The organism is Pseudomonas sp. S07E 245 (assembly GCF_019599025.1).
In the GTDB taxonomy this organism is placed as follows: Bacteria; Pseudomonadota; Gammaproteobacteria; order Pseudomonadales; family Pseudomonadaceae; genus Aquipseudomonas; species Aquipseudomonas shirazensis.
Map to the genome: position 1 here is coordinate 5285001 of NZ_CP080625.1, position 57355 is coordinate 5342355.

Sequence of the window (57355 nt, forward strand, 5' to 3'; positions counted from 1 at the left end):
GTATGCGTACAAGCAGTGGGAGCCTACTTTGTTAGGTGACTGCGTACCTTTTGTATAATGGGTCAGCGACTTATATTCAGTGGCGAGCTTAACCGAATAGGGGAGGCGTAGCGAAAGCGAGTCTTAATAGGGCGTTTAGTCGCTGGGTATAGACCCGAAACCGGGCGATCTATCCATGGGCAGGTTGAAGGTTGGGTAACACTAACTGGAGGACCGAACCGACTACCGTTGAAAAGTTAGCGGATGACCTGTGGATCGGAGTGAAAGGCTAATCAAGCTCGGAGATAGCTGGTTCTCCTCGAAAGCTATTTAGGTAGCGCCTCATGTATCACTGTAGGGGGTAGAGCACTGTTTCGGCTAGGGGGTCATCCCGACTTACCAAACCGATGCAAACTCCGAATACCTACAAGTGCCGAGCATGGGAGACACACGGCGGGTGCTAACGTCCGTCGTGAAAAGGGAAACAACCCAGACCGTCAGCTAAGGTCCCAAAGTCATGGTTAAGTGGGAAACGATGTGGGAAGGCTTAGACAGCTAGGAGGTTGGCTTAGAAGCAGCCACCCTTTAAAGAAAGCGTAATAGCTCACTAGTCGAGTCGGCCTGCGCGGAAGATGTAACGGGGCTCAAACCATGCACCGAAGCTACGGGTATCACCTTCTGGTGATGCGGTAGAGGAGCGTTCTGTAAGCCTGTGAAGGTGAGTTGAGAAGCTTGCTGGAGGTATCAGAAGTGCGAATGCTGACATGAGTAACGACAATGCGAGTGAAAAACTTGCACGCCGAAAGACCAAGGTTTCCTGCGCAACGTTAATCGACGCAGGGTTAGTCGGTCCCTAAGGCGAGGCTGAAAAGCGTAGTCGATGGAAAACAGGTTAATATTCCTGTACTTCCGATTGTTGCGATGGAGGGACGGAGAAGGCTAGGCCAGCTTGGCGTTGGTAGTCCAAGTTTAAGGTGGTAGGCTGGGATCTTAGGCAAATCCGGGATCCCAAGGCCGAGAGCTGATGACGAGTTGCCTTTAGGCGACGAAGTGGTTGATGCCATGCTTCCAAGAAAAGCTCCTAAGCTTCAGACAATCGGGAACCGTACCCCAAACCGACACAGGTGGTTAGGTAGAGAATACCAAGGCGCTTGAGAGAACTCGGGTGAAGGAACTAGGCAAAATGGCACCGTAACTTCGGGAGAAGGTGCGCCGGCGAAGGTGAAGGGTTTACCCCGTAAGCTTTTGCCGGTCGAAGATACCAGGCCGCTGCGACTGTTTATTAAAAACACAGCACTCTGCAAACACGAAAGTGGACGTATAGGGTGTGACGCCTGCCCGGTGCCGGAAGGTTAATTGATGGGGTTAGCGCAAGCGAAGCTCTTGATCGAAGCCCCGGTAAACGGCGGCCGTAACTATAACGGTCCTAAGGTAGCGAAATTCCTTGTCGGGTAAGTTCCGACCTGCACGAATGGCGTAACGATGGCGGCGCTGTCTCCACCCGAGACTCAGTGAAATTGAAATCGCTGTGAAGATGCAGTGTATCCGCGGCTAGACGGAAAGACCCCGTGAACCTTTACTATAGCTTTGCACTGGACTTTGAATTTGCTTGTGTAGGATAGGTGGGAGGCTTTGAAGTGGGGACGCCAGTTCTCATGGAGCCATCCTTGAAATACCACCCTGGCAACTTTGAGGTTCTAACTCAGGTCCGTTATCCGGATCGAGGACAGTGTATGGTGGGTAGTTTGACTGGGGCGGTCTCCTCCCAAAGAGTAACGGAGGAGTACGAAGGTGCGCTCAGACCGGTCGGAAATCGGTCGTAGAGTATAAAGGCAAAAGCGCGCTTGACTGCGAGACCCACACGTCGAGCAGGTACGAAAGTAGGTCTTAGTGATCCGGTGGTTCTGTATGGAAGGGCCATCGCTCAACGGATAAAAGGTACTCCGGGGATAACAGGCTGATACCGCCCAAGAGTTCATATCGACGGCGGTGTTTGGCACCTCGATGTCGGCTCATCACATCCTGGGGCTGAAGCCGGTCCCAAGGGTATGGCTGTTCGCCATTTAAAGTGGTACGCGAGCTGGGTTTAGAACGTCGTGAGACAGTTCGGTCCCTATCTGCCGTGGACGTTTGAGATTTGAGAGGGGCTGCTCCTAGTACGAGAGGACCGGAGTGGACGAACCTCTGGTGTTCCGGTTGTCACGCCAGTGGCATTGCCGGGTAGCTATGTTCGGAAGAGATAACCGCTGAAAGCATCTAAGCGGGAAACTTGCCTCAAGATGAGATCTCACTGGGATCTAGAATCCCCTGAAGGGCCGTCGAAGACTACGACGTTGATAGGTTGGGTGTGTAAGCGCTGTGAGGCGTTGAGCTAACCAATACTAATTGCCCGTGAGGCTTGACCATATAACACCCAAGCAATTTGCTCATGCAGATTGCGGTGGTGAAGACGAAACGCTGAAGATTCGTACACAAACATCACATATCCGAATTTGCTGGGCCGTTCATCTGGACGTTCTGGCTACAGAATTTCTTGACGACAATAGAGCATTGGAACCACCTGATCCCATCCCGAACTCAGTAGTGAAACGATGCATCGCCGATGGTAGTGTGGGGTCTCCCCATGTGAGAGTAGGTCATCGTCAAGATTCATTTCGCAAAACCCCTATCTGCGCGAGCAGGTAGGGGTTTTGTTTTTTCCGGGATCCATAAAATCCAGAGCTGCTGCGCAGCCCTTTCGCGACATAAGGCCGCTCCTACGACGACGGCGCAACGTCAATTCAACGCGGCCCCAAATATCTGCCCCCGCCACGATCACCGACATTTTCACCCCATCCGCCGCTCCGGCGCCGCAGCAAGGCCGTTCCTACGGCGATGTCAAACTATAAAATCAAAACACTACAGATAATGATTCGTGTTTGCTAGAGTGCGTGGTCGAACCTATTCCATCACGCCCAGCAGGTCCGCTCATGCTTATCCCTAACGTCCCTCGCAAAAATGCGTTTAATTCCGTGTGGCTACCGATCGGGCTGGTCGCGAGTATCTCAACACCGTTCGCCTTGGCAGAAACGGCGCTGGAGAACCAGCAACCGGCTAGCGCAAGCGATAGCCCGGGCGTCGTTCTGGAGTTGGAGGAAACTGCGATCTCGGCAAGCGCCGATGCCTCGCGAGAAGGCTTGGTACCTGAATATGAGGGTGGTCAGGTGGCCCGCGGTGGGCGCGTGGGTATCCTGGGCAACAAGGATTACATGAGTACGCCATTCACCTCGACGTCCTACACCAATCAGCTGATTCGGGATCAACAGGCACAAAGTGTCGCCGATATCCTTCAGAACGACCCGTCGGTGCGCATTGCCCGTGGTTTCGGCAACTTCCAGGAACTCTACGTAATGCGCGGCTTCCCTCTGTATTCCGATGACATTGCTTACAACGGCTTGTACGGGTTACTGCCACGCCAGTATGTGGCTGCCGAATTTATCGAGCGGGTGGAGGTGTTCCGCGGCGCCAACGCCTTCCTCAACGGTGCGGCGCCGGGCGGTACCGGGATCGGCGGTGCGATCAATATCCTGCCCAAGCGCGCCCCCAACGAGGCGCTGACCCGTTTGACTGTAGGTGCCGAGAACAATGGCTTTGGTACCGCCGCCGCGGATCTGGCACGACGCTTTGGCGAAGAGGATCGCTTCGGCGTGCGCGTCAATGTGGCCAAGCGCGGAGGCGAGACTGCGGTAGAAGACCAGGACCGTAGACTGGACATGTTCGCCTTCGGCCTGGACTATCAAGGCGAGCGCTTGCGTTTGTCCGCAGATGTCGGCCATCAATATCACTTCATCGACAACCCATTGCCCAGCGTCACGCCGACGGGCAGAGTGCCGAGCCCGCCCGATGCAGACAAGAACTACGGGCAGTCGTGGACCTATTCGAAAGAGAAGCAGACGTTCGGCACCTTTCGCGCGGAGTACGACCTGAGCGACGCTGTCACCACGTGGGCAGCGATCGGCATGCGCAAAGGCGAAGAGAAGAACGTGCTCGCCAACCCCTCTTCCAATGCCGCAGGCGTAACCCGAGCCAATCGTTTCGACAACTATCGCGAAGAAACCATCACTACCGGCGAAGTCGGGATGCGCTTCAACCTGCAGACCGGCCCGGTGTCGCACCAGTGGGTGGTGTCGGGTGCGATGTTCGACAGCAAGGATCGAAACGCGTGGGCGGGTAACTTCGGCGGCTTCGCCGGTGACCTGTATGATCCCGCAGATTTTGCTAAACCGGACAATGTGAGCTTCAGCGGTTCCATGTCCGATCCGCACATCACTGCCCGCACGCACACGCAAAGTATCGCAATCGCCGACACGCTTGGCTTCTTTGATGATCAACTGCTGCTGACGCTCGGTGCTCGTCGTCAGGGCATGGATGTGACTGGTTATGACTACAACAGTGGCGACAAGACGTCGAAGTACAACCGCTATGAGACCACACCTGTTGCGGGTGCTGTATACCAACTGAACGAGCAGTTCTCGGTATATGCCAATTACATCGAAGGGCTGACCAAGGGTGATACGGCCAGCGCCACCACAACCCTGCCTGACGGCTCCAGCGCGCCTGTTCTAAATGCTGGTCAGTCACTCGCACCGTATGTCGCCAAACAGACCGAGTTCGGCGTGAAATACGATGGCGGTGCTCTGGGCGGTAGCCTCGCAGTGTTCGAAACGCGCAAGCCTGTAGGTATTGTCGAGAATCAGGTATTCAAGGATGGCGGCGAACAACGTAACCGCGGCATCGAACTGTCGCTGTTTGGCACACCAATTCAACGCGTGCGCCTGCTCGGTGGGGTAACACTGCTTGACGCAGAACTGAGCAAGACTCAAAACGGTGAAAACGACGGCAACGAGCCGATCGGCGTGCCTAAGGTGCAAGCAAACATCGGCGGCGAATGGGATGTGCCCGGCGTCGACGGCCTGACCCTGACCAGTCGCGTTGTCTACACCAGCAGTCAATACGTAAACAACGCCAACAGCCTCGAGATCCCCTCCTGGACCAGGTTTGATCTGGGCGCGCGGTACGGCTTTAAAGTCGATGACAAGGATGTAACCTTGCGCGCGCGGCTGGATAACGTTGCGGGCCGTAACTATTGGGCTTCAACTGGCGGCTACCCCGGCTCGAACTACCTGGTGCTGGGCGCCCCGCGCACGTTTTCGGTCAGTGCGTCGGTAGATTTCTGATGATTTGATCCTGCCTGGAGTTTTGTACAGCCGAGTTGTCATACTGCAAACAGGCCTCGCTTTGGTAGTACCCGCAAAGGGAAATATCCACCTAAAGCTTGAGAGGCAGTTCTAGTCGATCAGACAGGGGCTGTGCTGACGACCGCTCCAGACTTCGCCGCTTCGGCAATGGCCTCAGTGATGATCAGATTTCTGAGGCCATCGCGCACCGTGACCAGCGGCGCTTCAAGCCCCTGAATGATCCGGCAGAAATGCTCGAGCTGAAGCTCCAGTGGATCCCGACGTTCAACACCGGCGGTCGCCGTTTGAAAAGGCTTGAACCATGAGCGCTCTTCAGCGCGGGCATAGTATTTGAGGCGCATTGTGGGCACTGCAAGTGACCCGTTCTTGCCGCTGATTACATAGCAGTCTTCATCGGCGTAGGCGGCGTAGCTCGCATTCTCCTGGGACGTCTGCTCCCAACTGCGGGCACACCCTGCAGAGTCCGACAGCAGAAACGAGCCCAGGGCTCCGTTGGCAAAGCGCAGGCCGATACATACCGTGTCTTCGACCGGAAAGTTGCGCGCGGCACTCGACTGCATGGCCTGGACGGCTACGATCTCTCCGCACAGCGAGCGCAAGTTGCCGATCTCGTGAATCATGTTGATCAGGATCGGGCCGCCACCTTCCTGGCGCCGCCACACGGCCGCATCGAAGTAGTCATCCGGCTTGTAGAACAGCGCGCTGCCCTGCACGGCAACAATGTCGCCGAGCACGCCTTCGCCGATGATCTCCCGTGCCTTGGCCAGCACAGGGCTATGTGCTCGATGGTGCCCGACCAGCAGACGCGCACCCTTTGCGGTTGCCGCAGCGAGCAGACGCTTACCTTCTTCAACGCTGTGGGCGACGGGTTTTTCGATCAAGGCGGCAACGCCTGCCTCGACGCATTGCAACGCCTGCGCAACATGCAGCGCATTGGGCGTGGCAAGGATAACGCCGTCCGGTTTGACGTTGTCGAACAAGGCCGCCAGATCTGCATATTGAGGAATGCCCAGAGCGGTCAGGTAATCGTCCGCGATCGTTACCGGATCAACAACGGCAACCAGTTCACAAGACAGGCTCGCTTGTACAAGTTCGATATGGCGGCGACCGATCATGCCGACGCCGGCCACTGCAATTCTGATTCTGGACATGATTTGATCTTCACAGTTGTTTTTGTGTTCCTGAGGAGCAGCGCTGGCTCATCAGGTGCTGTTAGGATCCAGCCTACTATCGCCGGCGAAGGTCATAATGGGCTCAGATGAAATATCAGAATTCTCAATTACTGAACAATGACCCGTTCCTGCGTGACCTTTTGCTCTTCACTGCGATCGCCCGCTGTTCGAGCTTCGTCAGCGCAGGGGCTGAGTTGGGGATCTCGCCAGCGCACGTCAGCAAGCGCATCGCGACACTTGAGCAAGGCCTCAACTGCAAGCTGTTCAACCGCACGACGCGCCGCGTCACCATCACCCGTGAAGGCGAGGCGATGCTGGTCTGGGCCAAACAGATTCTGGAAAACGTCCACGGCATGCTGGAAACGTCCCATGGAGACCGGGTAGAGCCCAGAGGCCTGCTGCGGATCAGCACCAGTCAACGACTGGGCCGTTTCCATGTGGCACCCATTCTCGGCCTGCTGCGCAAGCGCTACCCAAGACTTGAGGTCTGGATCGAGTTGATGGACAGGCGCACGGACCTGATCGGTGAACAGTTCGATATCGATATTCGAGTAGGGGAGGTGACCGAGCAGCATCTGATTGCCCACAAGATCGCCAGCAGCCAGAGGATTCTGTGCGCCGCCCCGAGCTATGTCGCGGAGCGAGGCCATCCTGCTTCGCTGGCTGATCTGGCACAGCACGAGTGCCTGTTGCTGCGCGACAGGGACAGTAGCTTTGGTTTGTGGCGTCTAGAGGGGCCAGCTGGCATGGAGACCGTCAAGGTGACCGGGCCTATGGCATCGAACAACAGCGACATCGTGCGCGAGTGGGCGCATGAGGGGCTGGGCATCATCATGGCCTCCACATGGGACGTCGCCCCCAGTTTTGCGCAGGGCAAGCTCATGCGACTGCTACCTGCTTGGCATCAGGTTGCGGATATTTCCGCGGTCACGACGGTCCGTGCTTCGCAGTCGGAAAGAATCAAAGTGTGCCTTGAGTTTCTGACTGAGCAGTTGACGGCTGGTGCTTATGCGCTTGAGGACATAACTGACTGAGCAGCACATCAAAGAGCACTGCTTTGCTGGAGAAAACGTTCAAACTGTAGAAACTAAAAAGCCCGCAATCAGCGGGCTTTTGGGATGTTGCGTAGACGCCTGTAAGGCGTCTATGTGTTGCGTTTGGTGCCCCGAGGGAGACTCGAACTCCCACTCCTTTCGAAAACGGATTTTGAATCCGCCGCGTCTACCAATTCCGCCATCAGGGCTTGTGGGGCGGCAGTATAGAGAGGCTCCGCGGGTCGGTCAATCGGCTTTCATGGAGAATTTTCACAGGTTGGGCTAAACTTTGCGGCCCTGTCGAACCGAACACAATCATGCGCGTCGCCGATTTTTCCTTCGAACTCCCCGATTCCCTGATCGCCCGCCACCCACTGGCCGAGCGCCATGGCAGCCGACTGCTGGTTCTTGATGGACCGAGCGGCGCGCTGGCTCATCAGCAATTCACCGATCTGCTCGAACACCTGCGCCCAGGTGACCTGATGGTGTTCAACAACACCCGGGTGATCCCGGCGCGGTTGTTTGGCCAAAAAGCCTCGGGCGGCAAGCTCGAAGTGCTGGTCGAGCGCGTGCTCGACAGCCACCGGGTGCTGGCCCATGTGCGTGCAAGCAAGGCGCCCAAGGTCGGTACACAGTTGCTCATCGACGGCGGCGGCGAGGCCGAGATGGTCGCCCGCCATGACACGCTGTTCGAGCTCCGTTTCAGCGAAGAAGTGCTGCCGCTGCTCGATCGCGTCGGCCATATGCCGCTGCCGCCGTATATCGATCGCCCGGACGAGGGCGCCGACCGCGAGCGCTATCAGACTGTTTATGCCGAGCGCGCAGGTGCCGTCGCGGCGCCAACCGCAGGCCTGCACTTCGACCAGCCGCTGCTCGAGAAAATCGCAGCCAAGGGCGTCGAGAGTGCGTTCGTTACCTTGCATGTGGGCGCCGGCACCTTCCAGCCGGTGCGGGTCGACAAGATCGAAGACCACCATATGCACAAGGAATGGCTCGAAGTCAGCCAAGAGGTAGTCGACGCCGTGGCCGCGTGCCGTGCGCGTGGCGGCCGAGTGGTTGCCGTCGGCACCACCAGCGTGCGCTCGCTGGAGAGTGCCGCGCGTGATGGCCAGCTCAAGGCGTTCAGCGGCGACACCGACATCTTTATCTACCCGGGCCGGCCGTTCAATGTGGTCGATGCCCTGGTCACCAACTTCCACCTGCCGGAGTCCACGCTGCTGATGCTGGTCTCGGCCTTCGCCGGTTACCCCGAGACCATGGCGGCTTACGCCGCTGCGGTCGAGCATGGCTACCGCTTCTTCAGTTACGGTGATGCGATGTTCATCACCCGCAATCCGGCGCCGCGCGGCCCCGAGGATCAAGCATGAGTCGCACCTGTCGTATGTCCTTCGAACTGCTGGCCACCGACGGCAAGGCCCGTCGTGGCCGCCTGACCTTCCCCCGTGGCACGGTCGAGACCCCGGCGTTCATGCCGGTGGGCACCTATGGCACGGTCAAGGGCATGCTGCCGCGTGACATCGAGGCCACCGGCGCCGAGATCATTCTCGGCAACACCTTCCACCTGTGGCTGCGCCCGGGCACCGAGGTGATCAAGAAGCACAACGGCCTGCACGATTTCATGCAGTGGAAAGGCCCGATTCTGACCGACTCCGGTGGCTTCCAGGTGTTCAGCCTGGGCGCCATGCGCAAGATCAAGGAAGAGGGCGTGACCTTCGCCTCGCCAGTCGATGGCTCCAAGGTGTTCATGGGCCCGGAAGAGTCGATGCAGGTCCAGCGTGATCTGGGCTCGGACATCGTGATGATCTTCGACGAATGCACGCCGTACCCGGCCGAGCATGACGTCGCGCGCACCTCGATGGAGCTGTCGCTGCGCTGGGCGCAGCGCTCCAAGGACGCCCACGCCGACAACACTGCGGCGCTGTTCGGCATCGTTCAGGGCGGCATGTATCAAGACTTGCGGGAACGCTCGCTGGAGGCGCTGGTCAACATCGACTTCGACGGCCTGGCGATCGGCGGCTTGTCGGTCGGTGAGCCGAAGCACGAGATGATCAAGGTGCTCGATTACCTGCCGGCGATGATGCCCGCTGACAAACCTCGTTACCTTATGGGGGTAGGCAAACCCGAGGATCTTGTGGAGGGTGTGCGCCGCGGCGTCGACATGTTCGACTGCGTGATGCCGACGCGCAATGCGCGCAACGGCCATCTGTTCATCGACACCGGGGTGATCAAGATCCGCAACGCGTTCCATCGCCATGATGATTCGCCGCTGGATCCGACCTGCGATTGCTATACCTGCAGCAACTTCTCGCGCGCCTATCTGCACCACCTGGACAAGTGCGGCGAAATGTTGAGCAGCATGTTGAATACAATCCACAACTTGCGTCATTACCAGCGCCTGATGGCCGGTTTACGCGAGGCTATTCAACAAGGTAAATTGGCCGCCTTTGTCGACGCCTTCTATGCCAAACGCGGGCTTGCTGTGCCGCCTTTGGACTGACTGACTGTAACCGTTTGCCAACCCAACACGTTGCAACATAACAACTGGAGTGTCACATGAGCTTTTTGATCCCCGCCGCCTACGCGGACGCCGCAGCCCCTGCCGCCGGCCCTATGGGTGGTGGTTTCGAGTGGATTTTCCTGGTCGGCTTCCTGGTCATCTTCTACCTGATGATCTGGCGTCCACAGGCCAAGCGCGCCAAAGAGCAGAAGAACCTGCTGGGCAACTTGCAGAAAGGTGACGAAGTTGTCACCAACGGCGGCATCGCCGGCAAGATCGTCAAGGTTTCCGATGACTTCGTGGTACTGGAAGTGTCCGACACCGTCGAGATGAAGTTCCAGAAGGGCGCCGTGGCTGCGACCCTGCCTAAAGGTACGCTCAAGGCTATCTGAGGTACCGGTTTTACTTTTTCCAGTCGGGGCGCGCAAAGCGCCCCGCGTCTTGAACGGGCGGCGTGATGCTGAACAAATATCCTCTGTGGAAATACGCACTGATCGTGCTGGTGCTGGCGATCGGTTTCATTTATTCCGCTCCCAACCTCTATCCGGATGATCCGGCTGTACAGATCAGTGGTGCCAGCTCGGCGCTGCAGGTCAACCAGGCCGACCTCGATCGCGTCAACAAGGCGCTGACCGAAGCGGGTATCACCGTGAAGGGCACTAGCCTGGGCGAGAAGGGCAGTGGCTTGGTACGCCTGACCGACCAGGAAGACCAACTGCCAGCCAAGGATGTGGTGCGCAAGGCCCTGGGCGATGACTACGTCGTGGCTCTGAACCTGGCCCAGACCACCCCGCAGTGGCTGCGTAACCTGGGTGCAAGCCCGATGAAGCTCGGTCTGGACCTGTCCGGTGGTGTGCACTTCCTGCTCGAAGTGGACATGGACAAGGCCATGAGCGCGCGCATGAAGGTCTACGAAGGCGAAGTGAAGACCCTGTTGCGCAAAGAGCGCGTCCGCTACCGCAGCCTGCCTCAGCAGGATGGCGGCATCGTGCTGGGCTTCTCTGACGACGCCACCCGCGAACAGGCCCGTGCCCTGATTCGCAAGAGCTTCACCGATTTCGACCTGACCACCACCGAGCGCAACGAGCTCGCTGTGCTGCGTCTGGCGCTGACCCCGGCCAAGGTTGCCGAGATCCGCGAATACTCGATCAAGCAAAACCTGACCACCGTGCGTAACCGGGTCAACGAACTGGGTGTGGCCGAGCCGCTGGTGCAGCGTCAGGGTGCCAACCGTATCGTGGTCGAGCTGCCAGGCGTGCAGGACACTGCCGAAGCCAAGCGCATCCTCGGCAAGACCGCCAACCTCGAGTTCCGCTTCGGTGCCGAACCAGGTGCCTCCAAGGCCACTACCGAGGTCTTCGAATTCCGTGATGGCGGCCGTTCGGCGCCGGTCGAGCGTGGTTTGATCATTACCGGTGACCAGGTCACCGACGCCCAAGCCAGCTTCGACGAGCAAGGCCGGCCACAGGTCAACATCCGCCTCGATGGCCATGGCGGCGAGTTGATGAGCCGCGCGACGCGCAGCAACGTCGGCCGCAGCATGGCAGTAATCTTCATCGAGCAGAAGCCGATCACTCGCTACGTCAAGCAGACCGTCGACGGCGTCGAGAAGGAAGTTGCCGTACAGAGCTTCCAGGAAGAGAAAAAGATCATCAGCCTGGCGACCATCCAATCGCCACTGGGCAGCCAGTTCCGCATCACCGGCCTCAATGGCCAGGGTGAATCGTCCGAACTGGCCCTGCTGCTGCGTGCCGGCGGTCTGGCTGCGCCGATGTACTTCGCTGAAGAGCGCACCATTGGTCCAAGCCTGGGTGCCGACAACATCACCAAAGGTGTCGATGCATCGCTGTGGGGCATGCTGTTCGTGTCCATCTTCATCATCGCCATCTACCGTGGTTTTGGCGTGATCGCGACCGTTGCCCTGACCGGCAACATGATCCTGCTGCTGGCCTTGATGTCCCTGCTGGGTGCCACCCTGACCCTGCCGGGCATCGCCGGTATCGTGCTGACCATGGGTATGGCGGTCGACGCCAACGTGCTGATCTTCTCGCGGATTCGCGAGGAGCTGAAAAACGGCATGTCGGTGCAGCGCGCCATCCACGAAGGCTTCAGCCGTGCCTACACCGCGATCATCGACGCCAACCTGACCAGCCTGCTGGTCGGCGGTATCCTCTTCGCGATGGGCACCGGGCCGGTCAAAGGCTTCGCGGTAACCATGTCCCTCGGGATTTTCACCTCGATGTTCACCGCCGTCATGGTGACCCGCGCAATGGTCAACCTGACCTGCGGCGGGCGTGACATCAAGAAGCTGTGGGTTTGAGGGAATAACCATGAAAACCATCAACTTCATGGGCGTGCGCAACGTTGCGTTCGCCGTCACTGTCCTGCTGACCATCCTGGCGTTGTTCAGCTGGTGGCAGAAGGGTTTGAACTTCGGTCTGGACTTCACCGGCGGTACGCTCATCGAGCTGACCTACGAGCGTCCGGCAGACCTCAAGCTGGTCCGCGCCGAGCTCGCTCAGTCGGGCTTCGAGGACGCCATCGTGCAGAGCTTCGGTGCGACTACCGATCTGCTGGTGCGCATGCCGGGCGACGACCCGCAACTGGGCAGCAAGGTTGCTGCAGCGCTGCAGAAAGTCGGCGGCGACAACCCGGCGACCCTCAAGCGAGTCGAGTTCGTCGGCCCGCAGGTAGGTGAAGAACTGCGTGACCAGGGCGGCCTGGGCATGCTGCTGGCGCTGGGCGGGGTACTCATCTACCTAGCCTTCCGCTTCCAGTGGAAATTCGCCGTCGGCGCGATCATCTCGCTGATCCACGACGTGGTCGTGACCGTGGGTATCCTCTCGTTCTTCCAGATCACTTTCGATTTGACGGTGCTGGCGGCAGTGCTGGCGATCATCGGTTACTCGCTGAACGACACCATCGTGGTATTCGACCGCGTGCGGGAAAACTTCCGCGTCATGCGCAAGGCCTCGCTGATCGAGAACATCAACGTCTCGACCACGCAGACCCTGCTGCGCACCATTGCCACTTCGGTTTCGACCTTGCTGGCCATCGCCGCGCTGTTGATCTTCGGGGGTGACAACCTGTTCGGCTTCTCCCTGGCTCTGTTCATCGGGGTCATGGCCGGTACCTACTCGTCGATCTACATCGCCAACGTGGTACTGATCTGGCTGAACCTGAACAGCGAAGACCTGATTCCACCGGTCAAGGCCGAGGGTGTGGACGAGCGTCCATAACCGCAAGCCGCCGCCGTTTGGCGCCAAGAGAGCCGCGAGTGTTGAACTCGCGGCTTTTTTTTTGCTCCAAGGCTGGGACAAGCGCGGGTTATGGCCCGCTGGTACGATCAGGAGGTTCACGTGAATAAATCAATGCTGGTGGGTGCGGTGCTCGGTGCCGTCGGTGTAACTGCCGCAGGCGCAATGGCGACCTACAGCTTGGTGAACAAAGGCCCAGAGGTCGCTGAGGTGACCGACGTGCAGCCGATCAAGCAGCAGGTCAAGACTCCACGTGAAGTGTGCAAGGACGTGACCGTGACGCGCCAGGCGCCGGTCAAGGATCAACATCAGATCGCCGGTACCGTGGTCGGTGCGTTGGCGGGTGGCTTGCTCGGCAACCAGATCGGTGGCGGCACCGGCAAGAAGATTGCCACCGTGGCCGGTGCGGTCGGCGGCGGCTACGCCGGTAACAAGGTGCAGGAAGGGATGCAAGAGCGTGACACCTACACCACCACCCAGACCCGCTGTAACACCGTGCATGACCTGAGCGAGAAAGTGGTTGGCTACAGCGTCACCTATTCGATTGGCGACAAGATCGGCAAAGTGAAGATGGACCACGAGCCAGGTTCGACCATTCCGCTGGATGAGAATGGCAAGCTGGTGCTGAGCAAGGCGCAGTAATCTGTAGGAGCGGCCTTGCCGGGGCGCCGGACCGGTCGGGAAGGGTCGCAGCGGCCCCAAGATCTGTGCAGCACCAAAGAATGCCGGGCCAGCTACGCTGGCCTTTCGCGACACAAGGCCGCTCCTACAGGGGTCGAGTCTCAACGTACTCGTATAAAAAAAGCACCCCGTGGGGTGCTTTTTTGTGGCTGACCGGCGCTTAGCGCTTCAGCGATTGTGGTACGTGCGGCTGGATGGCAGTCAGCACGGCTTTGAAGCACTTGATGTTGCCAGCAACGATGTGGCCTTTCTCGAGGAATTCGTGGCCACCGTTGAAGTCGCTGACCAGACCGCCAGCTTCCTGCACCAGCAGTACGCCTGCAGCCATGTCCCACTCGGACAGGCCCGACTCCCAGAACGCATCGAAACGACCGGCCGCTACGTAGGCCAGGTCAAGGCTGGCAGAACCGGCGCGGCGGATGCCGGCAGTCTGGCCAGTTAGGGCGCGGATCATGCCCAGATAGTTGTCGAGGTCGGCCATCTGGTTGTCGCGGAACGGGAAGCCGGTACCCAGCAGGGCGCCTTCAAGGCTGGTGCGCGAGCTGACGCGCAGGCGGCGACCGTTGATCTGGGCGCCACGGCCACGGCTGGCGGTGAACTCTTCCTGGCGAACCGGATCCAGTACCACTGCGTGCTCCAGGCGACCGCGGTATTTGCAGGCGATGCTCACTGCAAAGTGGGGAATGCCACGCAGGAAGTTGGTGGTGCCATCGAGCGGGTCGATGATCCACAGGTAGTCTTTGCCTTCTTCACCAGAGCCAGCGTGGAAGCCGGTCTCTTCACCCTGGATCGAGTGGTTCGGGTAGGCCTTGCGCAGAGCATCGACGATTTTCTGCTCGGCAGCGCGGTCAACCTCGGACACGTAGTCCTTGGCGTCCTTTTCGTCCACCTTGATGGTGTCCAGGCGTTCGATGGAGCGGAAAATCAGTTCACTGGCGCTGCGAGCAGCGCGCAGGGCGATAGTCAGCATAGGCTGCATGGGCGGTTCACCTGGAGATGTTAAAGAAGAAAGCCGGCCATTTTAGCAGAGTTTTTTGACAACGGCAGCGCCGCATTTGCTTTCATGGCGTAACGTCCGTCGGTTCTGTAAGATCGACCGCCCTGATATCTGCCTTTGAGAGCACCCACCGTGCTGCAAAATATTCGTGTTGTTCTGGTCAATACCAGCCACCCCGGCAACATCGGCGGCGCTGCGCGTGCCATGAAAAACATGGGCTTGTCGCGCCTGGTGCTGGTCCAGCCACAGGAGTTTCCGGCAGCTGACGCCAGCGCCCGCGCTTCTGGCGCAGACGACGTGCTCAGTGGCGCGCTGGTGGTCGACTCGCTGGAAGAGGCGCTGGTTGGTTGCAGCCTTGCGATCGGCACCAGTGCCCGCGACCGCAGCCTGCCGTGGCCGATGCTGGATCCGCGCGAGTGCGGCGCCAAGTCGGTCGAGCGTGCCACCATGGGTGACGAAATCGCCCTGGTGTTCGGTCGCGAGCATGCCGGGCTGACCAACGACGAATTGCAGCGATGTCACTTCCATGTGCACATTCCCTCGAACCCTGACTTCAGCTCGCTCAATCTGGCCGCCGCCGTGCAGGTGCTTGGCTATGAGGTGCGCATGGCCTGGCTGGCCGCGCAGGGTGCGCCGTCGATCAGTGACAAGGCCGACGCCGTCGAACTGGCGACCCTGGACGAGATGGAGCGTTTCTACGACCACCTGGAAAAAACCCTGGTGGACATCGCCTTCCTCGATCCGGACAAACCCAAGCACCTGATGGCGCGCCTGCGTCGCCTGTACGGTCGCAGTTCGGTAGAGCGTACGGAAATGAGCATTTTACGCGGCATCCTCACCGAGACTCAGAAGGTCGCTCGGGGTGAGTCGCATAAGCGGAAGGATTGAGCAATGTTCGAACGTCTGCGTGAAGATATCCAAAGCGTATTCCATCGTGACCCGGCGGCGCGTAACGCTTTTGAAGTGCTGACCTGCTATCCCGGCATGCACGCGATCTGGCTGCACCGCCTTGGCCACGCCCTGTGGACGCGTGACCTGAAGTGGCTGGCGCGGCTGGTGTCGAACTTCGGCCGCTGGATGACTGGCATCGAAATCCACCCGGGCGCGACCATCGGCCGACGCTTCTTCATTGATCACGGCATGGGGATCGTCATTGGTGAGACCGCCGAGATCGGTGACGACGTCACCCTCTACCAGGGCGTGACCCTCGGTGGTACCAGCTGGAACGCCGGCAAGCGCCACCCGACGCTGGGCAATGGCGTGGTAGTCGGTGCCGGCGCCAAGGTGCTCGGCCCATTCACTGTCGGCGCCGGAGCCAAGATCGGCTCCAATGCTGTGGTCACCAAGGAGGTTCCGCCAGGCGCCACCGCAGTGGGTATCCCCGGTCGCATTATCGTCAAGGCGCAGGAAGACTCCGAAGTCGAAGCCAAGCGCAAGGCCATGGCCGAGAAGATCGGTTTCGATGCCTATGGCGTCAGTGGCGACATGCCTGACCCGGTTGCCCGCGCCATTGGCCAGATGCTCGACCACCTGCAAGCGGTCGACGAGCGTCTGCAGGGCATGTGCGGCGCGTTGACCAAGCTGGGTAGCGACTATCACGGCAAGGCGCTGCCGGCGCTGCCCGAAGAAGATTTCGTTGACGTCGCACCGGTCGAGGCAAGGCAGCAGGCGCAGAGCGACACCCAACCACATTGACAGCGACGATGGCGCTAGCCGTGGGCGTGTGCTCGCGGCCAGTGTCTGCTACACTCGCGCCCGCCCTTCGAGTGCAAACCCGACTAAAGCAGTAGGTCTAATAGTTGACTTAAATGCTCGGGAATCGCATACTTGCTCACATTCTGTAACTCCCGTGGTACCCATACGCCATGCGACTGACTACCAAAGGCCGATACGCAGTGACCGCCATGCTTGACTTGGCGTTGCACGCGCAGCATGGGCCGGTGTCACTGGCCGATATTTCCGAGCGCCAGGGCATCTCCCTCTCTTATCTGGAGCAGCTGTTCGCCAAGCTGCGCCGCAGCAGCCTGGTTTCCAGCGTGCGCGGCCCAGGCGGCGGCTATCAGCTGTCGCGCGGCATGGAAACCATCCAGGTTGCCCAGGTCGTCGACGCGGTCAACGAATCGGTCGACGCTACCCGTTGCCAGGGCCTGGGTGACTGCCATGCCGGTGATACCTGCCTGACCCACCACCTGTGGTGTGACCTCAGTCAGCAGATCCATGAATTCCTCAGTGGCATCAGCCTGGCCGACCTCGTCAAGCGCCGTGAGGTGCAAGAAGTCGCTCATCGCCAGGACCTGCGCCGTGTTGCAGGTCGATCCGCCCAGTTGGACAAGATTGAGACGTCCGCCGTCGACTGACATTGGTCACGAGCGACGCCACCGCCTGATAGGAGATATTCAATGAAGTTGCCGATCTACCTCGATTACTCCGCGACCACGCCGGTCGACCCACGCGTTGCCCAGAAGATGGCCGAATGCCTGCTGGTCGACGGCAACTTTGGTAACCCGGCGTCGCGCTCCCACGTGTTTGGCTGGCGCGCTGAAGAAGCGGTCGAAAACGGCCGTCGCCAGGTGGCCGAGCTGATCAACGCCGACCCGCGTGAAATTGTCTGGACCAGCGGTGCCACCGAGTCCGACAACCTCGCGATCAAAGGCGTTGCGCACTTCTATCAGACCAAGGGCAAGCACATCATCACCTCCAAGATCGAGCACAAAGCCGTGCTCGATACCGCTCGCCAGCTCGAGCGCGAAGGTTTTGAAGTGACCTATCTCGAGCCAGGCGAAGACGGCATCGTTACCCCGGGCATGGTTGAAGCGGTGCTGCGCGACGACACCATTCTGGTCTCGCTGATGCACGTCAACAACGAAGTTGGCTCGATCAACGACATCGCTGCAATCGGTGAACTGACCCGTGCTCGCGGCGTGCTGTTCCACGTTGACGCTGCACAATCTGCCGGCAAGGTCGAGATCGACGTGCAGAAGCTCAAGGTCGACCTGATGTCGTTCTCCGCGCACAAGGCCTACGGCCCTAAAGGTATCGGCGCGCTGTACGTCAGCCGCAAACCGCGCGTGCGTCTGGAAGCAATCATTCACGGCGGTGGTCACGAGCGCGGCATGCGTTCCGGCACCCTCCCTACGCACCAGATCGTCGGCATGGGTGAGGCATTTGCCATCGCCAAGCAGGAGATGGCCAGCGAGAACGCCCGCATCAAGGCGCTGAGCGATCGCTTCTTCAAGCAGGTTTCCAACCTCGAAGAGCTGTACGTCAACGGCAGCCAGACTGCGCGCGTGCCGCACAACCTGAACCTGAGCTTCAACTACGTTGAAGGCGAGTCGCTGCTGATGGCCCTCAAGGACATCGCAGTATCGTCCGGTTCGGCCTGCACCTCCGCTTCGCTCGAGCCGTCGTACGTACTGCGCGCCCTGGGCCGCAACGACGAGCTGGCACACAGTTCGATCCGCTTCTCCTTCGGCCGCTTCACCAGCGAAGAAGAAGTCGACTACGCCGCGCAGGAAGTCTGCAAGGCTGTCACCAAGCTGCGCGAACTCTCGCCGCTGTGGGACATGTACAAAGACGGCGTCGATATCTCCAAGATCGAGTGGGCCGCCCACTAAGCAGTCGCCGGCAAGAGCGGCTACCTGATGAGGAAGGAATTGCACCATGGCATACAGTGAAAAGGTCATCGACCACTACGAAAACCCGCGCAACGTCGGCAAGATGGACGCTGAAGACCCGGACGTCGGTACCGGCATGGTCGGCGCGCCGGCCTGCGGTGACGTGATGCGTCTGCAGATCAAGGTCAACGAGCAGGGCGTTATCGAAGACGCCAAGTTCAAGACCTACGGCTGCGGTTCGGCTATCGCTTCCAGCTCCCTCGCCACCGAGTGGATGAAGGGCAAGACCCTGGACGAAGCCGAGACTATCAAGAACACCCAGCTGGCTGAAGAGCTGGCGCTGCCACCGGTCAAGATCCACTGCTCGGTACTCGCCGAGGACGCCATCAAGGCGGCCGTACGCGATTACAAGCAGAAAAAAGGCTTGATCTGAGTCGTTTGACTGGACGCTAAGGAGTTCCGATGGCTATCAGCATGACAGAAGCCGCCGCCAACCACGTGCGGCGCTCCCTCGACGGGCGTGGCAAGGGTGAAGGCATTCGCCTGGCCGTACGCACCACCGGTTGCTCGGGCCTGGCCTACGTGCTGGAGTTCGTCGACGAAGTGGCAGGCGAAGACGAGGTATTCGAGAACCACGGCGTGAAGGTCATCATTGACCCGAAAAGCCTGGTTTACCTCGACGGCACCGAGCTCGATTTCGTCAAGGAAGGGTTGAACGAAGGTTTCAAGTTCAACAACCCCAACGTGCGCGGTGAATGTGGCTGCGGCGAAAGCTTCAATGTTTGAGGCTTGATGTGGGTACTCCTTGTCATTTTGCCCTGTTCAATCTGCAGCCGGGCTTTCGCCTGGACCTCGATCAACTGGCCGTTCGTTACCGCGAACTGGCCCGTGAGGTCCATCCGGACCGCTTCGCCGATGCTTCCGAGCGCGAGCAGCGTGTCGCCCTGGAAAACTCGGCAGCGTTGAACGACGCCTATCAGACCTTGCGCAGCGCCCCCCGTCGGGCGCGCTATCTGCTGGCCATCAGTGGTCACGAAGTGCCGCAGGAAGTCACCGTACATGATCCGGCCTTCCTGTTGCAGCAGATGGAGCTGCGTGAAGAACTTGAAGAGCTTACCGACCTCGACGGTGTCGCGGTATTCAAGAAGCGCCTCAAGCTCGCGCAAGATACGCTGTTCGAGGAATTCGCCGCCTGCTGGGATGATCCTGCGCAGCGTGAACAGGCCGAGCGCCTGATGCGCCGCATGCAGTTTCTCGACAAGCTCGCCCAGGAAGTGCGCCAGCTCGAAGAGCGCCTCGACGATTAACCCGGTGTTGCCGTGACAACGCCTAAGGTAGCTAGATAAGCATGGCCCTACTGCAGATCGCCGAACCCGGTCAAAGCCCCCAGCCGCACCAGCGCCGCCTGGCGGTAGGGATTGACCTGGGTACTACCAATTCTCTGGTTGCTGCCGTGCGCAGCGGCCGCAGCGAACCGCTGCCCGATGCCGAGGGGCAGGTCATCCTGCCATCGGCTGTGCGCTACCTGGAGGCGGCTGTCGAAGTCGGCCAGGCCGCGCGCGAAGCAGCGCCAAGCGACCCGTTCAACAGCATCCTTTCGGTCAAGCGTCTGATGGGGCGTGGCCTGGCCGACGTCAAGCAGCTCGGCGAGCAACTGCCGTACCGCTTTGTCGGTGGCGAGTCGCACATGCCGTTCATCGAGACCATTCAAGGGCTGAAAAGCCCGGTCGAAGTGTCTGCCGACATCCTCAAGGTGCTGCGTCAGCGCGCCGAGGAAACCCTCGGCGGCGATCTAGTAGGTGCCGTCATCACGGTCCCGGCCTACTTCGACGATGCTCAGCGCCAGGCGACCAAAGACGCCGCCAAGCTTGCCGGACTGAACGTGTTGCGCCTGCTCAACGAGCCGACTGCTGCGGCCGTGGCCTATGGCCTGGACCAGAACGCTGAAGGCCTGGTGGCGATCTTCGACCTGGGCGGCGGTACCTTCGATATCTCCATCCTGCGCCTGACTGCCGGCGTCTTCGAAGTGCTGGCCACCGGTGGCGATACCGCCCTGGGTGGTGACGACTTCGATCACGCGATTGCCAGCTGGATCATTGAGCAGGCTGGTTTGTCGGCTGATCTGGATCCAGCGACTCAGCGTCAACTGCTGCAGACCGCTTGCGCTGCCAAGGAAGCCCTGACCGATGCCGCCAGCGTGCGCGTTGTTCACGGTGACTGGCAGGGCGAACTGAGTCGGGCAGACTTCGAAGCGATGATCGAGCCGATGATCGCCCGCAGCCTCAAGGCCTGCCGCCGCGCCGTGCGTGACAGTGGGGTCGAGCTCGAAGAAGTGGTTGCAGTGGTCATGGTCGGTGGTTCGACTCGCGTACCGCGTGTGCGTGAAGCCGTCGGTGGCCTCTTCGGCCGTGCTCCGCTGACCTCGATCGACCCTGATCAGGTAGTCGCCATTGGCGCCGCGATCCAGGCCGATACCCTCGCCGGCAACCGCCGCGAAGGTGGCGAGTTGCTGTTGCTCGACGTGATCCCGCTGTCGCTCGGTCTGGAGACCATGGGCGGCCTGATGGAAAAGGTGATCCCGCGCAACACCACGATCCCGGTGGCCCGCGCTCAGGAATTCACCACCTACAAAGATGGCCAGACGGCCATGATGATCCACGTCCTGCAGGGCGAGCGCGAACTGATCAGCGACTGCCGCTCGCTGGCGCGCTTCGAACTGCGTGGGATTCCGCCGATGGTCGCCGGCTCGGCGAAGATCCGCGTGACCTTCCAGGTCGACGCCGATGGCCTGCTCAGCGTCGCTGCACGCGAACTGGGCTCGGGCGTGGAAGCAAGCATTCAGGTCAAGCCGTCGTACGGCCTGACCGACGGTGAAATCGCCCGCATGCTGAAGGATTCGTTCGAGCACGCCGGCACCGACAAGCAGGCCCGCCAGTTGCGCGAGCATCAGGTCGACGGCGAACGTCTGCTCGAAGCGGTGCAGGGTGCGCTGGATGCCGACGGCGAGCGCCTGCTGAGCGCCGAAGAGCGCGAAGCCATTGGCTTCCAGATGCAACAACTACGTGATTTGCTGGCCGGCACCGATGGCCCTGCCATCGAGCAACAGACCAAGCGTCTGTCGCAGGTGACCGATGCATTTGCCGCCCGTCGCCTTGATTCGACGGTCAAAGCCGCACTGGCCGGGCGCAACCTGAATGAGATCGAGGAGTAATCGATGCCGCTGGTGACATTCCTGCCGCATGAGAAGTTTTGCCCCGAAGGGCTGACCGTGGAAGTCGCAACCGGGACCAACATCCTGGAGCTGGCTCACGACCATCACATCGAGATGGAAAGCGCCTGCGGCGGGGTCAAGGCCTGCACCACCTGCCATTGCATCGTGCGCAAGGGCTTTGACTCGCTCGACGAAGCCGACGAGCTCGAAGAAGACATGCTGGACAAGGCCTGGGGCCTGGAAGCGCAGTCCCGGCTGGGTTGCCAGGTGGTCGTCGGTGATACCGACCTGACCATCGAAATCCCCAAGTATTCGCTCAACCACGCCGCCGAAGCGCCGCACTGAAGCCTGGAGGCTGGCATGAGTCTGAAATGGGTTGATGTACTTGAGATCGCTATCCAGCTTGCAGAAAGCAAGCCGGAGGTCGATCCTCGTTATGTGAATTTCCTCGATCTGCACCGCTGGGTAGTGGCTCTGCCAGAGTTCAGCGACGATCCGACACGCGGCGGAGAGAAGGTGCTTGAGGCGATCCAGGGGGCCTGGATCGAAGAAGCCGACTGAGCGTCACCTGCAGGTTAGGCATTCCCCTGGAACCCGCGTATAATTCGCGGGTTTAATTTTTCGTAATACTCAATTTTCTGGAGTTACCATGGCTGTTCAACGTACTTTCTCGATCATCAAGCCTGACGCAGTTGCCAAAAACGTCATCGGCAAGATCACTTCGCGCTTCGAAGAAGCTGGCCTGAAAATCGTCGCTTCGAAACTCAAGCAACTGTCCAAAGCCGAAGCCGAAGGCTTCTACGCTGAGCACAGCGAGCGCGGTTTCTTCGGTGACCTGGTTGCCTTCATGATCTCCGGCCCAGTTGTTGTTCAGGTTCTGGAAGGCGAAAACGCCATCGCTCTGAACCGTGAGCTGATGGGCGCTACCAACCCTAAAGAAGCTGCTGCCGGCACCATCCGTGCTGACTTCGCTGAATCGATCGACGCCAACGCCGTTCACGGTTCGGACTCCGAAGCTGCTGCCGCTCGCGAAATCGCTTACTTCTTCGCAGCTACCGAGGTAACCGCTCGCTAAGCGAAAGCTTACGGGTGAGGGTGAATCCATGACGACATCTACTGGCAAAATCAACCTGTTGGGTCTGACCCAGCCGGAAATGGAACAATTCTTCGACTCCATTGGCGAGAAGCGCTTCCGTGCCGGTCAAGTAATGAAATGGATTCACCATTTTGGCGTCGATGATTTCGCCGCCATGACCAATGTCGGCAAGGTCTTGCGCGAAAAGCTCGAGGCTGTTGCCGAGATTCGGCCACCGGAAGTGGTCAGTGAAGACATTTCCGCCGACGGCACCCGCAAATGGGTGATCCGCGTTGCCTCCGGCAGCTGCGTCGAAACCGTTTACATCCCGACCGACGACCGTGGCACCTTGTGTGTATCGTCGCAGGCGGGCTGCGCCCTGGACTGCAGTTTCTGCTCCACCGGCAAGCAAGGCTTCAACAGCAACCTCACCGCCGCCGAAGTCATCGGTCAGGTGTGGCTTGCGAACAAATCCTTCGGCACTATCCCGGCCAAAGTCGACCGCGCGATTACCAACGTGGTGATGATGGGCATGGGCGAGCCGTTGCTCAATTTCGACAATGTCATTGCCGCCATGAAGATCATGATGGACGATCTTGGCTATGGCATTTCCAAGCGTCGCGTCACCTTGTCGACCTCAGGCGTAGTGCCGATGATCGACGAGCTGGCCAAGCACATCGACGTTTCCCTGGCACTGTCGCTGCACGCGCCGAACGACGAGCTGCGGAACAAGCTGGTGCCAATCAACAAGAAGTACCCGCTCAAGGTCCTGCTCGAGTCGTGCATGGGCTACATGGCCACCCTTGGTGGCAAGCGTGTACTGACCGTCGAATACACCCTGCTCAAGGACGTCAACGATCAGCCCGAGCATGCCACGCAGATGATCGAGCTGCTGCGCGATATCCCGTGCAAGATCAACCTGATCCCGTTCAATCCGTTCCCGCACTCCGGTTACGAGCGGCCGAGCAACAATGCAATCCGCCGCTTCCAGGACCTGCTCCACCACGGTGGTTACAATGTCACCACCCGTACCACCCGTGGTGAGGATATCGACGCCGCTTGTGGGCAGCTGGTTGGTCAGGTCATGGACCGTACCCGCCGCAGCGAGCGTTACATCGCTGTGCGTCAGCTCAATGACGACGTGCAGATCGCCGACAACGCTGCGCGTCACTGAGCGGGCCGGCAGCGATGATCCTGCGCGCAGCGCTGTCGCTCCTGACCCTGTTGCTGCTGGCCGGCTGCGTGTCGGGCGGCAGCAATGACCCGCTGGCCACCCAGCAGGGTCGGGCCGAGGCGGGCAGGGCGTATGTGCAGTTGGGGCTGGGCTATTTGCAACAAGGTCTGACCGAGCAGGCCAAGGCGCCGCTGGTCAAGGCACTTGCCCTGAACAGCCGTGATGCCGATGCGCATGCCGCGCTGGCGCTGGTGTTTCAGGCCGAAGGCGAGCCGACGCTGGCAACCGAGCATTTCCACAAGGCGCTGGCGCAAAATCTGGATGACACCCGGATTCGCAACAACTACGGCAGTTTCCTATATGCTCAGGAGCGTTTTGCCGAAGCCGAGTCAGTGTTTCGCCTGGCCGCTGCCGATACCCTGTATCCTGAGCGCTCGCGCGTCTTCGAAAACCTTGGCCTGACGGTTCTCAGGCAAGGTCGCCGCGACGATGCTCAGGCGCATCTGCACAAGGCTTTGCAGCTCAACCCGCGACAACCGCGAGCGTTGTTCGAAATGGCTGAGTTGTCCTACGAAAACAGGCATTATGTGCCAGCCCGGGATTACTACGATCGTTTCAGCCAACTGAGCGCCCCGGATGCTCGCAGCCTGCTGATGGGCAGCCGCCTGGCGCGGGTGTTCGAGCAACCGGCAACGGTGGCCGAGCTGGGCCAGCAACTACAACGACTTTATCCCGGTACGCCGGAATATCAGCAATACCTGTCGGAGCAATGATGAAAGCCGCGCATCCCGAAGTAGCAGCAGCGACTCACCAGCACCCCGGTGAGACCTTGCGCCAGGCCCGCGAAAACCGCGACTGGACGCAGGCCGAGGTAGCCCGCAAGCTCAACCTGACCCTGAGCTCGCTGAACAATCTCGAATCCGGCGCCTTCGACAAGCTGCCAGGGCACACCTTTGCCCGTGGTTACATCCGTGCCTATGCCAAGCTGATGGACATGGACCAGGCGCCTCTGGTCGCCGCCTTTGACCAGGTCACCGGCACCCACGCGCAAGGCAGCCAGGTGCACTCGCTGGGACGAATCGAAGAGCCGGTGCGCCTGTCGCACAACGTCATGCGCGTTGTCAGCCTGGTGCTGCTGGTGGCAGTAGTAGGTGGCGGCTTCTTCCTCTGGAAGGACCAAAGCAGCCTGCGCAACAGCGACCTTGGCAAAATCGCCCTGGAGCACGTCGAAGTCGAGAGCGCCGACGGCACCACCCAGATTCACCCGCTGGATGAGCCGGAAGACCAGGCTGTCAGCGAAGCTCAGCAAGGCCAGAGTGCGCCGCTGCCATTGGAGCAGGCTGCCACTGGCGAGAGCAGTGGCTCGGCCAACGAAGAAGCCATTCCGGCAAGCCCGGCGGTCGCCGAGAGCACTGCCGCCGCACCGACTGCACCTGCGCCAGCTGCGCCGGTCAGCGCACCAGCCGTTGCCGCCACAGCCCCCAGCGCACCTGTCGCAGCAGCGCCAGTCCCCGCCGGCAGTGGCCGTGTCGCGATCCAGTTCTCGGCGGATTGCTGGACCCAGGTCACTGATGCCAACGGCAAGCTGCTGGTCAACGCCACCAAGCGCAAGGGCGACAGCCTGGAAGTCACCGGCACACCACCGTTCGCGGTACGCCTGGGCTTCGCCCGTGGCGCTCAGATCAGCTACAACGGCCAGGCCGTTGATGTTGCACCGTTCACCAGTGGCGAAACCGCTCGCCTGAAGTTGGGGCAGTAACTCATGCACGGCGAATCTCCAATCAAGCGTCGCGAAACCCGCAAGATCTGGGTGGGCAATGTGCCGGTGGGCGGTGATGCGCCTATCGCGGTGCAGAGCATGACCAACACCGACACCAATGATGTCGCCGCCACGGTCGGGCAGATCCAGCGCCTGGTCGATGCCGGTGTCGACATCGTCCGCGTCTCGGTGCCAGACATGGACGCCGCCGAAGCCTTCGGCCGCATCAAGCAGCAAGTCAGCGTGCCGTTGGTGGCCGACATCCATTTTGACTACAAGATCGCCCTGCGCGTGGCTGAGCTGGGTGTTGATTGCCTGCGCATCAACCCAGGCAACATCGGCCGTGAAGATCGCGTGCGCGCGGTGGTCGATGCTGCGCGTGATCGTGGTATTCCGATCCGCATCGGGGTCAATGCCGGCTCGCTGGAAAAAGACCTGCAGAAGAAGTACGGCGAACCGACCCCAGCAGCGCTGGTCGAGTCGGCCCTGCGCCATGTCGAGCACCTCGATCGCCTGGATTTCCAGGACTTCAAGGTCAGCGTCAAGGCGTCCGACGTGTTCATGGCCGTTGAAGCCTACCGTCTGCTGTCCAAGCAGATCATCCAGCCCCTGCACCTGGGCATCACCGAAGCCGGCGGTTTGCGTTCGGGGACGGTGAAATCTGCGGTCGGCCTCGGTATGCTGCTGGCCGAAGGCATCGGCGACACGATCCGGATCTCTCTCGCCGCCGACCCGGTTGAAGAAGTCAAAGTCGGCTACGACATCCTCAAGTCGCTGCGCCTGCGCTCGCGTGGGATCAACTTCATCGCCTGCCCGAGCTGTTCGCGGCAGAACTTCGATGTGGTCAAGACCATGAACGAACTCGAAGGTCGCCTCGAAGACCTGCTGGTCCCGCTGGACGTCGCCGTGATCGGTTGTGTGGTCAACGGCCCGGGTGAAGCCAAGGAAGCCCATGTTGGCTTGACGGGCGGCACGCCGAACCTGATCTACATCGACGGCAAGCCTGCGCAGAAACTGAACAACGACAACCTGGTCGAGGAGCTGGAAAAGCTCATTCGCCAGAAAGCGGCCGAAAAGGTCGAAGCCGACGCGGCGCTGATCGCCCGCGGCTGATACACAGATTCGAAAGGACTTTTCGTGAGCAAATCGCTGCAAGCCATTCGTGGCATGAACGACATCCTGCCTGACCAGTCGCCACTGTGGCGTTACTTCGAAGGCACGGTCGCCAGTTTGCTGGACGGCTACGGTTACAGCCAGATCCGCACGCCGATCGTCGAATTCACCGAGCTGTTCAAACGCTCGATCGGTGAAGTCACCGACATCGTCGAAAAAGAGATGTACACCTTCGAGGATCGCAACGGCGATTCGCTGACGCTGCGTCCCGAGGGTACCGCTGCCTGTGTGCGCGCCGTGCTCGAGCATGGCATCACCGGCAACGGCCAAGTGCAGAAACTCTGGTACACCGGGCAGATGTTCCGCCACGAGCGCCCACAAAAAGGCCGCTATCGCCAGTTCCACCAGATCGGCGTCGAGGTGTTCAACCTGGATGGCCCGGACATCGATGCCGAGCTGATCATGCTGACCTGGCGCCTGTGGGGCCAGTTGGGCATTCAGGACGCGGTCAAGCTCGAGCTGAACAGCCTGGGCACCAGCGAAGCCCGTGCACGCTATCGCGACGCGCTGGTCGAGTTTCTCTCGGCGCGCCTCGAGCAGCTTGACGAAGATAGCCAGCGTCGGCTCAAGAGCAACCCGCTGCGCATTCTCGACAGCAAGGATCAGGGCACCCAAGCCGTGCTGGTCGGCGCGCCGAAGCTGGAAGACTATCTGGACGAAGAATCCCGTGTGCACTTCGAGGGCCTCAAGGCTCGCCTGAACGCTGCCGGCATCCCCTTCGTGATCAACACCAAGCTGGTGCGTGGCCTCGACTACTACAGCAAGACCGTGTTCGAGTGGGTCACCGACAAGCTCGGCGCTCAAGGCACCGTGTGTGCCGGTGGTCGTTACGACGGCCTGGTCGAGCAGATGGGCGGCAAGCCGACTACTGGTGTTGGCTTTGCCATGGGCATCGAGCGGTTGATTTTGCTGCTGGAAACCCTGGGCAAGGTCCCGGAATCGATCAGCCGCCAGATCGACGTTTACCTGTGCGCCTTTGGCGAGCAGGCCGAGCTGGCCGGTCTGGGCCTGTCCGAGCGGTTGCGTGACCAGGTACCGGGCCTGCGCCTGGCGGTCAACGCCGGTGCCGGCAGTTTCAAGAGCCAGTTCAAGAAGGCCGACAAGAGCGGGGCGTTGTTTGCCCTGATCATGGGGGACGACGAACTGGCGCAACAAGTGGTAGGTTTCAAACCCCTGCGTGGCCAGGGCGAACAACAGAACATAGCCTGGGATGCTCTGGCCGAGCACCTGCAAGCTGCCCTCGCGAACGCGTGAAGCAGTCAAACAGCCGAATTTGCTGAATAGGAGTATTGGGGTGTCGAGTACCGATGATGATGGCCTGAGCGCGGCCAAGGACTGGTGGGATCGCAACGGCAAGCCGCTGCTGACCGGCGCCCTGTTGGCTGCTGCTTTGGTAGCTGGCTGGCAGACCTGGCACAAGTACCAGAGCAATCAGTCACAAGGCGCTTCGGTGCTGTACCAGAACCTGCTGGAAACGGCCCTGACGCCGACCGGCGAGCCTGATGCAAGCAAGGTTGCCGAATTGGCTGGCAAGCTCAAGAGCGAGTTTGGCGGCACCGCCTATGCCCAGTACGGCAGCCTGTTCGTGGCCAAGGTCGCGGTCGACAGCGGCAAGCTGGACGACGCAGCCAGCGAACTCAACAGCGTGCTGGCAAAACCTGCCGATGCCACCCTGGGCGAGATCGCACGCCAGCGTCTGGCCCGTGTGCTGGCTGCTCAGGATAAGGCTGACGAAGCACTGAAGCTGCTCGATGGCGACGCTGACAAGGCGTTTCAGGCCAGCCGCGAAGAGCTCAAGGGCGATCTGCTGGTACAGTTGGGCCGCGCTGGCGATGCCCATAGCGCATACGAAAAAGCCAAGGCCGCGTTGTCTGATGAAGCAGCGGTCGGTGGCCTGCAACTGAAGCTGGATGACCTGGCCAAAGGGGACGCTTGACGTGATCGGTTGGAAACAAGCAGCAGTGCTGAGCCTGGCCGTACTGGTCGTGGGTTGCAGCAGCAACAGCAAGAAGGAACTGCCTCCGGCCGAGCTGACCAAGTTCACCGAAGAAGTCGTGCTGAAAAAGCAGTGGAGCCGTTCGATCGGTGACGGTCAGGGTGAGACCTACAATACCCTGGTGCCGGCCATCGAAAACGACCGCATCTACGCTTCCGACGTCAACGGCGAAGTCTTCGCGCTCGATCGCAACACCGGCGACATCGTCTGGAAACAGGACCTCGACCTGCCGGTTTCCGGCGCAGTCGGCGTCGGCTATGGCCTGGTCATGCTCGGCACCCTCAAGGGTGAAGTGATCGCCCTGGACAGCAGCACCGGTGAGGAGCGCTGGCGCTCCCGCGTGACCAGTGAAGTGCTGGCGCCGCCGGCTAACAACGGTGACGTGGTGGTGGTGCAGACTCAGGACGATCGTCTGATTGGTCTGGACGCCGCGACCGGCGACCGTCGCTGGATCTACGAAAGCACTCCAGCGGTACTGACTCTGCGTGGCACTGGCGCACCGATCGTGACCAATCGCATGGCCGTTGCCGGCCTGTCGACCGGCAAGGTTGTTGCTGTCGACATCCAGAACGGCGTGCCGGTCTGGGAAAGCCGCGTCGCGATCCCGCAAGGTCGCTCCGAACTCGAACGCGTCGTCGATATCGACGGCGGTTTGCTGCTGTCTGGTGGTACCCTGTACGTCGGTACCTATCAGGGCCGGGTTGCCGGTCTGGACCTGGAAAGCGGCCGCGTGCTGTGGCAGCGTGATGCGTCCAGCTACGTCGGTGTCGCCCAGGGCTTTGGCAACGTCTACGTCAGCGAAGCTTCCGGCACCGTTGAAGGCGTCGATGAGCGTTCGTCGAGCGCACTGTGGAGCAACGATTCCATGGCGCGCCGTCAGCTGAGCGCCCCTGAAGTGTTCTCCAGCTACGTCGCAGTCGGTGACTTCGAAGGCTACCTGCACCTGCTGAGCCAGGTCGATGGTCGCTTCGTTGGCCGTGAGCGTATTGACAGTGATGGCCTGCGCGCCCGCCCCTTGGTGGTCGGCGACACCATTTATGTCTTCGGCAACAGCGGCAAGCTCGAGGCATTGACCATCCGCTGAGGCTAAGCTTGAAGCCGTGAGGCTTCGAGCAGTGGCGCATGATGCGCCGCGCGAACTCCGGCCGCTGCTCTGCAGCGGCCTTTGCATTTTCAAGAATTCAAGAGTGGAGAGCCGTATGGTTCCCGTAATCGCCCTGGTGGGGCGGCCGAACGTCGGCAAGTCCACCATGTTCAACCGCTTGACCAAAACCCGCGACGCCATTGTCGGCGACCTCTCGGGCCTGACCCGTGACCGCCAGTACGGCGATGCCATGTGGCAGGGCCGTTCGTACATCCTGATCGACACCGGCGGTATCACCGGTGACGAAGTGGGCATGGACGAGAAGATGGCCGAGCAGTCGCTGATGGCCATCGAAGAGGCCGACTACGTGCTGTTCCTGGTGGATGCCCGCGCCGGCATGACCGCTGCCGACCAGATGATCGCTGACCACCTGCGCAAGCGGAACAAGTCTGCGGTGCTGGTCGCCAACAAGATCGACCACATCGATCCTGACCTGGCACGTGCCGAGTTCTCGCCGCTGGGCATGGGCAACGCGATTCCGGTCGCCGGCTCCCAGGGCCGCGGTATCAACGCCCTGATGGAAGAGCTGCTCGGGCACATCCCGCGCGATCAGGAAGAAGACGCACTCGACCAGGAAGTTGCCGAAGGCGAAGAGGCCGTTCGGATTCCAGGCCCGAGCGAAAAAGACGGCATCAAGATCGCCATCATCGGCCGTCCCAACGTGGGCAAGTCGACCCTGGTCAACCGCATGCTCGGTGAAGAGCGCGTGGTGGTCTATGACGAGCCAGGCACCACTCGCGACAGTATCTACATCCCGTTCGAGCGTGATGGTGACAAGTACACCTTCATCGACACCGCCGGGGTGCGCAAGCGCGGCAAGATCCACGAGGAAGTCGAAAAGTTCTCGGTGGTGAAAACCCTGCAGGCGATCAAAGACGCCAACGTGGTGATCTTTGTCATGGACGCCCGCGAAGGTGTGGTCGACCACGACCTCAACCTGCTCGGCTTTGCCCTTGAGGCCGGCCGCGCCATCGTCATTGCCCTGAACAAGTGGGATGGCATGCAGCCGGGCGAGCGCGACTACGTCAAGACCGAGCTCGAGCGCCGGTTGTTCTTCGTCGACTTCGCCGACATCCACTTCATCTCGGCGCTGCACGGCACCGGCGTGGGCAACCTGTACAAGTCGGTGCAGGCCGCGTTCAAGTCGGCGGTCACCCGCTGGCCGACCAGCCGGCTGACGCAGATTCTGGAAGACGCTATCGGCGACCACCAGCCGCCGCTGGTCAATGGCCGCCGGATCAAGCTGCGTTACGCTCACCTGGGTGGCGCCAACCCGCCGATCATCGTGATCCACGGGAACCAGACCGAGAAGATTCCACGCTCGTACTCGCGCTACCTGGAGAACACTTACCGTCGCGTGCTCAAGCTGGTCGGTACGCCGATCCGCATCGAGTACAAAGGCGGCGAGAACCCGTACGAGGGTAACAAGAACACCCTCACCGATCGCCAGGTCAACAAGAAGCGCCGCTTGATGTCGCACCACAAGAAGGCCGAGAAGAAGCGCAAAGACAAGCGCTGATTCTGGCCTGACCCTGCACCGGGGCTGCTGCGCGGCCCCTGTTGCATCAGTGTATTGTTTCAACCTTTTTCCTGATTGCTCGATCCGCTATGCTCGGACTCCAGTCCGTGCCGGATACCCCCAGGAAAGAGGGCTTCATGATCCGCAGCAAACTGCCGAACGTCGGCACGACCATCTTTACCAGCATGTCGCAGCTGGCCGTGCAAACCGGCGCGCTCAACCTGTCCCAAGGCTTCCCCGACTTCAACGGCCCGCAGGCGCTATTGGATGCCGTAGGCCGGCACGTGGCCGCCGGGCACAATCAATACGCGCCCATGACCGGCCTGCCGGCCCTGCGCCAGCAAGTGGCTGCGAAGGTGGCTCGGCTGTATGGGGTTAGCGTGGATGTCGAGCAGGAAATCACCATCACGCCAGGCGCCACCGAGGCGATCTTCTGCGCGATCCAGGCAGTGATCAATCCGGGCGACGAGGTAATCGTTTTCGACCCGTGCTACGACAGCTACGAGCCTTCGGTAGAGTTGGCCGGCGGGCGCTGCGTGCATGTGCCGCTGAGCAACGACGATTTTGCCATCGACTGGCAACGCTTCAGCGATGCCCTCACGCCGCGCACGCGCATGGTCGTGCTCAATTCGCCGCACAACCCCAGCGGAGCTTTGATCAGCCGTGCCGATCTCGACCAGCTGGCGGGATTGATTGCCGACCGCGATATCTACCTGGTCAGCGATGAAGTGTACGAGCACCTGATCTACGACGGCGTGGCGCATGCCAGCGTGCTGGCTCATGAACAGCTCTATCAGCGCGCCTTCGTCATCAGCTCGTTCGGCAAGACCTACCACGTCACTGGTTGGAAGACCGGCTACGTGATCGCGCCCCCGCAATTGAGCGCCGAGCTGCGCAAGGTACACCAGTACGTCAACTTCTGCGCAGTGACGCCGCTGCAGTGCGCGCTGGCAGACTTCATGGCCGAACACCCTGAGCACATCGAGCAGTTGCCGGGCTTCTATCAGGCCAAGCGCGATCTGTTCTGCGATCTGTTGCATAGCTCACGCTTCAGCTTCAAGCGTACCCCAGGCACCTACTTCCAGTTGGTCGACTACAGCGCCATCCGCCCTGATCTGAACGATGTCGACATGGCCCTGTGGCTGACCCGCGAGCATGGCGTGGCGAGTATTCCGGTGTCGGTGTTCTACCAGACGCCAGTCCCGCAGCAACGCTTGATCCGCCTGTGCTTTGCCAAACGAGAGGAGACGCTGCAGCAGGCAGCGGAGAAACTATGCGCGATCTGACCGCACTGCCCAACCTGAAAATTGCCATGGTGCAGACCACGCTGGCCTGGCATGACCGCGAGGCCAACTACGCCCATTTCGAAGAGTTGCTCAAGCAAGTCGGCAGCCCTGACCTGGTGATTTTGCCAGAGATGTTCACCACCGGCTTTTCGATGGAGTCCGAGCGCCTTGCCGAGCCCGAGAACGGCCCGACCGCCAAGTGGCTCAAGGCCCAGGCGAAGAAGCTCAACGCAGTAATCACCGGCAGCGTGATCGTCCAGGCCGCTGACGGCAGCCACCGTAACCGGCTGCTGTGGGCGCGCCCGGACGGTGAAATCCTGCACTACGACAAGCGCCACCTGTTCCGTATGGCCGGCGAGCACAAGCACTACACCCCGGGCGAGCGCCAGGTGCAGTTCGAGCTGAAGGGTTGGCGGGTCCGCCCATTGATCTGCTACGACCTGCGCTTCCCGGTATGGAGCCGCGATGCCCATGACACTGACCTGCTGTTGTACACCGCCAACTGGCCGGCAGCGCGGCGGCTGCACTGGAACCGGCTGTTGCCGGCGCGGGCGATCGAGAACCTGTGCTTCGTGGCGGCGGTCAACCGGGTCGGCACCGACGGCAAAGGCTTTGCCTACTCAGGCGACAGCCAGGTGCTGGATTTCCAGGGCGAGAGCCTGCTCAGTGCCGGCGAAGCGGACGGCGTATTCACCGTCGAGCTGCGCGCGGCGGAACTGGGGGCGTACCGCAGCCGTTTCCCGGCCAACCTGGATGCCGATACCTTCGACCTGCATTGAGCGTTGCCGGCCGGGGCATGGCGCCCCGGCCGTTCGACCGACTCAGTACACGTCGCGTCGGTAGCGACCGTCTTCTACCAGCTGTTGCAGCATGGCCTCGCCGAGGATGCCCCTGAGCGCCGCGTCGACTGCCGCGGCCATGCCCTGCAGGCTGCCGCAAACATAGATGCAGGCGCCGTCGGCGACCCAGCGGCGCACCTCTTCGGCCTGCGCCAGCAGCAAGTCCTGGACATAGACCTTTTCAGCCTGATCACGCGAGAACGCCAGGTCCAGCTTGCGCAGCTCACCGCGCGCCAGCCAGCCTTGCAGTTCATCGGCGCAGAGCAGATCGCTGGCGCGATTGCGCTCACCGAACAGCAGCCAGTTGCGCTGTTCACCTTCGCTGATACGTGCCTTGAGCAAGCTGCGCAGTCCGGCCAGCCCGGTGCCGTTGCCGATCAGCAGCATCGGTGCTGGGGCCAGTGGCAGGTGGAAGCTGCTGTTGCGGCGCAGGCGCAGGCTCAGCGAGCCTTGCAGGGGCAGCACCTCAGTCAGCCAGCCTGAGCCCAGGCCAAGGCTGCCGTCAGTGTGCCGATGCTGGCGCACAATCAGCTGCAGCACGCCATCGCTGGCAATCGATGCGATCGAGTATTCACGCGTGCCGAGCGGCACCAGCGCATCGATAACCGCCTGCGCGTGCAGGCCGACCAGATGCTCGCGGCTGACCGGCAATTGCCGACTGCCCAGTGCCTGACCCAGAGTTTCGCGCGAACCTTCAAGTTGCACTGGGGTATCCAGATTCAAGCCCAGGCCTTGAATAAACGCTTGAACCTGGGCGGCGGCATTGCGCGGCAATACCTCCACCAGGTCGCCTGCATCCCAGCGCACCGCCTGCTCGCATTGCAGGTCGAGCAGGTACACCGGCTGGCCCTGGCTACCAGGATTGAGCAGCCTGCGCGCGGTCAGGGTCCAGCTGTTGAAGGCGGGCGCTTGCCAGGCGCTGACGGCGCTGGCGCCGGTCAACTGTGCCAGTTGCTGCTGCCAGTGCTGGAGCGCGGCCGGGTCGGCGTTGTCGACTTCGACCGGGCTGAATGCGCTGCTGGCGCCGCGCTCGGCAAGCCATGCCTGCAAGCGCCGGGCAAAGCCACAGAAGTGTTGATACTGGCGATCGCCCAAGGCGAGCAGGGCATAGTCCAGATGCTCCAGCGGCCACGCCTGACCGAGTATCTTGCGCTCGAAACCACGGGCGCTGTCGGGTGCCTCGCCATCGCCAAAGGTGCTGACTACAAACAGCGCCCGGCGTGCCTGGCGCAGGTCAGCTTCACCCAGCTCGGCCAAGGCGCGTACTTGCACCGACAGGCCTGCCGCCTGGAGCTGGCCGGCGCTCTGCCAGGCCAATTGCTCGGCGAGGCCGCTCTGGCTGGCAAAACCAATCAACCAGCTGTCACCTGCCGACGTGGTGCTGTCGACACTGCCACGGGCCACGCGGATCTGGCGTTGCTTGCGCCGGCGGTCGAGGTACAGCAGCCAGCCGGTGATGAAGAACAGCGGCATGCACAGGCTGGCGATGGTTAAGATGATCCGCCCGGGCAAGCCGAAATAGCTACCCACGTGCAGGGCATAGATGCTTTGCAGCAGTTGAGCACTGAGCGACTTGTCGGCATAACGCTCGATGCGCGTGAACGTGCCCGTAGCCGGGTCGAGGGTGACGGTGTCAAAGGCGCGTTCGTGATCGGCATCGTCCAGCAGATAGAACAGCGTCGCCGGCTGCCCGCCAACCGGCGGCAGGCGCAGGTTGTAGCCAGTCAGGCCGGGCCCGGCCGCAGCCTGCAGGTTGCTCCAGATGGCGTCGTAGTCGACCCGCAGCGGCGGGGCCTTTTGGTTGACCGACTGCGGGCCACGGCGGCCACCGCCTTCGCCACGCTTGTGCTGCTGGCCCGCAGCCGGGGCGTCGCCGAGCAGCTTGTTCAGCCCGCGGCTGTACCATTCGTACGACCATGACAGACCGGTCAAGGCAAACAGCAGATAGAACAGCAGGCACCAGGTGCCGAACACGGCGTGCAGGTCCCAATTGAACGCACGGCCTTTCTTCGCCCAGTCCAGGGTCAGCCAGGTGCGCCAGTTCAGCGCTTTGCGGGGCCAGCGTAGATACAGGCCTGACAGGCAGAAGAAGATCAGCATCAAGGTGCAGGCACCGGTGATCTGCCGGCCGCTTTCGCCCATGGCGAGAAACCGGTGCAGGCTGAGCATCAGGTCGAAGAAGCCTTGGCCGGAGACCTCGCCTTTGATCTCGCCGGTGTAGGGGTCGGCATAGCGCATCTCACCGCGGCGCTGGCCGGGTGGCGCGGTGAAGAAGATTCGTGCGGCATTGCCCTCGCGGGTGTCGACCCGCAGCATCGCGACCTTGTCGCCGTGCGCCGCCTCGACCCGCCGCACCAGCTCTGCCGGTGGCAGCACGCCTTCGGCGCGCACCTGCACCTTGAGCACATCGGCATCGAACAGGCGCAGCAGTTCTTCCTGAAACGACCAGATCGCCCCGGTGGTACCCATCAATGCCAAGACCAGCCCGGCCGTGATGCCAAACAACCAGTGCAATTGAAACAGCGACTTCTTCAGCACGTCGATCACCTTGTCTTGCCGCGCAAACTCAACCGGCGGACATTATGCCTTGCTACGCGAAAGCCCCGCTCACTGGCGTGAGCGGGGCTCGGCGATTGCTGCGTCAGAAATGGAAGCTGGTGGTCAGCAACGCTGTGCGTCCGGCTGCCTGGTTGGCGAAGTGAGTAGAAAACGCCTTGTCGTAGTACACCTCGTTGGTGAGGTTTTGTACGTTCAACTGCAGATCGACGTTCTTGCTCAGCTTGTACGCAGCCATCGCGTCATAGCGCACATAACTGTCGACCATGGTGGTGTTGGCTATGTTGCCGTACACATCATCCATGTAGAAGGCGCCGCCACCCACGGTCAGCTTTGGCGTAAGGGCGTAGGTGGTCCACAGGCTGGCACTGTTGTTCGGCGTATTCGGCAATTGATTGCCGTCGTTGACCGCACCCAGCGCGCCGCCGTCGATCTGGCGGGCCTGCATGTAGGTGTAACCGGCGAACACCTGCCATTTGTCGGTGAGCTTGCCACTGGCCGACAGTTCGACGCCCTGCACGCGGGTCTCGCCGATGTTTTCGTAGGTGGTGGTGTTGACCTGAACGCGGGCGTTTTCCTTCTCGGTGCGGAATACAGCGGCGGTCAGCGACAGGCGCTCGTCGAGCAGATCCCACTTGGTACCGAGTTCGTAGTTGGTGGTTTCTTCCGGCTCCATGTCGCTGGCCAACAGGTTGCCGGCGCGGTCGGTGGTGTTGCCCAGCGGGTTGCCTTCGGAGCCTTCGCCCAACTGCGCGCCGGGTGGGGTTGCCGAGGTGGCGTAGGAAACGTAGATGCTGCCGTTCTCGGCGGGCTTCCACACCAGGCCCAGTTGGCCAGTGATGAACTCGCTGGTGTCACTGCCCTTGGATGCAACGCCCTTGCTGTTGACGGCGGTAGCGCCAGAGGCGGTATAGCCGCGGTACTGGGTGTCGAAGTGGTCATAGCGCAGGCCCATGTTGAGCAGCCACTGTGGCGTCAGCTCAAGGGTGTCGAACACATACAGCGCGCGGGTGTTGCTCTTGGTGTCAGTGCCTGCATAGTTGCGCGCGATGGCGCCGTTCCACGGATCGTCCGGGTTGGGATTGCTCAGGGAGGTGCAGTTGTAGCCGCTGTTAGGGCCGATCAGGCCCGGGGTGCAGGTAGATGCTGTTGCGCCGCCGGTGTTGGTATTGACGTTGTAAGACGAACGCTGGCTTTCTTCCCGGCTCAGCTCAATGCCGGTGGAGAAGCTGTTCTTCATGCCGCCCAGGTAGAACTCGCCAAACAGATCGGTTTGGTTGGTTGTGGTAGCGGTGTTGCCAACTCGGGTGTTGGCGCGGCGCCAGACGCTGCCGTTGTTGACGTTGCCCTTGCTGTCGTCGGGCTGCGTGAGGATGTAGTCCTGCATGCTGTTGCCATGACGCAGGGTGTTCTTGATGGTCAGCGCGTCGGTCAGGTCATGCTCGATCGCGAAGGTGGCGATGTCGACCCGGCTCTTGCGAAAATCACGCCCGGTCAGGCCGTAGAAGTTGTCGCTGTCGCCACCGTCATCCGGTTTGCTCGGGTGGGCCGAGGTGCGCGCGTTGCTGCCCGCGGTCGGGATCGAATAGGGGATTCCCGAGTCCGGCAGATCGTCGCTTTCCAGGTGGTAGTAGTCAAGGTTGACCCGAGTTGGCGTGCCCAGGCCAAACGCCAGCGACGGGGCGATCCCCCAGCGGTCGTAATTGACCTTGTCGCGGCCAGCGACGTTGCTCTCGTGGGTCATCAGGTTGAGGCGCCCGGCAACACTGTCACTGAATTGGTAGTTGCCATCCAGGGTGTAACGCTGGGTCTGGTCACTGCCCCAGGTCCAGGCACCGTCCAGCGAGTTGCCCAGGTGCGCGCGCTTGCTCACCAGGTTGATGGTGCCGCCGGCGGCGCCACGCCCGCCAACAGCCGAGTTCGGCCCTTTGGCCACTTCCACCGATTCAACAGCGAAGATCTCCCGAGTTTGCGCGCCAGTGTCGCGCACGCCGTCCAGGTAGGTATCACCCTGGGCATCGAAGCCGCGGATGAACGGCCGGTCACCTTGGGGGTTGCCGCCTTCGCCGGCACCGAAGGTAATCCCCGGGACGGTGCGCAGGGCGTCTTGCAAGCTCAGCGCGTTGGTTTCCTTGATCACCTGCTGCGGGATCACGGTTACCGAGCGCGGGGTGTCCACCAGCGGCGCGGTGTACTTGGACGACGAGGCTTTGTCGACCTTGTACTCGGTTGCGGCCTGTTCTGCCTTGCCGTTGACGCTGGTCGCGTCGAGCGTGATGGCTGCGGGCTCTGCGGCATAGGCAGACGAAGCACTGATGGCAACGCCAATGGCTGAGGCGAGCAGGCGTGGTGAACTTACAGCAGACGGCACGTGGCGCATTTTTTTATGACCTTCCCCAAGGTGTGAAGGCCGCGAAGAGTAATGTAAGCAATTGTAAGTCACAATTGAGAAATATTACCATTCGGTACAAATTTACATTCTTTACAATTTAACCCTGCATTTTCTCCGGTCTCGTTCGTTAGGGCCTGGTGAAAGGGCTTGCCGTGAGTAAAAGGGAATCAATATCATTGGCGCCCTAGTCCCGACCCGGTCCATTTCCATGCTGCTGCACATCCCTAGCCTGTTCGCCGCCGATGAACTCTTGCGGATTCGTGAAGCGCTGGCGCAGGCAGATTGGGCCGATGGCAAGGTCACCGCAGGCCACCAATCGGCCAAGGCCAAACACAACCTGCAGCTGCCAGAGGCGCATCCATTGGCCAAGGAAATCGGCAGCGCCCTCATCGAGCGTCTTTGGCAGACCCCGCAGTTCATGTCAGCGGCCCTGCCACACAAGGTGTTCCCGCCGTTGATCAACTGTTATCGCGAGGGTGGCAACTTCGGCTTTCACATCGACAACGCCCTGCGCCAGCCCAAGGGCAGCGCCGAGCGAGTGCGCACCGACCTGTCAGCGACGCTGTTTCTCAGTGACCCGGACAGCTATGACGGCGGCGAACTGGTGATTCAGGACACCTATGGCACGCAGCAGATCAAGCTGGCCGCAGGCCACATGGTGCTGTACCCCGGCACCAGCCTGCACAAGGTCAACCCGGTCACTCGCGGTGAGCGCTACGCGGCGTTCTTCTGGACTCAGAGCCTGGTCCGTGAAGACAGCCAGCGGGCGCTGCTGTTCGAGATGGACAATGCCATTCAGCAGCTCAGTGCTGACCTGCCCGATCACCCTGCACTGCTGCAACTGACCGGCACCTATCACAACTTGCTGCGGCGCTGGGCAGAGGTCTGAACATGTCCTATACGTTGCGCCGCGATGAGGTCGTGGATGTCACAGCGCTGCGAGCCATGCTCGAAGCCAGCCCCGCTAAGGCCGCCCAAGCGATCCTGGCAGCGGCCGGGCAGGGCGTCAGTGAGGCGCAGTTGTTGCTGGGCCAGATCCTGCTCGATGGCCGCGGCATCGAGCAGGATCCGCAGCTGGCGCGGCGATGGTTCAGCATTGCCACCCGCGCCGGCAGCGGCATGGCGCACAACATGCTTGGGCGCTGCCTGGAGCACGCCTGGGGCGGGCCGGCCGACCTGCCTGGCGCAGCAGTGCAGTACCAGCGCGCAGCCGCGCAGGGGCTGGACTGGGGCTGGTACAACCTGGGCAACCTGCTGGCCACCGGGCGCGGTGTCGAGCTTGACCAGAAGCTGGCGCTGGCCTGCTACGAGAAGGCTGCACATCTGGGCCACGCCAAATCGATGAACCTCTATGGGCGTTACCTGGAACAAGGCATCGCCGGCCCTGCCAGCCCAGCGCGGGCGTTTCGCTGGTATAAGCGCTCGGCCGAGGCTGGGGATTTTCGCGGTATGTTCAGCCTGGCCATGGTGCTGATCGAGCGTGGCCAGTTGGGCGAGGCGCGGCCTTGGCTGGCGCGTGCGCGGGTGCAAGGCAACGTCAACTTCCTGCGCAGTGCAGTGCTGACTCTGCAAGGTGCTGGACGGTTGCTGGCTAAGGAGGCGGCAGTGTTTGCGCAGGAGCTGCGCCAGCGGGAGCTGGGCTAGCAAAGCGCTGCGTTTACATACAAAAACGGGGCCTTGCGGCCCCGTTTATGATTTACAGGTAGTAGGCTTTCAACGGTGGGAAACCATTGAACTCCACTGCGCTGTAGCTGGTGGTGTAGGCGCCGGTCGACAGCCAGTACAGGCGGTCACCGATGGCCAGGTTCAGCGGCAGGCCATACTTGTAGTGCTCGTACATGATGTCGGCGCTGTCACAGGTAGGCCCTGCAATCACCACTTCTTCCATCTCGCCTTTCTTCTCGGTCCAGATCGGGAACTTGATCGACTCGTCCATGGTTTCGATCAGGCCGGAGAACTTGCCCACGTCGGTGTACACCCAACGCTCGACCGCGGTACGCGACTTGCGCGCAACCAACACCACTTCGCTGACCAGAATACCGGCGTTGGCAATCAGCGAACGGCCCGGCTCGAGGATGATTTCCGGCAGGTCGTCGCCGAAGTCTTCCTTGAGGAAGCGGATGATTTCTTCAGCGTAAGTCTCCAGGCTGTTGGTCCGGGTGATGTAGTTGGCCGGGAAGCCGCCACCCATGTTGATCAGCTTGAGAACGATGCCGTCTTCTTCCTTCAGGCGCTCGAAGATCACTTTGACCTTGGCGATGGCGGCGTCCCAGACGCTGATATCGCGCTGCTGCGAGCCGACGTGGAAGGAGATGCCGTAAGGCACCAGGCCCAGGTCACGGGCAAGGATCAGCAGGTCCATGGCCATGTCGGTCTGGCAGCCGAACTTGCGCGACAGCGGCCAGTCGGCAGTGGTCGAGCCTTCGGTGAGAATGCGCACGTAGACCTTGGAACCCGGCGCAGCCTTCGCGATGTTGCGCAGGTCGGCTTCGGAGTCGGTCGCGTACAGGCGCACACCCTTGTCGAAGAAGTAGCGGATGTCCTTGGACTTCTTGATGGTGTTGCCGTAGCTGATGCGGTCCGGGCTGACGCCTTGGTTCATGACCTTGTCCAGCTCGTAGATCGAGGCGATGTCGAAGTTCGAGCCTTTGTCCTTGAGCAGGTCGATGATCTCGACCGCTGGGTTGGCCTTGACTGCGTAGTAGACCTTGGCGAACTCGAAACCGGCGCGCAGGTCGTCATAGGCCTTGCTGATCATCTGCGTATCGATGACCACAAACGGGGTTTCCTGCTTGTCGGCGAACGCCTTCATCTTCTGGAAGGTGTCACGTGCGAAATAATCTTCGACTTGGATCGACATGCTCAAGGACTCCATGGGCAAACTGAAAAAGAAAGTGGCTGCAAACTGAACGCCCTCCGTATCCCCACTTTGGTTCGCCTACTTCCCAAGGCATGTCGCCGAAAGCAAAAAGGCCAACCGCATGGTTGCGCCTGCTGTCTCGTCGTCAGTACTTGAGCCGGATGGATCGTTTCCAGCATGGACGTTCGGCGCGCACTTTAGGGCGTGAACCAGGCAAGATCAACAGGCAATCCCCACCTGTTCGTCGCGGATCGACGAGCAGTTACTGGAATAACCGACTCGTATTACCGACAGATGTTCCTGAGCAGGCTCAAACGTAAATAATTGTGGAACAGGCAGGGATCTGGCGGCGAACCCCTGAAAAGCTGCGTTCATTGCAGGTCGGTGATATTTCACTGCAAGAACCCGCAAGTAAGCACTGTAGACCGTTGGTCAGTGGTTCGCTGGATCACACGTCGAGGCAGGGAGTGTTCACATTTATGGCCACACAGTCAGCGCCTGCGAGTGGCCAAAAAAAGCATAAATTTTTTGTTACTACAGCGGGGGCGCCCGATCACAGACGCCCCCGTTGATTCAGGAAGCCACCGTCTCGGCCGGGGAGACGATGCTGGTCTTGGCACCGCGAGAGCGCCCCGAACTCAGATAGGCGGCAATCGACTCCTGGGTCACCTCGCCAAGGAACACCTGCTCGGCGTCCAGCACCGGCAACCACGCCCGGTTGAACTCGTACATCCGCGACAACAGGATGCGCAGGTGCTCATCGTGCGAAGCGGTGGCGTTGAACTGACGCAGGAAGTCAGCACAGGTGCCCTGTTGCCGGTGCATGTCGCGGCGGCGCACATAGCCCAGCGCCTTGTTCGCCGCGTCGGTCACCACCACGTAGCGGCGGTCGTGCTCGTCGAGCAGCTCCAGCGCATCGGCCACTGGTGTCTCCGGGCTGACCGACGGCGCGTTGTCGGCGGCGTCCTCGGCGCGCACCAGCAGCAGCCGCTTGAGGGTGCTGTCCTGGCCGACGAAGTTGCTGACGAAGTCGTCCACCGGGTGCGCCAGCAGGGTATCCGGATGATCCAGCTGGAGCAGCTTGCCCGCGCGGAAGATAGCGATCTTGTCACCCAGCTTGATCGCTTCGTCGATGTCGTGGCTTACCATGATCACGGTCTTGTTCAGCGCCCGCTGCATCTCGAAGAACTCGTTCTGGATCATCTCGCGGTTGATCGGGTCGACCGCGCCGAACGGTTCATCCATCAGCAGTACCGGCGCATCGGCGGCCAGTGCGCGGATCACGCCGATGCGCTGTTGCTGGCCACCGGACAACTCGCGCGGGTAACGCTGCAAGTACTGCTTGGGTTCAAGCTTGATCATACTCATCAGTTCGCGCGCGCGGTCGTGGCAGCGTTGCTTGTCCCAGCCGAGCAGGCGCGGCACTACGGTGATGTTCTCTTCGATAGTCATGTTGGGGAACAGACCGATCTGCTGGATCACATAGCCGATACTGCGGCGCAGGCTGACTTCGTCCAGCCCGGTGGTGTCCTCACCTTTGATGAACACCTGGCCTGAGGTCGGTGTGATCAGGCGGTTGATCATCTTCAAGGTGGTGCTCTTGCCGCAGCCCGACGGGCCGAGGAACACGCAGATTTCGCCTTCGTTGACGGTCAGGTTGACCGAGTCGACGGCTTTGACGTCCTTGCCGTTGGCATGGAAGGTCTTGCTGAGGTTCTTCAATTCGATCATGAGCGCAGTCCTCGTGGAGTCAGGGCACGTTGCAGGGCTTGCAGGAGCAGGTCGGCGACAATCGCCAGCAGGCTCACCAGCACCGCGCCGACCAGCAGCATCGACATGTCGCTGCGGCTGATGGAAGTCAGAATAAGTACACCCAGGCCACCGGCGCCGATGGTCGCGGCGATGGTCATTACGCCGATGTTCATCACCACGGCGGTGCGCACCCCGGCGAGGATCACCGGCACGGCGATCGGCAGCTCGACCATGCGCAGGCGCTGGCCGAAGGTCATGCCGATACCGCGGGCGGCTTCACGGATGCCCGGTTCGACGTTGGTCAGGGCCAGGTAGGTGTTGCGCAGGATCGGCAGCAGTGAATAAAGGAACACCGCCGTGATCGCCGGCAATGGGCCCAGGCCCTGGCCGAACTTGGAGTAGAACGGCAGCAGCAGGCCGAACAGGGCAATCGAGGGAATGGTCAGCAGCACCGTGGCGCTGGCCTGCAGTGGGCCGGCCAGGACCGGGAAGCGTGTCATCAGAATGCCCAGCGGCACGCCGAAGACAATCGCCAGGCTGACCGCGATGCCGACCAGGGTGATGTGCTGCCAGGTCAGCTGCAGCACCAGCGCCCAGTCGAGGTGGGCAAAGGTATCGAACAGGCTCATGGCTGTACCTCTTTGTCGGCAGTGCCGGGCAGCGGGTGCTCACGCAGGAATGCAGCGGCAACCACCGACGGGCTCTGGTGTTCGACGTCGACCTTGGCATTGAGCTGGCGCATGGTCTCGTCGTCCAGTTGCTCGGCCAGCGGCTTGAGCAGGGTGGCCAGTTGCGGGTTGGCGTCGAGCACCGCTTTACGTACCACCGGCGCAGCGGTGTAGTCGGGGAAATAGTGCTTGTCGTCTTCCAGCAAGGTCAGATTGAACGCGTTGAGGCGACCATCTGTGGTGTACACCAGGCCGGCAAACACCTGATCGTTGCGCAGCGCGGTATAGACCAGGCCGGCGTCCATCTGGCGGATGTTGGCGCGGCCGACCTGCAGGTCGTACAGCTCTTTCAGGCCCACCAGGCCATCCGGGCGATTGGCGAACTCGGTGTCCAGCGCGACCAGATGCTTGCGCTTGTGCTCGTCACGCAGCACCTGATTGAGCTGGCTGATGTTGCGCACCTGCGGATACTTTTCGGCGACCTTGCTGGGCAGGGCCAGGGCGTAGGTATTGCTGAACCGCGACGGGGTCAGCCAGATCAGGTCCTTTTTCGCATCCAGCTGTTTGACCTTGGCGTAGGTCGCTTCGGCACTGGTCATGCGCTCGTCGATATGGTTGTACGAGACCAGCGACACACCTGTGTATTCCCACATCAAATCGAGCTGGCCGGTTTCTTGCGCCTGGCGCGCCAGGCTGCTGCCCAGGCCGCCGGTCACGCGCACGGCAAAGCCATTGGCGCGCAGGTATTGCGCGGTGATTTCGGCGAGTACCGTCTGCTCGGTGAACACCCGGGCACCGATGCGAATCTGCGGTTTTTCCGCCGCTTGGGCAAATCCTGCCAACAGCAGGCCCGCGCCAAGCAACAAGGCGATGGTTTTTCTCATGGGTTCCCTCTACTTATTGAGCCAGACCGCGTTCCAGCCAGCGTTTGCTGGAGAAACTCACCAGCACATCCAGCAACAACGCCAACGCCGCCGTGCAGGCCGCGCCGAGCAGTAGCTGTGGCTGATTGTTCAAGGCAATGGCAGGGAAGATCAGGCTGCCAAGGCTGTTGGCGCCGATCAGAAACGCCAGCGGCGCGGTGCCGACATTCAGCGCCAGAGCAACCCGCACGCCGCCGACAATGATCGGCACGGCGTTGGGCAGTTCGACTTGCCAGAGTTGCTGGCGCGGAGTCATGCCGATGCCGGTAGCGGCTTCCTTGAGTGAGGCGGGGACGTTTTTCAGGCCTTCGTAGGTGTTGCGCACGATCGGCAGCAGGGAGGCGAGAAACAGCGCGAAGATCGCCGGGCCTGCGCCGATGCCCAGAAAACTCAGGGCGATGGCCAGTACGGCCAGGGGAGGGATGGTGTTGCCTACGTTGAAGAACTGCATGAAGCGCTCGGCTTTGTCGACCCGGTGCGGTCGACTCAAGGCAATCCCGGCGGGGATGCCCACGGCCAACGCCGCCGCCATCGAAGCCAGCACCAGCACAAGGTGCGCTTGCAGGTAAAACCACAGATCGTCGCGATAACGCGCGATTGTATCGAGGCCGATCCAGTGGATCAGCAGGGCCAGGATGACAAGCGCGGTGGCCCATCCCATCAGCCCTTTTCCGTAGCGTCTAGCCACAGGTGGACTCCTTTTCTTGTCGTCGGCGAACAGTGCTGCGCAGCGCGGCCAGTGCAGGCGGCGGGCAGAGTGATCGCGAGTAGCAGCGTGGCGCTCAGCAAAGCTGCGCGGACATGCCATGAGCCAAGCCCCGTCGGGCTCGAAAATGCAGGTATTACCAGCCCCAAACTGCAATGGTCAGCAGGGGGTGGACGTCTCCGGGGACGCAAAGGTTCCCATCTACGGCGGCAGTTGGCCAGTGTTAATCACTGGCAAGGCCAATTCATGGCGCGACAAAAACAGCGGATTTATCCTCTGCAGGCGTTGAAATACCTACGCTGGGCCGCTTCGTGGACATTTGCCTGTGTGGCTGCAAAAAACTCGGCTGGCCAGGCATTGGCTGATGGCTTACGCCGCTGGGCAGGGCGCTGCGGCTGTGTTTGGGTCTATGGGCGGTTTCGGGTATAATCTGCGCCCTTTTTTCGATCCCCATTCAGGCGATTTCCCATGACCAACCAGGCCGCCGAAGTCGCGAAGCGCCGCACTTTCGCAATCATTTCCCACCCCGACGCCGGTAAGACCACCATCACCGAGAAACTCTTGCTGATGGGCAAGGCCATTGCCGTCGCCGGTACCGTGAAGTCGCGCAAGTCCGACCGCCACGCCACCTCCGACTGGATGGAAATGGAGAAGCAACGCGGTATCTCCATCACCACCTCGGTCATGCAGTTCCCTTACCGCGAACACATGATCAACCTGCTCGACACCCCGGGCCACGAAGACTTCTCGGAAGACACCTACCGCACCCTGACCGCGGTCGACTCGGCCCTGATGGTGCTCGATGGTGGTAAAGGCGTCGAGCCACGCACCATCGCCCTGATGGACGTCTGCCGTCTGCGTGACACGCCGATCGTCAGCTTCATCAACAAACTCGACCGCGACATCCGCGACCCGATCGAGCTGCTCGACGAGATCGAAGCGGTACTCAAGATCAAGGCCGCGCCAATCACCTGGCCGATCGGTTGCTACCGCGATTTCAAGGGCGTTTACCACCTGGCCGGCGACTACATCATCGTCTACACCCCAGGCCATGGTCACGAGCGCACCGAGGTCAAGATCATCGAGAAACTCGACTCCGATGAAGCCCGCGCGCACCTAGGTGACGAGTACGATCGCTTCCTTGAGCAACTGGAGCTGGTACAAGGCGCCTGCCACGAGTTCAACCAGGAAGAGTTCCTCAACGGCCAACTGACTCCGGTGTTCTTCGGTACCGCGCTGGGTAACTTCGGTGTCGACCATGTGCTCGACGCTGTGGTCGACTGGGCGCCACGCCCGCTGGCGCGCGTAGCCAACGAGCGGACCGTCGAGCCGGTCGAAGAGAAATTCACCGGCTTCGTGTTCAAGATCCAGGCGAACATGGACCCGAAACACCGCGACCGCATCGCCTTCATGCGCATCTGTTCGGGCAAGTACGAAAAGGGCATGAAGATGCGCCACGTGCGCACCGGCAAGGACGTACGCATCGGCGACGCCCTGACCTTCTTCTCCTCCGAGCGTGAGCAACTGGAAGAAGCCTTTGCCGGCGACATCATCGGCCTGCACAACCACGGCACCATCCAGATCGGCGACACCTTCAGCGAAGGCGAAAGCCTAGGCTTCACCGGCATCCCGCACTTCGCCCCGGAATTGTTCCGCCGCGTGCGGCTGAAAGACCCGCTCAAATCCAAGCAGCTGCGCCAGGGCCTGCAGCAGCTCGCCGAAGAAGGCGCGACCCAGGTGTTCTTCCCGCTGCGCAGCAACGACATCATCCTCGGTGCGGTCGGTGTGCTGCAGTTCGACGTGGTCGCCAGCCGCTTGAAGGAAGAGTACAAGGTCGAGTGCGGCTACGAGCCAATCACGGTCTGGTCGGCGCGCTGGATCAGCTGCGAAGACAAGAAGAAGTTCGAGGAATTCGAGACCAAGGCCGTGGAAAACCTCGCCGTCGATGGCGGCGGTCACCTGACCTACCTCGCCCCGACCCGGGTCAACCTGGCGCTGATGGAAGAGCGCTGGCCGGACGTGAAATTCCGCGCCACGCGGGAACATCACTGATCTGATTATTGGGGCCGCATCTGCGGCCCCAATGCTGTTCAGTTACCGGCTTTGATACTGGTCCACAGGCGAGTGCGAATGCGGTCGATCTTGGCGGGCATCGCCTCCAGTGCGTATAGCTTGCCCATCACATCGTCACTCGGGTAGATCATCGTGTTGCTTTTAAGTGCAGGGTCGACCAGCGTGTCGGCCTTGAGGTTGCCGTTGGCGTACTGCACATGGTTGCTGATGTTGGCCATCACCTCAGGCTGCAACAGGTAGTTCATGTAGGCGTAGGCCTGCTTCTCGTCGGGCGCATCGGCTGGCATGGCGACCATGTCGAACCACATCGGTGCACCTTCCTTGGGGATCGAATAGCCAACCTTGACGCCGTTCTTGGCCTCTTCGGCGCGGTTCTTCGCCTGCAGCACATCGCCGGAGAAGCCAACCACCACGCACACGTCGCCATTGGCCAGGTCGCCGGTGTACTTGGATGAGTGGAAGTAGCTGATGTACGGGCGCACCTTCATCAGCAGTTCTTTGGCTTTCTCGTAGTCCTTCGGATCCTGGCTGTGGTGCGGCAGGCCGAGGTAGTGCAGGGCAATCGGCAATAGCTCGGGGCCGTTGTCGAGCACCGCCACACCGCAGCTCTTGAGCTTGCTCATGTACTCGGGCTTGAAGATCAGGTCCCAGGAGTCGACCGGCGCGTTGTCGCCGAGCACCGCCTTGACCTTGTCGATGTTGTAGCCGATGCCGGTGCTGCCCCACAGGTAGGGGAAGCCATACTGGTTGCCCGGATCATTGACCTCCAGCGCCTTGAGCAGCACCGGATTGAGGTTCTGCCAGTTGGGCAGTTGGCTCTTGTCGAGCTTCTTCAGGGCCTTGCCCTGGATCTGCCGGGCCATGAAGTGGTTCGACGGGAACACCACGTCATAGCCGGAGTTGCCGGTCATCAGCTTGCCGTCGAGGGTCTCGTTGCTGTCGAACACGTCATAGGTCGGCACGATGCCGCTGGCCTGCTGGAATTTCTTCAGGGTATCGGGGGCGATGTAGCTCGACCAGTTGTAGATCTTTACCGACTCGGCGGCGTTGCTGACACAAGCGGCGAGCATCAGGGGAGCGATTAGAAGCGTGCGCATGTCCGGGGTACCTTGCTTTGTGTGTTGTTATCGAAGGACGGCAGAGGCGATCAGCGATCAGAAAATCAATACATAGCTCTTGCGCACGGTTTCTTCGATGTCCCAGATCCCGGTGCTGTTGGCCGGTAGCATCAGTGCGTCTCCGGCTTCTATGAGTAGCGGTTCGCCTCCATCAGGGGTGAAGGTGCAGCGGCCCTTGATGAAATGGCAGAACTCCTGCTGCACGATCTGCCGGCGCCAGCGCCCTGGGGTGCACTCCCAGATACCGGTTTCGACCCCATCGCTGCGTTCGACGCTGGTCACCGACGTCACGGCGACTGGCTCCCCGAGCGGCACGGCGACCGCGTTGGATTCCTCGAGTACGGCGCTGTCGGTGTGTTTGAACTGGGTGATGTTCATGACCAGTGAATCCTGTGTTGAGAAAAGGGCAAGTCAGTGCATGAAGCCTTCCATGAAGTCGGCCACGCCGCTGGCCAAGCGCCGGCGCCAGGGGGCGCTGGCGGGGTTGGCGAGGGTGCGGTCTTCATGGACGAAGCTGCGGATGATCGCGTTGTAGCCCAGCCAGCGGCAGGGCTCGGGCGGCCAGCTCGCCAGGCTCGTCAGCGGGCAGTTGTCGTGTACCCAGGGCTGTGCGGTCAGCTGGTTGTGCTGGCCAAGAATCAGCGCCGCCAGGGTGCGCCCGCCCAGGTTGGTCGCGCCTACACCTTCGCCGCCGTAGCCGCCGGCGAGGGCGATGCCGCGCTGACGATCACACAGCATGTGCGGGCGGAAGCGCCTGGCCATGCCCAGGTTGCCGCCCCAGGAATGGGTAATACGGGCGTTTTTCAGCTGCGGGAACAGCTCGCCAAACAGATAGCGGCGCAGCTCGATCTCGTGGTCCTTCAGATTGAAGTCTTCGCGCAGGCGGCCGCCAAAGCGATAGCCACCACGCGCACCGAACACCAGGCGGTTGTCGGCGGTGCGCTGGCCGTAGGTGACTTGGCGGCTGTTCTCGCTGAAGGCCTGCCCCTGGTTCAGGCCGATCTGCTCCCAGGTTGACTCCGGCAACGGCTCGGTGGCGACCAGCAGGCTCTGCACCGGCAATTGGTGCTTGCCTAGCGGCGGCAGGCTGGCTGCGTAACCCTCCACGGCCGGCACCAGCCAATGGGCGCGGACGTTGGCATGGGGCGTGCGCACCATGCCAGGCTGCAGATCAAGCGCAGGGCTGTTCTCGTAAATGGTCACGCCCATGCGCTCGACCGCTCGGGCCAGGCCGCGCACCAGTTTGGCCGGCTGGATGGTGGCGGTGTGCGGGCTGAAGATCGCTCCGTAAGGGCTGCTAACGCGCAGCTGTGCATCCAGTTGTTCAGGACGCAGCCAGCGGTAGTCGTGTTCGTTCATGCCCTGGCGGTAGAGCTCGTCGAGGTGGGCACGCAGGCTGCGCTCCTGCTCCGGATACCGCGCTGCGCAGTACAGTACGCCACCTTTGCGGTAGTCGCAGTCGATGCCTTCATGCTGCAGCACGTTGTGCACTTCGTCAGGGATGCCATGCAGCAGGTCGATACTGGCGCGGCGCAGCTGCGGCGACAGGGTAGCGAGTAGGCGGTCTTCGCCCAGCAGGTTGCCCATCAGCCAGCCGCCGTTGCGCCCGGAGGCACCGAAGCCGGCGATGTTGGCTTCGACAATGGCAATGCTCAACTGCGGCGCCTGCTGTTTCAGGTAATAAGCGGTCCACAGGCCGGTGTAGCCGGCGCCGATGATGCACACGTCGACATCGAGGTCCTTGGCCAAGGCCGGGCGGGCGTCGAGGGGCTCGTCGAGCTGGTCCATCCAAAGGCTGATCGTGCGCCAGGGTTGCATCAGGTGCAGCTCCACATCGGTAAGGTCTGTGGCTGATCCTAGGTTGTGCTGGCGGCGGCTGTCTTACGTGCGTGCACGCAGCGAAAGTTGTTTTACGTAAGCCTTGGGCGACAGCCCGGTGTGCTCGCGAAACGCCTTGTAGAACGCCGACAGCGAGTTGAAACCGGCGCCGAACGCCAGCGCATCCATGGTGGCACCGCCGCTGCTGCCGTCGAGCCCGGCCAGCAGGTGCTGCAGACGCGCCTGGTTGACGTAGCGATAGAAGCTCTGGCCGAGCACCTGATTAAGCAGGTAGGAAATCTGATTGCGGCTGTAGCCGCTGTCCTTGGCCACTTGTTGCAGGTCCAGCTCAGGGTCCAGGTAGGGCCGCTGGCGCTGAAAGTAATGCTCAAGATCCTGCGCCATGGTGCTCAGCTGACGCGGTGACAGGCCCAGCCGGCTGGTGGCAGGGCGCAGGCCGCCGTTGCTGATGCTCTTGCTGCCCTGACGGACCAGTGTGGCGTATTCGTTGACCCGCCAGATCAAGCCGTCCTTGACGGTGATCGCCTCACTGGAGTGAAACGCAGTCAGGCCATCGCCGCCCTGCACCGTGACCTCGTACTGGATGAAAGCGGTGCAGCCGTCGACCCTGATGCGGTCACTGTGAATGATGTCTTCGCCTGCTTCACGGGGCAGGCAGGCGCGTACGTAATCGCGCAGCTCGGCATGGCCCATTACACGGTTCTGGAAGAAGTCGTGGTACTCGACGTCCGGGTGATACAGGGCCATCACCCCGTCGAGGTCGCGGTGTTTCCAGCACAGGTGATAGCGCAGCACGGTGTCGGCTGTAACGGGCGTCTGGGCGGGGCCGTCGGGCAGGGTAATCGATGTCATGGGGTGATGGTGCCGGGCCGCTCAGCGCCGGGCAAGTGCGCGTTGCCGAGGCCCCATTGCAGAAACCCTGAGTGGTATATGGCCATTCGGGTTTTATGCACGATCTTCCCTATACGTTTTTTTGTAAGTAGTTGATTTATATAGATGTCATTTTTTGTCGCAATTGGCACAGTGTCTGCACTAGTGCAAGTGCAAGCAAACGGAACCGTTGCTAACTACAAAAGGCGCTGCCACATGATTACCACTGCCGAGCTATCACCCACTGCCGCCGATGCCTCGAACCATTCGGGCGTGTCCTGGGCGGCGATCTTCGCCGGTGCCGCTGCTGCTGCGGCCCTTTCATTGATCCTGATGATCCTGGGCGCGGGCCTGGGCTTCGCTGCAACTTCGCCATGGGCCCATGAGGGTGCCAGTGCCAAGGCGCTGGGTATCTCGACCATTATCTGGCTGCTGCTGACGCAGATTATTGCTTCGGGCGCCGGTGGCTATATTGCCGGTCGCCTGCGGGTCAAGTGGGCCAATCTGCATGCTGATGAAGTGTACTTCCGCGACACCGCGCATGGCTTCCTGGCCTGGGCTGTGGCGACTCTGGTAACCGCAGTACTGATCGTCAGCATGCTCGGCAACGTCCTCAGCGCTGGCGCGCAGGCCGGTGCAGCTGCAGTGGGCGGCGCGGCTACCGCTGCGACCGCAGTAGTTGGCAAGACCGATGCTGACCCAATGGGTTATTACATCGACAACCTGTTCCGCAGCGAAGGCCCAGCGCCTGTAACAGACGACGCTGCTACCGCAGTTGCCGGTCGCATCGTTGCCCGTGCCGTAGCCAACGACGGTGCTCTGTCTGCTGATGACCGTACCTACCTGGCGCAATTGGTTGCTCAGCGTACCCGCCTGACTCAGGCCGAGGCCGAAGCTCGCGTCGACCAGATCTATACCGAAGTGCAGCAGGATGCACAGAAAGCCAAGGTAGCTGCTCAAGAAGCCGCTGATACCGCCGCCAAGGTCGCTGCCTGGACCGCTCTGTGGACCTTCATCGGCCTGCTTTGCGGCGCGTTCTTCGCCTGCCTTGCTGCCCTGTTTGGTGGCCGTCAGCGTGATCAGGCTCGCTGGATCGACGTCGACGACGCGGCTTATGTCGGTCGCCGTACCGTTCACACCAACAGCGCGCCGATTCGCTAATCAACTGAACTGACCAGGAGAACTACCATGCGCTCGATTCTGCTTTGGATGATTGGGGTACCGATCCCTGTGATCATTTTGATCGCGATCTTCATGCACTGATAAAACCGGGGGGCGCTTTGCGCCCCTTTCGCGACACAAGGCCGCTGCTACAGCTCAGACCGCGTATTTCGTTATCTCGCGGTGTCTGTAGGAGCGGCCTTGTGTCGCGAAAGGGCTGCAAAGCAGCCCCAGCTATCTAAAGAAACTGCTCCGCGTAATGACACGCCACCTGCCGCGTCCCCACCTGCCGGAACGCCGGCACCTCCTTGCTGCAACGCTCCGTGGCATACGGGCAACGCTTGTGAAAGGCACAGCCATCTGGTGGATTCAACGGATTGGGCAGCTCACCCACAATCCGAATCTTCGGCTTCAACGGGTCTGGATGAATCGCCGGCGTCGCTGACAACAACGCCTGGGTATAAGGGTGCAGCGGCTTGTCATAGATATCCGCCTTCGGCCCCATCTCCGCAGGCCTGCCCAGATACATCACCAACACCTGATCAGCCACATGCCGCACCACCGCCAGGTTGTGCGAGATGAACACGTAAGCGGTGTTGAATTCCTTCTGCAGGTCCATGAACAGGTTCAGCACCTGGGCCTGGATTGACACATCCAGCGCCGATGTCGGCTCATCCGCCACCAGCACCTTTGGCTGCAGCATCATCGCCCGGGCCAAGGCAATGCGCTGGCGCTGGCCACCCGAGAACATGTGCGGATAACGCTGATAATGCTCCGGTCGCAAACCCACCTGCTGCATCATTGCCTGAACCCTCTCGCGGCGCTCCTGCTTGCTCAGCGAGGTATTGATCAGCAATGGCTCGGCCAACTGGTCACCAATCTTCTGCCGCGGATTGAGCGAGGCATACGGGCTCTGGAACACCATCTGCACATCACGGCGCAGTTGCTTGCGCTGCTCCTTGCTGGCGCCAGTGACTTCGGTGCCAGCGATCTGCAACGAGCCGGCAGTGGGTTCTTCGATCAAGGTCAGGGCGCGGGCCAGGGTCGACTTGCCGCAACCCGACTCGCCGACCACCGCGAGGGTCTGGCCCGCTTCGAGCTCGAACGACACGCCATTGAGTGCCCGCACCAGGGCATGGCCCTTGAACAGGCCGCGAGAAACCTGGTAATGGCGGGTAAGGTCACGTGCGCTGAGTACGGCAGTCATCACGCCAGCTCCTGGTTCAGTGGATAGAAGCAGCGCGCCAGGCTCTGGTTCTTGGGCTCGAGCGCTGGTCGCTGCGTGCGGCAGTTGTCGCGCACATACGGGCAGCGCGGCGACAACAGGCAGCCCTGCGGCCGGTCATAGCGGCCGGGGACGATGCCGGGCAGGGTGGCCAGGCGTTCGGCACCGATGCTGTGCTCGGGGATAGCCGCCAGCAAGGCTTCGCTGTAGGGATGCGCGGGCACGTCGAACAGTTCAGGCACCTGACCAACTTCAACGGCCTGGCCGGCATACATCACGCAGACCCGCTTGGCGGTTTCGGCCACCACGGCGAGGTCATGGGTGATCAGGATCAGCGCCATGTTGCGCTCCTGCTGCAGGTTGACCAGCAGCTCCATGATCTGCGCCTGAATGGTCACATCCAGCGCCGTGGTCGGCTCGTCGGCAATCAGCAGCTTGGGCTCACCGGCGATGGCCATGGCAATCGCCACACGTTGGCTCATGCCGCCGGAAAGTTGGTGCGGGTAGGCCTGCAAGCGGCTTTCGGCAGCCGGAATCTCGACTTTTTCGAGTAGCTCCAGGGCCCGTTGCCGGGCCGCTTTGCCTTTTAAACCGAGGTGCTGGCGCAGTACTTCTTCGATCTGGAAGCCGACCGTGTAGCTGGGATTGAGCGCGGTCATCGGGTCCTGAAAGATCATCGCGATGTCCTTGCCGACGATCTTGCGCCGCTGGCGGCCACTGAGCTTGAGCATGTCGGTGCCGGCGAAGCTCATGGTGTCTGCGGTGATCCAGCCGGGGGCGTCGATCAAGCCCATCAGGGCCATCATGGTCACCGACTTGCCCGAGCCGGACTCGCCGACGATGGCGACGATCTCACCGGCATCGACCGCCAGGTCCAGGCCATCCACCACCGGCACTGCCGAGGCATCGCCGAAGCGCACATTGAGGTTGTTGATCTGCAATAGTGACATGGCGTGGTCCTCAGGCGGCGTTCTTGAGTTTCGGGTCCAGCGCATCGCGCAGTCCGTCGCCCATCAGGTTGATTGCCAGCACACTGAGCAATATGGTCAAACCGGGCAGGCTCACCACCCACCAGGCGCGTTCGATGTAGTCGCGGGCCGAGGCCAGCATGGTGCCCCACTCAGGCGTTGGCGGTTGCACACCCAAGCCAAGAAAGCCCAGTGCTGCGGCATCGAGAATGGCTGAGGAAAAGCTCAAGGTCGCCTGCACGATCAGCGGCGCCATGCAGTTCGGCAGCACGGTGACGAACATCAGCCGCGGCAGGCTGGCGCCGGCCAGGCGGGCAGCGGTGACGTAGTCGCGGTTGAGTTCGCCCATCACCGCGGCGCGGGTCAGGCGCACGTAGGCCGGCAGCGAAACGATGGCGATGGCGATCACGGTATTGATCAGGCCAGGGCCGAGGATCGCGACGATGGCCACTGCCAGCAGCAGCGAAGGCAGGGCCAGCATCACGTCCATCAGGCGCATGATCGACGGCCCGAGAATCCGCGGGAAGAACCCGGCCAAAAGGCCGAATAGCACGCCCGGGATCAGCGAAATCACCACCGACGACAGGCCGATCAGCAGCGACAGGCGCGCGCCCTGGATCAGCCGCGACAGCAGGTCACGGCCAAGCTCGTCGGTGCCGAGGATGAACTGCCAGGTACCGCCTTCGAGCCACACCGGCGGGGTCAGCAGGAAGTCGCGGTACTGCTCGCTCGGGCTGTGCGGCGCAACCCATGGCGCGAACAGCGCGCAGAACACCACCAGGGTCATGAATGCCAGGCCTGCGACCGCGCCCTTGTTGCGCGCGAACGCTTGCCAGAATTCCTTGTACGGTGACGGGTACAGCAGGCTTTGATCGACCGGGCTGGGCGCGGTCACGGTGTTGCGTGTATTACTGCTCATGACGGGGCCTCAGCGCTGGTGACGGATACGTGGATTGGCCAGGCCGTAGAGAATATCCACGACGAAATTGACCAGAATGACCAGGCAGGCGATCAGCAGGATGCCGTTCTGGACCACGGGATAGTCACGGGCGCCGATGGCTTCGATCAGCCATTTGCCGATGCCCGGCCAGGAAAAGATGGTTTCGGTCAGGACCGCGCCTGCCAGCAACGCGCCGACCTGCAGGCCGAACACCGTCAGCACCGGGATCAGCGCATTGCGCAGGCCATGCACGAACACCACCCGCGCTGGCGACAGGCCCTTGGCGCGAGCAGTGCGGATGTAGTCCTCGCGCAGCACTTCGAGCATCGACGAGCGGGTCATGCGGGCGATTACCGCCAGTGGAATGGTGCCAAGCACGATGGCCGGCAGAATCAGGTGCATGAGCGCATCCTTGAACGCGCCTTCTTCGTCACTGAGCAGGCTATCGATGAGCATGAAGCCGGTCCGCGGCTCAATATCCAGCAAGGGATCGATGCGCCCGGATACCGGCGTCCAGCCAAGGCTCACCGAGAAGAACATGATCAGGATCAGGCCCCACCAGAAGATCGGCATCGAGTAGCCGGCCAGAGAAAGCCCCATCACCCCGTGATCGAACAGCGAACCGCGCTTGAGGGCGGCGATCACGCCGGCGAGCAAACCGACGACGCCGGCGAAGAACAGCGCCGCCAGGGCCAGTTCGAGGGTCGCCGGGAACAGCGTGGTGAACTCGCTCCAGACGCTCTCGCGAGAACGCAACGATTCACCCAGATCGCCCTGGGCGAGCTTGCCGATGTAGTCCAGGTACTGCACCGGCAGCGGCTTGTTCAGGCCCAGGCGCTCCATGGCCTGGGCGTGCATTTCAGGGTCGACCCGGCGTTCGCCCATCATCACTTCGACCGGGTCGCCGGGGATCAGGCGAATCAGGGCAAAGGTCAGCAGAGTGATACCGAAGAACGTCGGAATCAGCAGGCCCAGACGTCGGGCAATAAAACTCAACATGCTTGGTGTACCTCATCAGCCGGCCAGCCCGCCATCGGGGCGGCTGGTCCGGATTGCGCCGCCGGCTCCCGTGCAGGCTGCCAGCGGTCATTGTTGTCGTGCTACTCCACCCGGGTTGTGGCGAAGTTATTGTTGGTCAGAGGGTTGAGCTGATAACCCTCCACATTCGCACGCATGGCCGTGAACACTTTCGGATGGGCCATGCTGATCCAGGGTTGGTCGCCATCGTACACCGCCAAGGCCTTGAAATAGAGGTTTGCCCGTTGATCTTCGTCGATCACGGTGCGCGCCTGACTGATCAGTGCCTGAAACTCAGAGTTGCACCAGCGTGCATAGTTCTCGCCGCTTTCGGCCGCATCGCAGCTGAGCAGCGGAGTGAGGAAGTTGTCCGGGTCGCCGTTGTCGCTGCCCCAGCCTGTAGAGACCAGATCGGCCTCGCCGTTTTTCGCCCGGCGCAGCATCTCGGCCCACTCCATCACGCGGATTTCAAGCTTGATGCCGATCTGAGCGAGGTCTGCCTGGAGCATCTCGGCAGACAAGCGCGGGTTGGGGTTGGTCGGGCCGCCGCCGTTGCGCGTGAACAGGGTGAGCGCGGTGCCGGGCGGCACTCCGGCCTCTGCCAGCAACGCGCGGGCCTTGTCCAGATCACGAGGAGGGTTGT

51 protein-coding genes, 1 tRNA gene and 2 rRNA genes (2 of these 54 only partly in view) are annotated in these 57355 nt (G+C 61.3%); 35 read left to right on the forward strand and 19 right to left on the reverse strand.

Annotated elements, in window-relative coordinates; translation table 11 throughout:
• The 3 genes from K3F44_RS24275 to K3F44_RS24285 all read left to right on the forward strand — a co-directional run.
• Positions 1 to 2385: ribosomal RNA gene (locus K3F44_RS24275) — 23S ribosomal RNA — on the forward strand (it extends 508 nt beyond the left edge of the window).
• Between the two features lie 126 nt (positions 2386 to 2511).
• Positions 2512 to 2627 (forward strand): 5S ribosomal RNA (rrf, locus tag K3F44_RS24280).
• A 321-nt stretch (positions 2628 to 2948) separates the two neighbouring features.
• Positions 2949 to 5195, forward strand: coding sequence for a TonB-dependent siderophore receptor (locus K3F44_RS24285; RefSeq protein ID WP_220633114.1), 2247 nt, complete (start codon positions 2949 to 2951; stop codon positions 5193 to 5195).
• Between the two features lie 119 nt (positions 5196 to 5314).
• On the opposite strand, the gene K3F44_RS24290 is transcribed toward K3F44_RS24285, so the two are convergent.
• A complete protein-coding gene (locus tag K3F44_RS24290) occupies positions 5315 to 6367 on the reverse strand; it encodes a Gfo/Idh/MocA family protein (protein ID WP_220633115.1) in 1053 nt (350 codons plus the stop codon).
• 107 nt (positions 6368 to 6474) lie between these two features.
• Between K3F44_RS24290 and K3F44_RS24295 the strand changes: the two genes are divergently transcribed.
• Positions 6475 to 7422 (forward strand): LysR substrate-binding domain-containing protein, encoded by a 948-nt coding sequence (locus tag K3F44_RS24295; RefSeq protein WP_220633116.1) that lies wholly within the window; start codon positions 6475 to 6477, stop codon positions 7420 to 7422.
• 124 nt (positions 7423 to 7546) lie between these two features.
• Here the strand turns inward: K3F44_RS24295 and K3F44_RS24300 are convergent.
• Positions 7547 to 7631: transfer RNA gene (locus K3F44_RS24300), tRNA-Leu, on the reverse strand.
• A gap of 108 nt (positions 7632 to 7739) precedes the next feature.
• On the opposite strand from K3F44_RS24300, the gene queA reads away from it, so the two are divergent.
• The 6 genes from queA to K3F44_RS24330 all read left to right on the forward strand — a co-directional run bounded on the left by queA (position 7740) and on the right by K3F44_RS24330 (position 13818).
• A complete protein-coding gene (gene queA, locus K3F44_RS24305) occupies positions 7740 to 8789 on the forward strand; it encodes a tRNA preQ1(34) S-adenosylmethionine ribosyltransferase-isomerase QueA (protein WP_150570779.1) in 1050 nt (349 codons plus the stop codon).
• A 14-nt stretch (positions 8790 to 8803) separates the two neighbouring features.
• Positions 8804 to 9919 carry a tRNA guanosine(34) transglycosylase Tgt gene (tgt, locus tag K3F44_RS24310; RefSeq protein WP_178080815.1) on the forward strand — a complete coding sequence of 372 codons (1116 nt, stop codon included), beginning with the start codon at positions 8804 to 8806 and terminating at the stop codon, positions 9917 to 9919.
• Positions 9920 to 9975: 56 nt separating this feature from the next.
• Entirely contained in the window at positions 9976 to 10311 is a 336-nt protein-coding gene (gene yajC / locus K3F44_RS24315; RefSeq protein ID WP_103436107.1) for a preprotein translocase subunit YajC, read from the forward strand.
• Between the two features lie 65 nt (positions 10312 to 10376).
• Positions 10377 to 12239 (forward strand): protein translocase subunit SecD, encoded by a 1863-nt coding sequence (secD, locus tag K3F44_RS24320; RefSeq protein WP_220633117.1) that lies wholly within the window; start codon positions 10377 to 10379, stop codon positions 12237 to 12239.
• Between the two features lie 10 nt (positions 12240 to 12249).
• A complete protein-coding gene (gene secF, locus K3F44_RS24325; RefSeq protein WP_101316674.1) occupies positions 12250 to 13158 on the forward strand; it encodes a protein translocase subunit SecF in 909 nt (302 codons plus the stop codon).
• 120 nt (positions 13159 to 13278) lie between these two features.
• Entirely contained in the window at positions 13279 to 13818 is a 540-nt protein-coding gene (locus tag K3F44_RS24330) for a glycine zipper 2TM domain-containing protein (RefSeq protein WP_220633118.1), read from the forward strand.
• Positions 13819 to 14017: 199 nt separating this feature from the next.
• On the opposite strand, the gene suhB is transcribed toward K3F44_RS24330, so the two are convergent.
• Positions 14018 to 14836, reverse strand: coding sequence for an inositol-phosphate phosphatase (suhB, locus tag K3F44_RS24335; protein WP_101316676.1), 819 nt, complete (start codon positions 14834 to 14836; stop codon positions 14018 to 14020).
• A 150-nt stretch (positions 14837 to 14986) separates the two neighbouring features.
• On the opposite strand from suhB, the gene trmJ reads away from it, so the two are divergent.
• The 21 genes from trmJ (at position 14987) to K3F44_RS24440 (ending at position 33584) form a co-directional block, all read left to right on the forward strand.
• Positions 14987 to 15742 (forward strand): tRNA (cytosine(32)/uridine(32)-2'-O)-methyltransferase TrmJ, encoded by a 756-nt coding sequence (gene trmJ / locus K3F44_RS24340; protein WP_101316678.1) that lies wholly within the window; start codon positions 14987 to 14989, stop codon positions 15740 to 15742.
• Between the two features lie 3 nt (positions 15743 to 15745).
• The gene (cysE, locus tag K3F44_RS24345; protein ID WP_150570781.1) at positions 15746 to 16549 is read left to right on the forward strand and encodes a serine O-acetyltransferase; all 804 of its coding nucleotides are present in this window, start codon (positions 15746 to 15748) and stop codon (positions 16547 to 16549) included.
• A gap of 170 nt (positions 16550 to 16719) precedes the next feature.
• Positions 16720 to 17211, forward strand: coding sequence for a Fe-S cluster assembly transcriptional regulator IscR (iscR, locus tag K3F44_RS24350; protein ID WP_101316682.1), 492 nt, complete (start codon positions 16720 to 16722; stop codon positions 17209 to 17211).
• A gap of 42 nt (positions 17212 to 17253) precedes the next feature.
• Positions 17254 to 18468, forward strand: coding sequence for an IscS subfamily cysteine desulfurase (locus K3F44_RS24355; RefSeq protein ID WP_150570782.1), 1215 nt, complete (start codon positions 17254 to 17256; stop codon positions 18466 to 18468).
• Positions 18469 to 18514: 46 nt separating this feature from the next.
• The gene (gene iscU, locus K3F44_RS24360; protein ID WP_027619655.1) at positions 18515 to 18901 is read left to right on the forward strand and encodes a Fe-S cluster assembly scaffold IscU; all 387 of its coding nucleotides are present in this window, start codon (positions 18515 to 18517) and stop codon (positions 18899 to 18901) included.
• Positions 18902 to 18930: 29 nt separating this feature from the next.
• Positions 18931 to 19254 carry an iron-sulfur cluster assembly protein IscA gene (gene iscA / locus K3F44_RS24365; protein ID WP_101316686.1) on the forward strand — a complete coding sequence of 108 codons (324 nt, stop codon included), beginning with the start codon at positions 18931 to 18933 and terminating at the stop codon, positions 19252 to 19254.
• Between the two features lie 8 nt (positions 19255 to 19262).
• The gene (gene hscB / locus K3F44_RS24370; RefSeq protein WP_150572098.1) at positions 19263 to 19775 is read left to right on the forward strand and encodes a co-chaperone HscB; all 513 of its coding nucleotides are present in this window, start codon (positions 19263 to 19265) and stop codon (positions 19773 to 19775) included.
• Between the two features lie 41 nt (positions 19776 to 19816).
• A complete protein-coding gene (gene hscA / locus K3F44_RS24375; RefSeq protein WP_220633119.1) occupies positions 19817 to 21679 on the forward strand; it encodes a Fe-S protein assembly chaperone HscA in 1863 nt (620 codons plus the stop codon).
• A gap of 3 nt (positions 21680 to 21682) precedes the next feature.
• Positions 21683 to 22024 (forward strand): ISC system 2Fe-2S type ferredoxin, encoded by a 342-nt coding sequence (gene fdx / locus K3F44_RS24380; RefSeq protein WP_101316692.1) that lies wholly within the window; start codon positions 21683 to 21685, stop codon positions 22022 to 22024.
• Between the two features lie 15 nt (positions 22025 to 22039).
• Complete coding sequence (gene iscX / locus K3F44_RS24385; protein ID WP_101316694.1) at positions 22040 to 22240, forward strand: Fe-S cluster assembly protein IscX; 201 nt, start codon at positions 22040 to 22042, stop codon at positions 22238 to 22240.
• A gap of 88 nt (positions 22241 to 22328) precedes the next feature.
• Entirely contained in the window at positions 22329 to 22754 is a 426-nt protein-coding gene (ndk, locus tag K3F44_RS24390) for a nucleoside-diphosphate kinase (RefSeq protein WP_101316696.1), read from the forward strand.
• Positions 22755 to 22782: 28 nt separating this feature from the next.
• Positions 22783 to 23928, forward strand: coding sequence for a 23S rRNA (adenine(2503)-C(2))-methyltransferase RlmN (rlmN, locus tag K3F44_RS24395; RefSeq protein WP_101316699.1), 1146 nt, complete (start codon positions 22783 to 22785; stop codon positions 23926 to 23928).
• A 14-nt stretch (positions 23929 to 23942) separates the two neighbouring features.
• Positions 23943 to 24701 (forward strand): type IV pilus biogenesis/stability protein PilW, encoded by a 759-nt coding sequence (gene pilW / locus K3F44_RS24400; RefSeq protein WP_220633120.1) that lies wholly within the window; start codon positions 23943 to 23945, stop codon positions 24699 to 24701.
• A complete protein-coding gene (locus K3F44_RS24405) occupies positions 24701 to 25687 on the forward strand; it encodes a RodZ domain-containing protein (protein WP_220633121.1) in 987 nt (328 codons plus the stop codon). The genes pilW and K3F44_RS24405 overlap by 1 nt, the downstream gene beginning before the upstream one ends.
• 3 nt (positions 25688 to 25690) lie before the next feature.
• Entirely contained in the window at positions 25691 to 26800 is a 1110-nt protein-coding gene (gene ispG / locus K3F44_RS24410; RefSeq protein ID WP_101316705.1) for a flavodoxin-dependent (E)-4-hydroxy-3-methylbut-2-enyl-diphosphate synthase, read from the forward strand.
• A gap of 24 nt (positions 26801 to 26824) precedes the next feature.
• Positions 26825 to 28114: a histidine--tRNA ligase gene (gene hisS, locus K3F44_RS24415; RefSeq protein ID WP_101316707.1), complete on the forward strand. Its 1290-nt coding sequence runs from the start codon at positions 26825 to 26827 to the stop codon at positions 28112 to 28114.
• Between the two features lie 40 nt (positions 28115 to 28154).
• Entirely contained in the window at positions 28155 to 28796 is a 642-nt protein-coding gene (locus K3F44_RS24420; RefSeq protein WP_101316709.1) for a tetratricopeptide repeat protein, read from the forward strand.
• A gap of 1 nt (position 28797) precedes the next feature.
• A complete protein-coding gene (gene bamB / locus K3F44_RS24425; RefSeq protein WP_207072425.1) occupies positions 28798 to 29940 on the forward strand; it encodes an outer membrane protein assembly factor BamB in 1143 nt (380 codons plus the stop codon).
• 115 nt (positions 29941 to 30055) lie between these two features.
• The gene (der, locus tag K3F44_RS24430) at positions 30056 to 31519 is read left to right on the forward strand and encodes a ribosome biogenesis GTPase Der (RefSeq protein ID WP_103436120.1); all 1464 of its coding nucleotides are present in this window, start codon (positions 30056 to 30058) and stop codon (positions 31517 to 31519) included.
• A gap of 137 nt (positions 31520 to 31656) precedes the next feature.
• Complete coding sequence (locus tag K3F44_RS24435) at positions 31657 to 32805, forward strand: pyridoxal phosphate-dependent aminotransferase (RefSeq protein WP_220633122.1); 1149 nt, start codon at positions 31657 to 31659, stop codon at positions 32803 to 32805.
• On the forward strand, positions 32793 to 33584 hold the full coding sequence (locus K3F44_RS24440; protein WP_150570790.1) for an amidohydrolase: 792 nt from the start codon (positions 32793 to 32795) through the stop codon (positions 33582 to 33584). Before K3F44_RS24435 ends, K3F44_RS24440 begins: the two co-directional genes overlap by 13 nt.
• Positions 33585 to 33626: 42 nt before the next feature.
• Here K3F44_RS24440 and K3F44_RS24445 read toward each other — a convergent pair whose 3' ends face one another.
• Together K3F44_RS24445 and K3F44_RS24450 are read right to left on the reverse strand one after the other, a co-directional pair.
• Positions 33627 to 36182: a sulfite reductase flavoprotein subunit alpha gene (locus tag K3F44_RS24445; RefSeq protein WP_220633123.1), complete on the reverse strand. Its 2556-nt coding sequence runs from the start codon at positions 36180 to 36182 to the stop codon at positions 33627 to 33629.
• Between the two features lie 103 nt (positions 36183 to 36285).
• Positions 36286 to 38580 (reverse strand): TonB-dependent siderophore receptor, encoded by a 2295-nt coding sequence (locus tag K3F44_RS24450; RefSeq protein ID WP_220633124.1) that lies wholly within the window; start codon positions 38578 to 38580, stop codon positions 36286 to 36288.
• Positions 38581 to 38800: 220 nt separating this feature from the next.
• On the opposite strand from K3F44_RS24450, the gene K3F44_RS24455 reads away from it, so the two are divergent.
• Together K3F44_RS24455 and K3F44_RS24460 are read left to right on the forward strand one after the other, a co-directional pair.
• Positions 38801 to 39481, forward strand: a complete 681-nt coding sequence (locus K3F44_RS24455; protein ID WP_220633125.1) for a Fe2+-dependent dioxygenase — start codon at positions 38801 to 38803, stop codon at positions 39479 to 39481.
• Positions 39482 to 39483: 2 nt separating this feature from the next.
• Entirely contained in the window at positions 39484 to 40236 is a 753-nt protein-coding gene (locus tag K3F44_RS24460) for a tetratricopeptide repeat protein (protein ID WP_220633126.1), read from the forward strand.
• 52 nt (positions 40237 to 40288) lie between these two features.
• Here the strand turns inward: K3F44_RS24460 and K3F44_RS24465 are convergent, their stop codons facing one another.
• From K3F44_RS24465 to K3F44_RS24485, 5 genes are all read right to left on the reverse strand, one after another.
• Complete coding sequence (locus K3F44_RS24465) at positions 40289 to 41452, reverse strand: type III PLP-dependent enzyme (RefSeq protein WP_101316725.1); 1164 nt, start codon at positions 41450 to 41452, stop codon at positions 40289 to 40291.
• A gap of 573 nt (positions 41453 to 42025) precedes the next feature.
• Positions 42026 to 43183: a betaine/proline/choline family ABC transporter ATP-binding protein gene (locus K3F44_RS24470; RefSeq protein WP_220633127.1), complete on the reverse strand. Its 1158-nt coding sequence runs from the start codon at positions 43181 to 43183 to the stop codon at positions 42026 to 42028.
• Complete coding sequence (locus K3F44_RS24475) at positions 43180 to 43833, reverse strand: ABC transporter permease (RefSeq protein ID WP_101316729.1); 654 nt, start codon at positions 43831 to 43833, stop codon at positions 43180 to 43182. The genes K3F44_RS24470 and K3F44_RS24475 overlap by 4 nt, the downstream gene beginning before the upstream one ends.
• Positions 43830 to 44756 (reverse strand): glycine betaine ABC transporter substrate-binding protein, encoded by a 927-nt coding sequence (locus tag K3F44_RS24480; RefSeq protein ID WP_220633128.1) that lies wholly within the window; start codon positions 44754 to 44756, stop codon positions 43830 to 43832. Before K3F44_RS24480 ends, K3F44_RS24475 begins: the two co-directional genes overlap by 4 nt.
• Before the next feature lie 13 nt (positions 44757 to 44769).
• On the reverse strand, positions 44770 to 45456 hold the full coding sequence (locus K3F44_RS24485; protein ID WP_219860630.1) for an ABC transporter permease: 687 nt from the start codon (positions 45454 to 45456) through the stop codon (positions 44770 to 44772).
• Positions 45457 to 45969: 513 nt separating this feature from the next.
• Here K3F44_RS24485 and K3F44_RS24490 point away from each other — a divergent pair.
• On the forward strand, positions 45970 to 47553 hold the full coding sequence (locus K3F44_RS24490) for a peptide chain release factor 3 (protein WP_150570795.1): 1584 nt from the start codon (positions 45970 to 45972) through the stop codon (positions 47551 to 47553).
• A 38-nt stretch (positions 47554 to 47591) separates the two neighbouring features.
• On the opposite strand, the gene K3F44_RS24495 is transcribed toward K3F44_RS24490, so the two are convergent.
• From K3F44_RS24495 to K3F44_RS24510, 4 genes are all read right to left on the reverse strand, one after another.
• A complete protein-coding gene (locus K3F44_RS24495; protein ID WP_220633129.1) occupies positions 47592 to 48671 on the reverse strand; it encodes a polyamine ABC transporter substrate-binding protein in 1080 nt (359 codons plus the stop codon).
• Positions 48672 to 48728: 57 nt separating this feature from the next.
• Positions 48729 to 49070: a cupin domain-containing protein gene (locus K3F44_RS24500; protein ID WP_220633130.1), complete on the reverse strand. Its 342-nt coding sequence runs from the start codon at positions 49068 to 49070 to the stop codon at positions 48729 to 48731.
• A gap of 33 nt (positions 49071 to 49103) precedes the next feature.
• Positions 49104 to 50510: an FAD-binding oxidoreductase gene (locus K3F44_RS24505; protein ID WP_220633131.1), complete on the reverse strand. Its 1407-nt coding sequence runs from the start codon at positions 50508 to 50510 to the stop codon at positions 49104 to 49106.
• A gap of 63 nt (positions 50511 to 50573) precedes the next feature.
• Positions 50574 to 51383 (reverse strand): nuclear transport factor 2 family protein, encoded by an 810-nt coding sequence (locus K3F44_RS24510; RefSeq protein ID WP_101316741.1) that lies wholly within the window; start codon positions 51381 to 51383, stop codon positions 50574 to 50576.
• 234 nt (positions 51384 to 51617) lie between these two features.
• Here K3F44_RS24510 and K3F44_RS24515 point away from each other — a divergent pair, with 234 nt between their 5' ends.
• Positions 51618 to 52562, forward strand: a complete 945-nt coding sequence (locus K3F44_RS24515; RefSeq protein ID WP_150570798.1) for a hypothetical protein — start codon at positions 51618 to 51620, stop codon at positions 52560 to 52562.
• 238 nt (positions 52563 to 52800) lie between these two features.
• On the opposite strand, the gene K3F44_RS24520 is transcribed toward K3F44_RS24515, so the two are convergent.
• The 5 genes from K3F44_RS24520 to K3F44_RS24540 form a co-directional block, all read right to left on the reverse strand.
• Positions 52801 to 53769 carry a peptide ABC transporter ATP-binding protein gene (locus K3F44_RS24520; protein ID WP_101316745.1) on the reverse strand — a complete coding sequence of 323 codons (969 nt, stop codon included), beginning with the start codon at positions 53767 to 53769 and terminating at the stop codon, positions 52801 to 52803.
• Positions 53769 to 54737, reverse strand: coding sequence for an ABC transporter ATP-binding protein (locus K3F44_RS24525; RefSeq protein WP_220633132.1), 969 nt, complete (start codon positions 54735 to 54737; stop codon positions 53769 to 53771). The genes K3F44_RS24520 and K3F44_RS24525 overlap by 1 nt, the downstream gene beginning before the upstream one ends.
• A 10-nt stretch (positions 54738 to 54747) precedes the next feature.
• Entirely contained in the window at positions 54748 to 55674 is a 927-nt protein-coding gene (locus K3F44_RS24530; RefSeq protein WP_181108495.1) for an ABC transporter permease subunit, read from the reverse strand.
• Positions 55675 to 55683: 9 nt separating this feature from the next.
• Positions 55684 to 56694, reverse strand: a complete 1011-nt coding sequence (locus K3F44_RS24535) for an ABC transporter permease subunit (protein WP_101316749.1) — start codon at positions 56692 to 56694, stop codon at positions 55684 to 55686.
• A gap of 101 nt (positions 56695 to 56795) precedes the next feature.
• Positions 56796 to 57355, reverse strand: the end of a protein-coding gene (locus K3F44_RS24540; RefSeq protein WP_220633133.1) for an ABC transporter substrate-binding protein. 1039 nt of this gene lie beyond the right edge of the window; the window shows 560 of its 1599 coding nt (coding positions 1040–1599); the start codon falls outside the window, past its right edge; its stop codon occupies positions 56796 to 56798.

Excerpts from the sequence above, each read along its gene's own strand:
- K3F44_RS24285 (WP_220633114.1), top strand. The coding sequence starts at position 2,949 with ATGCTTATCCCTAACGTCCCTCGCAAAAATGCGTTTAATTCCGTGTGG.
- K3F44_RS24290 (WP_220633115.1), bottom strand. The coding sequence starts at position 6,367 with ATGTCCAGAATCAGAATTGCAGTGGCCGGCGTCGGCATGATCGGTCGC.
- K3F44_RS24295 (WP_220633116.1), top strand. The coding sequence starts at position 6,475 with ATGAAATATCAGAATTCTCAATTACTGAACAATGACCCGTTCCTGCGT.
- queA (WP_150570779.1), top strand. The coding sequence starts at position 7,740 with ATGCGCGTCGCCGATTTTTCCTTCGAACTCCCCGATTCCCTGATCGCC.
- tgt (WP_178080815.1), top strand. The coding sequence starts at position 8,804 with ATGTCCTTCGAACTGCTGGCCACCGACGGCAAGGCCCGTCGTGGCCGC.
- yajC (WP_103436107.1), top strand. The coding sequence starts at position 9,976 with ATGAGCTTTTTGATCCCCGCCGCCTACGCGGACGCCGCAGCCCCTGCC.
- secD (WP_220633117.1), top strand. The coding sequence starts at position 10,377 with ATGCTGAACAAATATCCTCTGTGGAAATACGCACTGATCGTGCTGGTG.
- secF (WP_101316674.1), top strand. The coding sequence starts at position 12,250 with ATGAAAACCATCAACTTCATGGGCGTGCGCAACGTTGCGTTCGCCGTC.
- suhB (WP_101316676.1), bottom strand. The coding sequence starts at position 14,836 with ATGCAGCCTATGCTGACTATCGCCCTGCGCGCTGCTCGCAGCGCCAGT.
- cysE (WP_150570781.1), top strand. The coding sequence starts at position 15,746 with ATGTTCGAACGTCTGCGTGAAGATATCCAAAGCGTATTCCATCGTGAC.
- iscR (WP_101316682.1), top strand. The coding sequence starts at position 16,720 with ATGCGACTGACTACCAAAGGCCGATACGCAGTGACCGCCATGCTTGAC.
- K3F44_RS24355 (WP_150570782.1), top strand. The coding sequence starts at position 17,254 with ATGAAGTTGCCGATCTACCTCGATTACTCCGCGACCACGCCGGTCGAC.
- iscU (WP_027619655.1), top strand. The coding sequence starts at position 18,515 with ATGGCATACAGTGAAAAGGTCATCGACCACTACGAAAACCCGCGCAAC.
- iscA (WP_101316686.1), top strand. The coding sequence starts at position 18,931 with ATGGCTATCAGCATGACAGAAGCCGCCGCCAACCACGTGCGGCGCTCC.
- hscA (WP_220633119.1), top strand. The coding sequence starts at position 19,817 with ATGGCCCTACTGCAGATCGCCGAACCCGGTCAAAGCCCCCAGCCGCAC.
- fdx (WP_101316692.1), top strand. The coding sequence starts at position 21,683 with ATGCCGCTGGTGACATTCCTGCCGCATGAGAAGTTTTGCCCCGAAGGG.
- iscX (WP_101316694.1), top strand. The coding sequence starts at position 22,040 with ATGAGTCTGAAATGGGTTGATGTACTTGAGATCGCTATCCAGCTTGCA.
- ndk (WP_101316696.1), top strand. The coding sequence starts at position 22,329 with ATGGCTGTTCAACGTACTTTCTCGATCATCAAGCCTGACGCAGTTGCC.
- rlmN (WP_101316699.1), top strand. The coding sequence starts at position 22,783 with ATGACGACATCTACTGGCAAAATCAACCTGTTGGGTCTGACCCAGCCG.
- pilW (WP_220633120.1), top strand. The coding sequence starts at position 23,943 with ATGATCCTGCGCGCAGCGCTGTCGCTCCTGACCCTGTTGCTGCTGGCC.
- K3F44_RS24405 (WP_220633121.1), top strand. The coding sequence starts at position 24,701 with ATGAAAGCCGCGCATCCCGAAGTAGCAGCAGCGACTCACCAGCACCCC.
- ispG (WP_101316705.1), top strand. The coding sequence starts at position 25,691 with ATGCACGGCGAATCTCCAATCAAGCGTCGCGAAACCCGCAAGATCTGG.
- der (WP_103436120.1), top strand. The coding sequence starts at position 30,056 with ATGGTTCCCGTAATCGCCCTGGTGGGGCGGCCGAACGTCGGCAAGTCC.
- K3F44_RS24435 (WP_220633122.1), top strand. The coding sequence starts at position 31,657 with ATGATCCGCAGCAAACTGCCGAACGTCGGCACGACCATCTTTACCAGC.
- K3F44_RS24440 (WP_150570790.1), top strand. The coding sequence starts at position 32,793 with ATGCGCGATCTGACCGCACTGCCCAACCTGAAAATTGCCATGGTGCAG.
- K3F44_RS24450 (WP_220633124.1), bottom strand. The coding sequence starts at position 38,580 with ATGCGCCACGTGCCGTCTGCTGTAAGTTCACCACGCCTGCTCGCCTCA.
- K3F44_RS24455 (WP_220633125.1), top strand. The coding sequence starts at position 38,801 with ATGCTGCTGCACATCCCTAGCCTGTTCGCCGCCGATGAACTCTTGCGG.
- K3F44_RS24460 (WP_220633126.1), top strand. The coding sequence starts at position 39,484 with ATGTCCTATACGTTGCGCCGCGATGAGGTCGTGGATGTCACAGCGCTG.
- K3F44_RS24465 (WP_101316725.1), bottom strand. The coding sequence starts at position 41,452 with ATGTCGATCCAAGTCGAAGATTATTTCGCACGTGACACCTTCCAGAAG.
- K3F44_RS24470 (WP_220633127.1), bottom strand. The coding sequence starts at position 43,183 with ATGATCGAATTGAAGAACCTCAGCAAGACCTTCCATGCCAACGGCAAG.
- K3F44_RS24475 (WP_101316729.1), bottom strand. The coding sequence starts at position 43,833 with ATGAGCCTGTTCGATACCTTTGCCCACCTCGACTGGGCGCTGGTGCTG.
- K3F44_RS24480 (WP_220633128.1), bottom strand. The coding sequence starts at position 44,756 with ATGAGAAAAACCATCGCCTTGTTGCTTGGCGCGGGCCTGCTGTTGGCA.
- K3F44_RS24485 (WP_219860630.1), bottom strand. The coding sequence starts at position 45,456 with ATGGGATGGGCCACCGCGCTTGTCATCCTGGCCCTGCTGATCCACTGG.
- K3F44_RS24490 (WP_150570795.1), top strand. The coding sequence starts at position 45,970 with ATGACCAACCAGGCCGCCGAAGTCGCGAAGCGCCGCACTTTCGCAATC.
- K3F44_RS24495 (WP_220633129.1), bottom strand. The coding sequence starts at position 48,671 with ATGCGCACGCTTCTAATCGCTCCCCTGATGCTCGCCGCTTGTGTCAGC.
- K3F44_RS24500 (WP_220633130.1), bottom strand. The coding sequence starts at position 49,070 with ATGAACATCACCCAGTTCAAACACACCGACAGCGCCGTACTCGAGGAA.
- K3F44_RS24505 (WP_220633131.1), bottom strand. The coding sequence starts at position 50,510 with ATGCAACCCTGGCGCACGATCAGCCTTTGGATGGACCAGCTCGACGAG.
- K3F44_RS24510 (WP_101316741.1), bottom strand. The coding sequence starts at position 51,383 with ATGACATCGATTACCCTGCCCGACGGCCCCGCCCAGACGCCCGTTACA.
- K3F44_RS24515 (WP_150570798.1), top strand. The coding sequence starts at position 51,618 with ATGATTACCACTGCCGAGCTATCACCCACTGCCGCCGATGCCTCGAAC.
- K3F44_RS24520 (WP_101316745.1), bottom strand. The coding sequence starts at position 53,769 with ATGACTGCCGTACTCAGCGCACGTGACCTTACCCGCCATTACCAGGTT.
- K3F44_RS24525 (WP_220633132.1), bottom strand. The coding sequence starts at position 54,737 with ATGTCACTATTGCAGATCAACAACCTCAATGTGCGCTTCGGCGATGCC.
- K3F44_RS24530 (WP_181108495.1), bottom strand. The coding sequence starts at position 55,674 with ATGAGCAGTAATACACGCAACACCGTGACCGCGCCCAGCCCGGTCGAT.
- K3F44_RS24535 (WP_101316749.1), bottom strand. The coding sequence starts at position 56,694 with ATGTTGAGTTTTATTGCCCGACGTCTGGGCCTGCTGATTCCGACGTTC.